This window comes from Corynebacterium sp. HMSC11D10, from assembly GCF_001806995.1.
In the GTDB taxonomy this organism is placed as follows: Bacteria; Actinomycetota; Actinomycetes; order Mycobacteriales; family Mycobacteriaceae; genus Corynebacterium; species Corynebacterium coyleae.
Map to the genome: position 1 here is coordinate 1 of NZ_KV787053.1, position 57671 is coordinate 57671.

Genomic DNA, 57671 nt, shown 5'->3' on the forward strand with positions numbered 1-57671 from the left:
AAAAAGGCCACATCTAACCCCCGCGACACGCCGATAGCAGACACACATTTTGTCGCTTAACCCCGTTTCGTCGTTAGGCAGAGCGCTCTACATGGGGCTGAGCACCTTGGTGGTCAGGGAGAACAGGTCCTTCGGATCATCCGGTCGGCGACCAACTCAATATAGGTCTGGAAGTCGGTGCCAGCAGTCGAGTCGCGCAGGTAGCGCAGGGCGGAGAAGTCCTCGATTGCGAAGCCGACCGAGTCGAACAGTGTGATCTCCTCATCGCTAGAGCGGCCCGGGACCTTGCCTGCGATGACCTTCCACAGTTCGACGACCTCGAAGTCCTCGCCCTTGTTTTGGATCTCGCCCTCGATGCGGGTCTGGGGAGGGAATTCGACGAACACGGTGGCGTCGTCAAGAATGCGCGGATCAAGCTCCGTCTTGCCCGGGCAGTCACCACCCACACCATTGATGTGCACACCAGGGCGAACCAGGGAGTAATCCAGGATGGTGTTTTGCGCCTTGTCGGCGGTGCAGGTCGTAATGATGTCTGCGCCTTCGAGCGCATCCTCAACGCTGTCGGCGATGTAGACCTCGATGCCGAGCGGCTCGATATTGCGGCGGAACTTCTCCATCGCGTCCGGGTCGATGTCGAAGATGCGGACCTTCTCGATACCCAATGCCGCACGGAACCCGAGCGCCTGGAACTCTGACTGGGAACCGGAGCCAATCATCGCCATGACTTCAGAGTCCTTGCGCGCGAGGTACTTTGCCGCCATTGCGGAGGTTGCAGCAGTACGAAGTGCGGTGAGCAAGGTCATCTCGGCTTCAAACGTAGGGTAGCCGTTGTCTACGTCAGCCAGGAAACCGAAAGCGGTCACAGTCTGGAAGCCACGAGCCGGGTTCGACGGGTGGCCGTTGACGTACTTGAATCCGTATTCGATTGAGTCGGAGGTGGGCATCAGTTCAATGACACCGATAGGGGTGTGGCTGGCCACGCGCGGAATCTTGTCAAATTCCTCCCAGCGGACGAAGTCCTTTTCGATGTATTCGAGGATGCCGGCGATGATCTTCTCCACACCGTGGTGGTCGATCCAGCGGCACATGTTGGTGACGTCGACAAGTTGAGTCATACGGAAACTTCCTTTCAAAGTAAGAGGGGATTAATGGGTAACGATTGGGGGATCAATGTCGGGTGCTTGTTCACCAGTGACGTGCTCGTAGTTCACGTGCGAACGCGAGATGAATTCAACGCGATCGCGGACCTTGAACCAGCCGAATGCAAGCGCCGGCCACATCAGCAGCGACACAATCAGTGTCCAGGTGCCAATTGGGTAGTCGAAGGCCATGAGCACGACAACCAGCCCAAGGAACAGCAGCGAGACAATATCGGTGAACGGCGAGAATGGTGCGCGGTAATCCGGACGGGTGTACTTGCCCTGCCGGGCCAGCCGCACAAAGCGCATGTGCGACAGGGAAATTGCCGCCCAGGACGCCATCGTGCCAAGTGCCGCGATATTCAACACAACCTCGAACGCTGCCTCCGGCACGAAGTAGTTGAGCACAACGCCGAACAGGGCGACGCCGGTGGTCATCAGAATGCCACCGTAGGGCACACCACCCTTGGTGACCTTGCCTGCCCACTGCGGTGCGGAACCGGCCTTGGACAGCGAGTACATGATGCGGCCCGTGGAGTAGAGGCCGGCGTTCAGGGAGGACAACGCAGCGGTGATGACCACCAACTGAGTGATAGGACCGGCGTACGGCACGCCGATGGAGTTGAAGAAAGTCACAAACGGTGACTCGTCACCGGAGTACTGGGTGTACGGCAGCAGCATGCACAGCAGGAGCACGGAGCCGAAGTAGAACACCAGCAGGCGGAAGACAACAGCATTAATCGCCTTCGGGATGTCCTTACGGGGGTTCTTTGCCTCACCAGAGGTCGTGCCCAGCAGCTCGATACCTGCGTAAGCGAACACGACGCCTTGGATCACGATCAGTGCCGGCAGTACGCCGTTCGGGAACCAGCCACCGTGATCGGAGATGAGCGTCAGGCCAGTCAGATCACCACTCGGATTGCCGAAGATGACCATGAAGATGCCGACCGCGAGGAACGTGAGCAGGAACGCCACCTTGATCAGGGAGAACCAGAACTCCATCTCGCCGAAGAACTTCACCGAGACGAGGTTCATGCCCGTCACAAGAGCGATGATCGCAAGTGCGATGACCCACTGCGGAATGTCGTTAATCCAACCGTAGAACTGGCCGAACCAGCGGATGTAGATAGCAAGTGCTGTCGCGTCAGCAACGGCGGTCGCTGCCCAGTTGAACCAGTACAACCAGCCCGAGACGTATGCGGCCTTCTCGCCAAAGAATTCGCGAGTGTAGGACACGAACGAACCCGAGGTTGGACGGTGGACAATGAGCTCACCCAGACTCCGCAGGATGAGGTATCCGATGAAACCGCAGAGCAGGTACATCAGGGCTAGCGACGGTCCGGCGGCCTCAAGGCGCGAACCTGCGCCAAGGAACAGACCGGTACCGATCGCCGAGCCAATTGCGATCATGTTGATCTGACGGGTGGACAGCCCTTTCTGCAAGCCGGCATCTTCGTCAGGAATGACGCCAGCTTTAGGACGAGTTGATGCTTCCGATGGTGGTGGTTTCGTAGTCATCGGGTTCTCCCAGGGTTGTGTCGGTTAGTGGGGGACTAGTTCCTGATGCCGGCCGGGTCGTGGATGACGCCGAAACGGTGCAGGGTTGCGGAGATGGCCTGCTCCAGTAGGTACGGGAGCAACTCACGTCGACCGTCGATGAGCGCCGGGCTATCAAAAACAGCGGTGGTGATGTCGCCGTAGATGTCTGCTGGGGCATCACCGATAACGCGGATGCGCGACGGGGTGCCTTCCACACGGTTCGCATCGACCGTGATCGCAGCAGCCTCCAGATCCGAGGCGATTTCCGCAGGAGCAACGACACGGATCTCGGAGCCGGTGATCGCTGCTGCGAGCAGCTGGCGGTAGACATCGCGCAAGCGGTAGTTCTCACCGACGTAGATCACGACCGGCTCGAGCGTGTTGCGGTAACGGAAGATGTTCGCCTCCGAGCGAAGACCAGAGTGGTCGTGACCACGACCGAACTCGCGGTCCCATGCGCGCTGGTCGTACTCAGCAGCACGGGAGAGCCAGCCGTAGTCCTCCGCATCGACGTTCGGGCGGAACGCCTCCAGCTGCTCCTGGATATCGGCGGAGATGCTCACGCCCGGCGACGGAGCCACACCATCGCGGTCACGCCACGTGCCCATCTGTGCCACATAGTTCGGGCCACCAGCCTTCGCGCCTGGGCCGACCGAAGACTTCTTCCAGCCACCGAACGGCTGACGCTGCACGATCGCACCGGTGATACCGCGATTGACGTAGACGTTGCCAGCTTCCACACGGTCGAGCCAGGTATTGATCTCGTCGCCGTCAAGGGTGTGAATACCCGCAGTCAAGCCGTAGCCGGTGGAGTTCTGCCACTCAATAGCCTCATCGAGGTCCTTGGCGTGCATGATGCCCAGGACCGGTCCGAAGCACTCGTTCTGGTGGTACCAGGAGCCAGGCTTAACGTTGTCGCGGATACCGGGGCTCCAGAACTTGCCTTCATCATCGAGCTTCTTCGGCTGGAGCAACCACTTCTCGCCCGGTTCGAGCTTGGTCAAACCGCGCTGCAACTTCTCTCCCGGAGCTTCAATCAAGCCGTTCATCGTGGTGGAGAGCTCGGTGCCTGGGCCGACCACGAGGGTGGATGCAGCGTCAAGGAGCTGGCCACGAATACGCTCAGACTCGGCCGCGGAGCCGACGAGAATTGCCAACGACGCAGCGGAGCATTTCTGGCCCGAGTGGCCGAACGCCGACAGGTACAGGTCGTTGATCGCCAGATCCGGGTCGGCGGACGGCGTGATGATGATGGCGTTCTTGCCCGAGGTCTCAGCCATGACGTTAAGTTGCGGGTTCCACGACTTAAACAGTTGGGCTGTCTCAGATGCGCCGGTGAGGATGATGGCGTCCACGGCGTCGTCGGTAAGCAGTGCCTTGCCCGCTTCGCCTTCGTCAGCGCGAACGTACTGCACCGTATCCGGGTCGATGCCCTTCTCTGCGAAGACTGCCTGGATGCAATCCGCGATCAGCTTGGCGCACTGCGTCACCTGCGGTGCCGGCTTCAGGATCACAGCGGAGCCTGCAGCCAACGCCGCCATGACACCGCCGGTCGGAATGGCGACCGGGAAATTCCACGGTGGAACGACCACGGTGAGCTTGTTTGGCTCAAACTCTGCCTCAATGTCGTCGAGGTGACGGGCGCTATCTGCATAGTAGTCGCAGAAGTCGATAGCCTCGGAGATCTCCGGGTCGGACTGGTCGACAGTCTTGCCAGCCTCGTGCGCAGCAACGGAGATGAACTCGCCACGGCGGCGCGCGATCTCGTCACCAATCGCCTCGAGCACTTCTGCACGCTCGTTCGCGGACAGCGCGCCCCACGCCTTCTGCGCCTCGAGTGCGCGCGCGATGTTGTCGCGGATAGCAACCGGATCGGTGATCTCCTCACCGGTGTCGATCGATGGCGGAGTGCTCAGGTGCTTGATCGCCCAAGCACGGTTGGCCTCAAGGGCAGGATCCGTATCCGGCTCGTTGAAGAAGCGGCCGGTCGTTGCGGAAGCATGTGCGACGTGGCGCTCAGTTTCCGTATTACGGTCTTGCGTGCGGTTCGGGCCATTGTGCACGTCCCAACGGTTGCCGACAGCCCAGCGGAAGACGTTCTCTTGCTCCTTAATCGGATCGCGGTCCTCAGTCTTCGGAGCGAACAGGGCATGCAGGAAGTTCTGCGGGGCAGCGTTCTCTTCGAGACGACGCACCAGGTAGCTCACCGCCACGTCGAAGTCATCGCGGCCGACAACCGGGGTGTAGAGGATCTGGTCGCCGTACACCTCGCGCACGATTTCCTGCTGCGCAGGGGACATGCCCTGCAGCATCTCAGAGTCGATCATCGCGGTGACACCGCGGCGCTGTGCCAGCTCGTATGCCAACGCAGACGTGAACAGGTTGTGCGAAGCGATACCGATAGAAACCGCATCTGCAAACTCAGGGCGCAGGATGAAATCCAGCAGGCGGTAGTAGTTTGCGTCCACCTCATCCTTGGTCAGGTACGGAGCCTGCTCCCAACCCTTGACTTCAGCGTGGTGGCGTTCCATGGACAGGTTCGCACCCTTGACCAGACGGATCTTGATCTTGGAGCCACCGTCGGCCACACGCTTCTGGGCGAAGTCGGCCAGGTACTCGAGTGCACCAAGCGTGTCCGGCAAGTACGCCTGAAGCACAATGCCGCCCTGGTAGTCCTTGAACTCCTCCTCGCTGAGCAGCTGCGTGAACACGTCCAGCGTGAGATGCAGGTCGTGGTACTCCTCCATGTCCATGTTGATGAACACCTGAGGGCTACGGTCGCGCGCAGCGCGGTACAGCGGGCGGATGCGGTCCTTGACCAATCGAACGCATTCGTCGTAATCCCAGTGGTTGAGCTGCGACACCATCGACGATGCCTTGACGGACACGTAGGTCACACGTGGGTTTTTGATCAGGTTGAGCGTGCGCTCTGCACGATCTGTTGCTTCCTTCTCGCCGAGGACGGCCTCACCGAGCAGGTTCAAGTTGAGCTGCTCGCCGCGCTGCTGCGCGTTGTCGAGCAGCTTGTTCAGTGCGTCACTTTCGGCATCGAGAACCAGGTGGCCAACGAGCTGGCGGAGACGGGCACGTGCCGCAGGAACAACTACGTTTGGCAGGAATGGGCCGACGAAAGCACCAATTCCGACGAGTAGGGAGTTGATCTGGCCGAGGAATCGGGCGTCGACACCGCGCGTGATCGCCCGCAGTGCGTGTGCTGCGACACGGTTGCTTTCCGGGCGCATGACGCGGTCAACGAAGTCCATGGTGAAGCGGACACCGTTTTCGTCGCGAAGCAACTCAGCGAGCTGCTGGGTGGAGGCGTCGTCGGCGTCTGCTTCGGCGGTAGCTTCCATCCAGTGGTAGGCGCGAGCAACAGCTGCCTCGATTACTGCCTCGAGGTCATCGCTATTCGACGGCGCGATCTGGTTGGTGCTCAGTTGTGGCATTTGTGTTCCTTATCACTCATAACTGACCAATGTGACAGGAATTAAGATAAGGCACAACTGCGATTTTCAATGCAATTAGATGCCGTCGCACGAGTCGTGCGAGGAAACCTGCAGCGCACAGCGTTGGCGGGTGGGGAAAACGGGGGATAAAAATAACCCCGCCACATGCATAGTGCAGTGACGGGGTTTGAAACGTTGGTGCGTTACAGGCCACCGAACGGGCCGCGCAGCGGGTCGAACGGCTTGATCGTCTCGTCGATCTCGCCGGTCACAATCTGCTTTGCCAGCATCTTGCCGGACAGCGGGCCCAGGATGATGCCCCACATGCCGTGACCACCGTTGGTGTACACGTTTGGCACCTTCGTCGCGCCAACCAGTGGGAGACCGTCCGGAGTGACCGGGCGGGAACCGACCCACTCGTCCTGGCGATCTTCCCAGTCGATGCCACGGAAGAACGGCTTCGTCGAGTGAATCATCGAGGTAATACGGCCTGGCTGGAACGGCTCATCCGGGCCGCGGAACTCCATCGTGCCTGCGATGCGGAAGCGACCCTGGTACGGGGTGCAGGCGATCTTTGGATCCGGCAGATACACCGGGCAGGTAGCAGGCTCAGCTGTCTCAACCGAGAAGGAGTAGCCGCGACCAGCCTGAATCATCGTGTTCACACCAAGCTGTTTAGCCAAGGACGGAAGCCACGCACCGGTTGCCAAAACAACGTTGTCGGCCTGCAGCCACTCCCCGGTGGAAAGCTTCACGGCTGGCTTGCGGGTGGAGGTGACCTCTACGACCTCAACACCCGTCGTGATCTTGCCACCGCGCTCGATAATCGAATCTGCAATGGCCCGGCAGTACGGACCCGGCTCGATGAAGCGCTGACCGCCCATGCGGTAGGTTGCGCCGACCTTCTCGGTCAGCATCGGGGCGTCAGTGCGGGCGTCGTCAAGCGTGATCTGCTCGAAAGGAATATCTTGGCCGTGACGCTGAGCGCCTTCGACTTCCTTGAGGAAGCCGGCGGCTTTGCCCTCGTTTTCGAAACCGATGATGAACGGACCCTCATGTGTGGAGGCCTTCACACCACCTGCTTCGAGCTCGTCGAAAGCAGCGAGGGAAGCAATATCTGCCTTAGTGAGGCGAGCCATGGTCTTGTCCCATGCGCGTCCCGTCGCGTGTGCCATGAAGTTGGCGCAGAAGCGCCACAGCTTCGGGTCGAAACGCACCGGCACATCCAAAGCAGCGTGCTTATCAAACAGTGCGGTCGGGCCGTATGCCCACAGGCTCGAGTTGGACAGCGGGATCGTCTTGCCCGGTGCCAACCAGCCGGCGTTGCCCCAGGAAGAACCGGCCGCAACATCGATGCGTTCGAGAACTTCCACCTCATGGCCATATTCCTGCAGATGCCATGCGGTTGACAGACCGGTCATGCCGGCGCCGACAACAATTGTGCGCGTCACGTTGTGCTCCTTGTCACGCTAGAACCAAAGTTTGCCCCACACAATCTAGCCGGGGTGGATGTGTTTTGGGGCAAATTAGAACTTTCCGTTTCATGCGAGCACTTCTACTGCCCCCGAACCTCCAACGAGGAGACCCGAACCTCACCCGCTTCATCGGATGCGTCGAGATCCACCACACCGTGAATCTGGAACGCGTTGTCGCCTTCGGGGTCGTTAATAATCTGGGTGACCTGCCAGGATCTGCCGGATTGATCACCGATGTGGAAGAATTTAGGACCGCGTGCGTCTGGGCCAAGATCGACATCGTCGTACTCGTCGAAGTAGTCGTCCATCGCCCCCGGCCAATCCACCCGCTCGTCTGTTTCTAGGTAGTCGAGCATCTCGGCCAACTCATCTTCTTTCTCATAAGCGAACAGTTCGACCATTCGGAAGAAGTAGTTGCGGACCATGATTGTGAACGCACGACGGTTGGCGGTCAGCGCGGATGGGTCCTGCACACCAAAGGCCAGTTCTCGGTCGATGGTTTCCTGGCTGACAGGTTCGTCTTCTCCGGTCATATGCGCCCATTCGTCGATGAGCGACGAGTCCACCTGACGAATCATCTCGCCGAGCCATACGACGATGTCCTCGAGCTCGTCGTTCATGTAGGCATCGGGGATGGAGTAGGAGAGCGTGCGCCAAGCATCGGTGAGGTAGCGAAGCACCACACCTTCGGAGCGCGCCAGCCCATATGTGGAAATGAGATCGGAGAACGTCATTGCGTGCTCGATCATGTCCCGCACCACAGACTTCGGCGACGGCTCGAACTCCTTCGCCCATGGGTTGCCTTGGGTGAAGGTATCGAACGCTTCGTCCAACTCGTGGGCCAATGGCTTCGGATAGGTGACATCCTCAATAATCGCCATGCGCTCGGTGTAGTCAACACCTTCAGCCTTTAGCGCAGCAATTTCTTCTCCACGAGCGGCTTTCTCTTGCGCTTGGAGGAGTTGCCTCGGGTCGTCGAGGATCGCTTCAAATGCTGAGATGACATCAAGGGTGTATGTATCCGATTCCGGATCCAGCAGGGTAAGAAACGCCAGTGCGAACGGAGCGAGAGGTTGATTTAGCGCAAAGTCGCGGTCGAGCTCCTGCGTCAGCGTGTATGGGCGAAACGCGGGAGAGTCCGGAGTACGTTCCACCACTCCAGCGTTAATCAGCCCACGGAATAGCTCCACTGCGGTGAGGATGTCCCTGTTCTGCTTCGCACGGTTGTCGTGGTTGTCGCGCAGTAACTTGCGCATGTGCTCGTAGCCGTCACCAGGGCGTGCCACCACGTTGAGCAGCATCGAGTTGCTCACCTTGAACTGGCTTGTCAGCTCTTCGGGTTCAGCGACCTTCAGACGTTCAAAAGTGTTCTCAGACCAGGAAACTTCACCGTCGCGGGCAGACTTCTTTCGTATCTTCTTGAGTTTCTTCGGATCATCACCCGCCTTGCGGCGCAGCTTTACGTTTTCTATCTCGTGTTCGGGTGCTTCCACCACTACAGTGCCTTCGGTGTCGTAGCCTGCGCGACCTGCGCGGCCTGCGATTTGGTGGAATTCACGCGACTTCAAGATGCGCTGGCGAGTTCCGTCGTATTTGGCCAACCCAGTGATGAGCACTGTACGAATCGGCACGTTAATCCCCACACCGAGCGTGTCTGTACCGCAGATGACCTTCAGTAAGCCGGTTTGGGAAAGCCGTTCGACAAGGCGACGGTACTTCGGCAACATGCCTGCGTGGTGGATTCCGATGCCACGACGCACAAGTTTGGACAGCGTCTTGCCAAACGTGGTGGTAAAGCGGAAATTGCCAATCTCTTCAGCGATCCGCTGCTTTTCCTCATCCGTAATGATTTTCATGCTGGTCAGCGCCTGCGCTCGTTCGGTGGCTTCGCGCTGAGAGAAATGCACAACGTAGATCGGTGCCTTGCCGTCGGCGAGCAGCTCCTCAATCGTCTCGTGCACCGGCGTGAACACATAGTGGAAATCCAGCGGAACGGGACGCTCAGCGCCGCCCACATAAGTGGTGGTGCGCCCGGTGCGTTTCGTCAGGTCCTCCTCGAGCCACGCAGTATCGCCTAGTGTCGCCGACATCAGCAGAAACTGTGCCTTTGGCAACTCGAGGAGCGGAACCTGCCAGGCCCATCCGCGCTCCGGCTCGGAATAGTAATGGAACTCGTCCATGACGACCTGGTCGATCCGTGCATGCTCGCCCTCTCGTAGCGCGATATTTGCGACGATCTCCGCTGTGGCTGCAATGATTGGCGCATTGGAGTTCACCGTTGCGTCACCGGTCATCATGCCGACGTTTTCAGCGCCGAAAATCTCGCACAGCGCGAAAAACCTCTCGCTTACCAGTGCCTTAATCGGCGCCGTATAAAACGATCGTTGTCCACGGGCGAGGGCAATGAAATGCGCCGCGTTGGCCACCATGGACTTCCCGGATCCAGTTGGGGTAGCCAAGATAACGTTGTCGCCAGCGAGCAACGCTAGCGAAGCTTCCTCTTGAGCAGGGTAGAGGCTGATACCGCGGGACTCGGTCCAGGAGGTAAACGAGTCCCACACCACGTCCTCGAAGAGGGACTCTGGTGCTTCGGCAATGTCGGAGAGCATGTCTGTGAGCGTCACGCTCACCACCGTAGCTGACCGCCCCGACATCCCATCAGCATTTAGGATGTTGCGCCTGTGTCACCGTCGCTGTCGCCGTCATCTACTTCAGCGTCGGGGTCGATGAAGTAGTAGTCACGCAAGCGCCGATCAGTGTCCTCATCGTGAGGCAGACTGCGCTGTTGACCACGGTTGCGGTCACGGTCCTCTATGGCGGTGAGGTAGTTCTCAAAAGCCTCGCTGATTTCCTCACCCGAGGGCATCTGTGCCTCACCGGGCATCATGGCTTGCGGGTGGTGGCGACGGTATTCCTCCATCTCCTGGTCATAGTGTTCCTCCAAGGCCTGGACCACATGGGTGATCTCAGCGGAGTTCGTCGTTTGTTCTGCAAGTTGCTGGGAGACCCGCTTCATGTCGCCTTCCAACGAACCAAGCGGGAAGGTCAACGTGGTGGAATCCTCTACCGACTGCAAGAGCTGGAAAGTTGCGTGCGGGTACGGAGAAGCAGCGACATAGTGCGGGACGTGCGCTGTGTAGCCTGCGACATTTCGCCCACGCTTGTGGAGTTCGCGCTCAATGAGAATTGCGGCGGAGCCAGGAACGCTCACCATACCGTCGAAGGTGTACATCGAGCCGACGAGGTCGGTGTCGTTGCCGTGTGCTGATACCACAAGGGGGCGAGTGTGTGGCGCGCCCATAGGGGCAGCGTAGAGGCAGATCGTTTTATCCACATTGAAACGCTCGACGAGGTCGGCGACTGCATTGCTAAACGCTTCCCAGCGAAGATCCGGTTCAGGCCCGGACAGGAGCAAGAAAGACTTGCCCTTGCTGTCGCGCAGGACCCGCATATCGAGTTGCAGGTCTGCAACGTCTGCGATTTCAGCATGGGCGAGTGTCACCGTTGGGCGTCGTGAGCGGTAGTCGATGAGCTCGTCGTTGCTAAACGTCGCCACCGTATGGGTCTCTAGCGCGGCCTTAAGATGGTCGGCTGCAGACTCAACTGCGTGACCTGCGTCGGCGTAGCCGTGCATGGCAATAATCAGCGCCGGGCCCGATTGGGAGGTGCTGTCCACGGTGGGCGAGGGGTACTCAAGCTCGTACATCTGCTGATCGTAAGTCACGGTTGTAGATCTCCTGAAATGGTATCGCTGATTCCCCCACCACAACGAAGGAAGCGAGCAAAACATTCCCCGTTATGTTTTTGGATGGAACCGAACACTGCTTCAGTGCGTCTGATATTTATGACAGACACTCAACCACAAGGAACTCATTCATCGGATGGTGCTGGCGCGGCGCACCACGACACCTACACATTGCAATCGCCCGCGCACTTGATTGCATCACTTCCTGGAACTCTCGGTTACTTTCCAACTGAAACTGTTTCGCTGATCACCTTGCAAGCGCGTCCGGGGGAACCTGACATCTTGGATGTTGGACCGTATTTGTGCTCTGATTTGGGCAGCACAGAGCAGCTTCGCAACATGCTTGAGCAACTGCCAATAACGCAACGTGTGGCGACGTTTGGCGTGATCATTAGCCGAGTCCCTGATTCGGAGATGGTCAAACAGGCCGTTAAGGAGTTGCGAGACAGTTATCAGGGGATTGTGCCACTGGTCGACGCGTGCTGGTTAGTTTCGGAAGTCGCTGATGGCACCCCGTACCGCCTCGCGTTCTCCAACGAGACGGAGAACGCACAGATCTGGGGGTGGGAGGACACATTCGCTTCGGGTACGGTCGCTTCGGTGATCGCGTCGCCGGCGATGCGGCCGTACATCGATAACGGCTTGCTGCCGGAGCTCGATCGCGCGGATACGTTCGAGCACTTCGACCCGCTATTGCTCAGCGATGCTGTGCGTTGCGACGAGGTCGCGCCCGCTGCGTATCGACGAGGCCTTGACCTAATGGATCTGGTCTCAGTGGCACCTGCTCTTGCGCGCCGGGACGTCGAGCGGGCCTGCGAGCTCTTCGTCTCAACGCCAGCGGATTCGATCATTGACGGGGATGGATACGTTGAACTGAGCGATGTGTTTCAGTCGGATGACGAAGTCGAACTTATCGCCGCGATGCTGAGCAGAAGCCGGTTGCGCGACTGCTTAATCGTCGACGCGCTTGCATACCCGTTCGGGGCATCCGCGGTGATGTTGTGTATCGCGAGGAACTTCACCGGAGCCATTCGGGCCAACGCGTTGTGTCTTTGGGCGATGGTTGCCCTTTCCCAACGCTTGTACGCATGGGCGGGCACTGCGTTGCGGTGCGCAGACGAGGAAGTTCCAGGTCATGCGCTGTCGAATCTGCTGCTGCAAGTGATGCTGGCGGGCAAGGCAGAAGAGATTCTTGAAGTGAGCAGTCGAGCATGCAGAGACACGTGGCTCGAATTCGGAGGTTAACGCGCCGAGTGCGAACGGCTTCCCAGTTCGCGGGTGAACGCCCATGCGTCCTCGACGATTCGGCGTAGATCTGTGCGGGTGGGGTTCCAACCAAGCTCACTTTTGATCTTTTCGGACGACGCGATGAGCACAGCCGGATCGCCTGCACGGCGAGGAGCTACCTCAGCTGGGATGGGATGGCCGGTGACTTCGCGACACATCTCCACAACTTCTCGCACCGAATAGCCAGCACCGGAACCAAGGTTATAGATCTTGTGTTGGCCAGGCGTGTTGTTTTCCAAAGCGAGCATGTGGGCGTCGGCGAGGTCGCGGATGTGAATGTAGTCGCGCACGCAAGTACCGTCGTTTGTTGGCCAGTCATCGCCGTACATCATGATCTTGTCGCGGTAGCCCATGGCAACCTGCAACACAATGGGGATGAGGTGGGTTTCAGTGATGTGGTTTTCACCAACACCGTTGTGTGCGCCGGCGACGTTGAAGTAGCGCAGACTCGTTGCGCCGAGGCCGTACGCATTGGCGTAGGACGTGATTGCGTGGTCAATCGCTAGCTTGGAGGCGCCATAGGGATTCGTTGGACGTGTTGGCGCATCTTCGGTAATCGGCACGGTGTCTGGTTCACCGTAGGTGGCAGCGGTCGAGGAAAACACCAGGGATTTCACGTCGTGCTTGCGCATTGCGTCGAGCAACGCGAGTGATACTCCGACATTGCCATGCCAGTACTTGGCGGGATCCTCCATCGACTCGCCGACAAGCGAGCGTGCAGCGAAATGCAGTACGCCATCGATGTCACCGTCAGCCAGTACGTCGTCGATAACATCGACAATGTTTCCCTCAACGAGCACAGCCTGCTCAGGGACAGCGTAGCGGTTTCCAGTGCTGAAATCGTCGATAACGGTGACGTCGTGGCCTGCTTCAAGCAGTGCTTGCGCGCACACACTTCCGACGTATCCTGCGCCGCCTGTGACTACAAGTTTCATGGGGTTTCTCCTCGAAGCGTTAGTTGAGCGGTTCGACGCGCAGCGCGTGTGCCAGCTCAGATGGAAGTACAACAGTTTCTCCGTTGGCGGTCTTGACTTCCAGCGCGCCGTCTTCAAATGGAGTCAACGTCACTTCTTGGCCGACGAAGTGACCGATGCCTGCAAGGGAGACACCGTCTGTCAACGGGACCTGAAGAATTTCCGAAATCTGCACAACACGCGCTCTGGTCGGCTCCTGGATTCGAAGATCGGTCGCTCGAGTTCCGCGTGTCTCGGGCACCCCCTGTGGTGCTCCCAGCTCTTCCAGTGCGGGGATCGGGTTACCAAATGGGGAGTGGGTGGGGTTATCCAACACTGCGACAAGGCGACGTTCGACCTCTTCGCTCATGACGTGTTCCCAGCGACATGCCTCGTCGTGCACTTTCTCAATATCAAGGCGCAGCACGTCGGTCAGAAGACGTTCCGCGAGACGGTGTTTGCGCATCACCGCGGTTGCGAGTGCGCGCCCTTCCTCAGTGAGGGAGAGGGAACGGTCTTGCTCAACAACGATAAGTCCGTCGCGCTCCATGCGTGCCACAGTTTGCGACACGGTGGGGCCAGACTGCTCAAGCCGTTCAGCGATGCGAGCGCGAAGGGGAGTGATGCCCTCTTCTTCCAGCTCGTAGACCGTTCGCAAGTACATTTCTGTGGTGTCGACGAGGTCACGCACGGTTGTTGGTTCCTTCCACTCGACGAGGCAGCAGCTGTTGCTGCTATAACGAACGTTCGACAAATACTGTAGCCCAGCGATAGTGACCTAAGTCCCATCACTGGGCGTAGTTGTTGTTTTTCCTAATGGCTACATTGCGTAATCGCGAAGACGGTCTGCACGTTCGCCCACACGAAGCTTCGCCATGACTTCGCGTTCGATCTGACGTACACGTTCCCGGGATAGTCCGTACTGTCGGCCAATCTGGTCCAAGGTGCGCGGCACACCGTCAGTCAGTCCATAGCGCATGCGGATGACATCCTGTTCGCGCTGCTCAAGGCCATTAATGATGTCTTGAATGTCGTCATGGCGCAGCGTAGTTACGACGGCGTCTTCGGCGTCGGTGGCTTCCGCGTCCTCGATGAAGTCACCCAAAGGCGCCTCTTCATCTGCACCGACCGGCATATCCAAGCTGACGGGGTCGCGGGATTGGCGCAGCAGCATTTCGATCTTGGACTCTTCGATGCCGGACTCTTCGGACAGTTCCTCGTTCGTCGGCTCACGGCCGAGAGATTGATACATTTCGCGACGAATACGTGAGAGCTTGTTGACCTGTTCGACAAGGTGCACAGGGAGGCGGATTGTGCGGGACTGGTCAGCCATACCTCGCGTGATTGCTTGGCGGATCCACCAGGTGGCGTAGGTGGAAAACTTAAAGCCCTTGGCGTAGTCAAACTTTTCCATCGCACGAATAAGGCCGAGGTTGCCTTCTTGGATGAGGTCCAACAGTGGCATTCCGCGGCCGGTGTAGCGCTTCGCAAGCGATACGACCAGGCGCAGGTTCGCCTCGAGGAGGTGCGCGCGCGCCTTGCGGCCTTGCTTAGCGAGGATTGTCAGGTCGCGCTTTTTTGCCCGGGTGAGTTTCACCTCCGGATCGTCGAGAAGATGCTGAGCGTAGAGGCCAACTTCGATCTGTTGGGCAAGCTCGACCTCTTCTTCAGCGTTGAGTAGGGCGGTTTTGCCGATGCCGTTGAGATAAACGCGTACAAGGTCTGCGGATGGGTTGTCGTTGGTCTGATTACGTCGGCTACCGCGGTCGACGTTCTCTTCTTTTTCTGTGGCACGATCCGGCTGGGTCATGTGACAACGCCTCCTCGGACTGGGGTGAAACACTTCATGTTGCATCGCTGCAATCTGATAGAGCAACGGTCCGAGGTGAAGAGGTGTTCCCGCGGGCACCATTTATATTCACTGAGCGTTACGTTTCTACCAACACGGTGAACGGCCCTTCGTTGACACTCTGGACTTGCATGTTGGCGCCGAATCGCCCTTCTTCGACATGAATTCCGCGTTCACGCAGTGCCGACGCGATCTTTGCGATGATTGGCTCCGCAACTTCGCCAGGGGCAGCGTCTCCCCACGATGGGCGGCGACCCTTGGCAGTGCGGCCTAAAAGCGTGAACTGGCTGACTAAAAGCACCGGAGCATTGACGTCTTCAACGGACTTTTCCCCGTCGAGAATGCGCAGTTCTGCAATTTTGCGGGCCATCTTTTGCCAGGCTTCTTCGTCGTCTTCGCGGCCAACGCCGACAAGGGCGAGGATTCCGCCTGTCTCAGCGCAATTGATAGCGCCGACAACGTCGCCGTCGACGGTGACGGAAGCCTCGGAAACGCGGGTCAGGACGGCTTTCACAGGATATTCCTCTGTTTCTGATCAGATAGCGGCGATTTCTGCGGGTAGGACAACGCCATGACGGACAAGATCAACTATGGCTGCCGAGCTGGATTGCTCAAGTTCATGTAGTGCAGCCTCGTCGTTAATACCGTTGGCAGCAGCGTAGAGCCCAGTGACGTCGCGAAGCGCAAGGCCTTGCGGGTGCAGCCCACGAATAACGGAGAGCACCCCAGCATCCACGGTATGGGTAAACCGTGGCCCGTCCGTGCGAGTCACACGGATGACCTCGGGTGCGAAGCCGATACCGGTTTCGGTGTCGGCCAAACTGACCTCCTCAAGCGCGACCCCTGGGCGCAGCATGTATTGGGCATCAAGAACTTCGGCGAAGGATTTTCCACGCAGCCAATCGCTACGCAGGAAGTATTCTTCAACCTCCGGTGCTAAGCGGTCAGTGAAATGCTGGGATAGTTCCTCAGCGGTGACCTCAGTTGCGGCATCGCCGATATCTTCCAAGACAATCCACCCGAATCCGATTCCAGTGACGTTATTTTGCGCAAAGTGCTCCAGCCACCGTTCGGTGCGTTCGATGCCTTCAGTAGAGCGGGGGTCGATGGATTCGTCGCGAAGCCACGTGGAGACGTACATCCCCGGATCCACAACATCGCGCTGCAGCACCCAGGCGTTCACTCCTGTGCTGGGCAACCACGACGCCACCCGAGACTGCCAGGACGCATCCTTGCTGTGCACCCAGGAACCCAGGATGAAAGCACGGCCACCTTCGGCAAGATGTTCCACTGCGCCGGAGACAACGAGCTCGGAGGCCGCATCAAGATCCAAGCCTGAATCGCGGTAGACATGGCCCACCTCGGGTAGTCCGACAACAAATGGGGGGTTGGCCACAATGCGGTCGAACCGTTCGCCCGCAACAGGTTCAAACCAACTTCCTTGCCTCAGTTCCACATTGTCTACACCGTTGGCAGCAAACGTCGCTCGAGCTAAGTCCAGCGCTCGACCGTGAACATCTGTCGCGACAACTCTCTTAGCAACGTGAGCCTGTGCAAGTGCCTGCACCCCCGAACCCGTTCCCAAATCCAAAACAGACGACACCGGTGTCTGAGGCGCAGCCGAAAGCAGTGATAAGGAAGCGGCGCCAACGCCGAGAACATGATCGTGTCCTGGGACGATGTCGGTCATCGACGCGTCGAGATCGGAAAAGACAAAGCGCTCCTTATCTGCGATCGCATGCGGGCGCACATCGAGTGCGATGTGAAGTTCGGCATTGTCGGTTGCAGGGGCGACCACGCAGTCGTCGATAAGCAGCTGCACAAGCTCTTGCGACAGCACATCACTGAGTTCCGCTGCGGTGCATGGCTCGCGCAAGATAAAAAACCGGATCAACCGCGACAAACGGGACCCATCCTGGCACGCGTGGCGCACTACTCCAGGCTCACCGCGAAACATCGCCTGCGTCGCGGCTGGCCCAAGGTGCTCAGCAATCCCTGCGGACGTAAAACCGGCCTTTGCCAATGCTTGGGCAAGAGTTTTCGCTGTCTCCGGGCTTACCGTTACTGAATCACTCATCGTTGTCTCCTGTTGCATCATCCCCACCGTCGTCGTGATCGATGATATCGGGCACGTTTGCCGTGCTTGACGACGAACTCTCGAGCGCCGTACGACGAGAGTTCTCCAACCGAATCTCCTCACGCACTACCGCAGGCTTGTACACGTTTTTTGAGCGTGCATCCCGCTTCTCGCCCTGTGCGTTGCCCAACACCACCGCAATCCAAGGCAGCGGTACCGAGACGACGAACAATATTGCCGCCAGCACCCACCAGCTCATCCACGCAGCCCAGATCGCGGCGAGGATGAACGGTAGGCGAAGCCCCTGCAAAATGGCGTACTGCTTCTCACGAGACTGCCGGTTTTGTTCAGGACTCGTCACCGCGTCTGTGATCAAAGCGCGGGCCATGCGACGACGCCGACGCGAGTGAGGCACAGAGGAGTCGACGACATCCTCGGCTTGAGCGTCAACCGTCTGATCGTCCTGGCTCAAACTAGAGAACAACCCGTCACGGGCTCGGTCCCGCGGATCAGAATCGGGGGAAACGTTCTCATTGGTGCTCATATGCGTCGAGGTTAGCCCTCCGGCTTAACCTCTCGCTCAATTTGGGGCATGATAGAGCGCGTGAACACGACGACGAAGACACTTGAACGCCCGGATTTGCGGGAAGATACCTCGTCGACAACCGACGACGGAACCCCGAAGTTTTTCCACTACGTCAAAAAAGACCAAATTGTCGACTCTGCGATTTCCGGCAAAATGGTCGTCGCCCTGTGTGGCGAAACCTTCCCGGTGAAAAAACAAGCAAAGCCCGGCTCTCCGGTGTGCCCGGACTGCGAGCGGATCTATAAGGGGCTGCGCCGCAAGTGACAGCCGCGTCTTCTGGGCCTTCGCTGCGCAAATGGCAGCAGGAGGCCCTCGATTCGTTTCTGAGTACCAAGCCACGCGACTTCATGGCTGTGGCAACGCCCGGCGCAGGTAAGACCACCTTCGCGCTCACGCTTGCCTCGACCCTGCTCGCTGACCGCACCGTCCAGCGCATTATCGTCGTCGTACCAACCGAGCACCTCAAGCACCAGTGGTCGGACGCCGCCAAGCGGTTCGGAATGTCGTTGGACCCAAACTTCACCAACTCTTCGGCAGTCAACGCCGCCTACGACGGCATCGTCGTCACGTATGCGCAAGTAGGTATGCACCCCTTCAAACACCATGCTGTCGCTTCAGCACGACGCACGCTGGTGATTCTCGACGAGATCCACCACGCAGGTGACTCCAAGAGCTGGGGTGATGGTGTCTACGAGGCATACAACGACGTCGAACACCGACTCGCTCTGACCGGTACACCATTTCGTTCCGACGACTCCCAGATCCCTTTCGTGCGCTACGTCGAAGACGGCGCCGGCCACCTCGTCTCAGAATCGGACTACACCTACGGCTATTCCCACGCACTGGCCGATGGCGTCGTCCGACCCGTGGTGTTCCTTGCATACTCCGGCGAAGCACAATGGAAGGACTCAGCAGGGGAGGAGTACTCAGCTCGCCTCGGCGAACCACTGAACGCCGAACAAACCGCACGTGCATGGAAGACCGCACTGGACCCGAAAGGTGACTGGGTCGCAGCCGTCCTTAATGCTGCACACACCCGCCTGATGAAAGTCCGCGCAAACATGCCAGACGCTGGCGGACTAGTCATCGCCACCAACAAAACCACCGCCCGCGCGTACGCGAAAATCCTGGAAAAACTTTCCAACACCCCAGTCACGCTCGTTCTTTCCGACGAACCAGGCGCCTCCGACCGCATTGATGAATTCTCGGCATCCCGCGACGAATGGATGGTCGCTGTCCGCATGGTGTCCGAAGGCGTCGACGTGCCGCGCCTATCCGTCGGCGTCTACGCAACCTCAGCATCCACACCATTGTTCTTCGCCCAGGCCATCGGACGCTTCGTCCGTTCCCGCATGCCCGGCGAATCGGCCTCCGTCTTCCTGCCCTCCGTCCCAGTGCTGCTGCGCCTGGCTGAGGAAATGGAAGTTTCTCGCGACCACGTCCTAGGCAAACCTCACCGCGAATCCGGCTGGTCCGACGAACTGCTCGAGCAGGCCAACCGCACCCAAAACGAACCCGACGAAACCTCCGGATACGAAACCATCGGAGCATCGGCGGAGCTCGACTCGCTGATCTTCGACGGATCCACCTACGGCACCCCAACAGTCGCCGGCTCTGCAGAGGAACAAGACTTCCTCGGACTGCCCGGCCTCCTCGACGCCGAGCAAGTACGCACCCTGCTGGCCAAACGCCAGGCCGACCAACTCGACGCACGCGATGCTGAAGAAAAAGCGCGCCGGGCAGAGGAACGACGCGCTCGTGAACGAGCAGAGATCCTCGGGGAGCCGCAGAAGGTAACACAGCCGGTGGAGGAGACTCCCCAAAGTGCAACTGCAGCTGACGAACTCCCTCAGCTACGCAGCGAACTCAACGCGCGCGTATCCATCGTCGCCAGCAAAACTGGTCGCCCACACGGTGCGATCCACACCGAGGTACGAAAGGCCTGCGGAGGTCCACCGACTGCACTGTGTAGCGCGGAACAGCTCCGAGAACGCATCGCATACCTTCGTGACTGGTGACACCGAAGTCGGTACAGTGGGCGGGCACATTACGTAAAACGAGGAGAAACGAATGACTGACCGCTACAACCCCAACGGTTACCCGAACGACCCGAACGGCCACCCTGAGGGAGTCTCGCCCTATAACCAGCCGCAGCCGGAAGGCTACGACACAGCGAACAACTACGCGGGCTATGAGGCACCAGCGGGCTATGACACGGCCCAGAGCCCCTCCGCTTACGGCGCGCCCTACGGCACAGCGCCGGTAGGGGAGCAGAAACCTAATGGCGTTGCAATGGCAGCCCTGATTTTCGGCATTCTCTCGATCCCTGCCATGTTCACGTTGTTCGGTGCCATCATTCTTGGTGTCATCGCGGTGATCCTCGGCATCGTTGGTATCCGTAAATCGAAGAACATCGTGGGGCCGGGTTCCCGCAAAGGCATGGCGGTGACCGGCCTTGTCCTAGGCGCTTTCGCAATGATCGCAACTGCGGTGATGATCTTCTGGGGTGTGTACTTTGCCAAGGACATCATCGGCGATTGTGAACAGTACCAATCGGACAACGCTGCATACCAGAAGTGCATCGAAGATGGCTTCAATGAAAAGATAAATGAAATGGAAGGGTCCTCGAACTAAAGACCGCGGTGATACTCGCCGTAAACGAGTAGCACCGAGTAAAGCGCAAGCTCAGCGCCCCGGCAGATACATGATCTGGCCGGGGCGCTGAGCTTTGTCGCGTGAAAATCTAGTCCAGGTAGTCGCGCAACACCTGGGAGCGCGACGGGTGACGCAACTTCGACATCGTCTTCGACTCGATCTGGCGGATACGTTCACGCGTGACGCCGTAGACCTGACCAATCTCATCTAAGGTGCGCGGCATGCCATCGCTCAAGCCGAAGCGCAGGCGAACGACGCCAGCCTCACGTTCGGTGAGCGTGTGCAGAACGTCTTGCAGCTGATCCTGTAGAAGCGTGAAGGACACGGCATCCACGGCAACGACTGCCTCGGAGTCTTCGATGAAGTCGCCGAGCTGGCTATCGCCCTCGTCACCAATCGTCTGGTCGAGCGAAATCGGCTCACGAGCGTACTGCTGGATCTCGAGGACCTTCTCCTCGGTGATATCCATTTCCTTTGCCAGTTCGAGCGGCGTTGGCTCGCGACCGAGGTCCTGCAGCAGCTCACGCTGAATGCGGCCAAGCTTGTTGATGACCTCGACCATGTGCACCGGAATACGAATGGTGCGGGCCTGGTCTGCCATAGCACGCGTAATTGCCTGGCGGATCCACCACGTGGCATAGGTGGAGAACTTGTAGCCCTTGGAATAGTCGAACTTCTCAACGGCACGGATGAGGCCAAGGTTTCCTTCCTGAATCAGATCCAGGAATGCCATCCCGCGGCCGGTGTAACGCTTGGCCAGCGACACGACGAGACGCAAGTTCGCCTCGAGCAGATGGTTCTTTGCCTTGCGGCCATCACGAGCAACCGCGCGGAGATCACGCTTTACCGCAGGCGTGAGCTTTGCATCCTTGTCGCCTTCTGCAGCAGCACGTGCCATCTCGTCGAGACGGTGCTGTGCGTAGAGTCCTGCCTCGATGCGCTTCGCAAGAGAGACCTCTTGCTCTGCATCGAGAAGTGCAACCTTGCCGATTTGCTTGAGGTAGGCACGAACAGAGTCCGCGGATGCGGTCAGCTGAGCATCCTTGCGTGCTTGGCGCAGGGCAGCGGATTCTTCAATGTCCCAGACAGAAGAACCGTCGTCCTCTTCTTCCTCGTCATCTTCGTCTTCGGTCTCGTCGGCGTCGTCCATGGCACCGTCGAGATCTTCGTCGAACGCGTCGTCCTCATCGTCGCCCATGTCCGGGTCGTAATCCTCGGCATCGGTCGGATCCAAGGACTCGTCGTCCGCGCTTGTTGCCTCGAGATCCTCGGTCTCGGCTTCGTCCGCCTTCGCTGCAGCGGTTTGAGCAGCCTTTGTGGTGCGCTTCGCCGCAGACTTACGGACAGTTTTCTTCGCGGACTTCTTTACCGTCTTCTTGGCTGTCTTTTTCGCGGTTTTCTTCGCAGTCTTTTTAGCAGTCTTTTTCGCGGTTTTCTTCACTGCTTTTTTGGCTGCTTTCTTCACCGTCTTCTTGGCAGGCTTCGAGTCGGTACCGGAACCGTTGCTCTCGCCACCGTTTGACGGATCCACAGGCTCGCCATGAACGGTGTTGTTGCTTGAAGCTTCGCTGGCTACCACGTACGCCCTTTCGACTCATCAGACTATCTCGGGGCCGGGACCTCGCAAGAGGTTCGGCCCACAACCACTGCGATGTGCACTTCATCGTTGTGAAGTGCAGTTGGTGCAGTGTTTGCTACCACTGGAAAACCAGGGTACGCAAGCACATAAAAATTTTCAGAACGCCCATCCTAGCAAGCAGGTGAACGTTCCATTTTTATGTGCCTACTGCACGTATGGGCGCGTAGCCCGAATATGCAGAATGTCAACACCCTACAGGATTTACCTATGAGGTGAGCCAGCGACATGACCGGCACCGGCCTTGGCAGCGCCCACGATGCCTGCTCGATTCAGTAACTTGGCCACAACTACTGGAGTGTTGACGTTCAGCAGTGGAACCCACTGGTCACTGTTTTCCGAAACACCGCCGCCAACGATGATGACATCCGGGTTGAGGAGTCGTTCGTATTCGCAAAGAACAGTTTCCACGCGCTTGGCCCAATCGTCGTAAGAAAGGCCTTCCCTCGTGCGCACGGCGGATGACGCAAGGTGTTCGGCCTCCGTGTCGTCGATAAGCAGATGCCCGAGCTCGCTATTGGCAAAGAGCTGACCGTTAGCTAGAAGCGCTGAGCCGATACCCGTGCCAAACGTCAGAAACAAGGCAGAGCCGCGCTGTGCTTCGGGGCATCCGAAAGACACCTCCGCAAGCCCGGCTGCGTCGGCATCGTTGAGCACAGTGACATCGTGCTGCCCCAGCACGGTAGAGAAGAGCTCAACCACATCCGTGCCCACCCAAGTCGGGTCAATATTCGCCGCAGTGCGAGCAATGTTGCGGACAATCACGCTCGGAAGCGCAATCCCAACCGGGCCTGACCATGCTGCTTGACGCGTTAACTGCGCGATCGCCTCTGCAATAGCGTCAGGGGTCGCCGGTTGTGGCGTAGCCACCTCAAGTCTTTCACCGTGAAATTCGCCACTGTGAAGGTCGACAACCGCAGCCTTCAGGGAGGAGCCTCCAACGTCAACTCCAAAGCCGAACCGGGATGAAGGGGAAACTGAGCGCGACACGTGCGACTCGTTGTGTGGTTGAGGTGAGGTCATGTGCGCAGTGTACAAACTTGCACCCTTGTGCGGATGATGTCGAAAAAATGAGTTTCTACCAGCAAAGATGACAGAAGCATGGACGTGCTTTAGTATTCCGCTCAAATGTCGCGTGTAGAGGCGCGATCAAGCACGACGTTGAGCTGGAGGAACATCAAGCATGGCCACCGATTACGATGCGCCGCGCCGCCGCATGGACGACGACATCGAAACCGACTCCCTCGAAGGCCTGAAGGCAGCAGAGGTTGCAGGCAGCAGCATGGACGATGATGGGGAAATCGTTGAGCCTGTCGAGCCCCCGACGCAGGACCTCTCGGGTGAGGAACTCAATGTTGAGGTCAAGCCACGCCAGGAAGACGAATTCACCTGTGCGTCCTGCTTCTTGGTGCAAAAGAACAAGCGCCTCGCCTATGTCGAGGACGACGGCTCCAAGATCTGCCTCGACTGCGAGTAATTAGTACCAGGCGGCGCAAGCCGTTATCCGCTCCTCGCGGGGATTAGGAGCGGTCCTTAAGGCCCGGAACGAATGCATCAAGCACGGCTTCCGGGTCTTTTGCTGAAATGAGCCAATACGGCGTCGGATCCTCTGGGTCATCGAGCACGAGAAGAACATGCTCGGGCACCCACGACCGCGTGATGAGGAACGCTGCCGGATCGAGTTGCCTACCCAAAGCATTCTGGCGGGCGGAAGCCGGCACAACCGTCGCGCGGTCCACGACCGTACTGGGCAAGTTCGCATCCCCGGCGAGCAACCAGCGGGTCCCGTCAGGGTCCTGCTCAACGGTTAGGGTGTAGCGCGACAGCCATACTAAAAACCAGACCGCTAACGTGCCTGCAACAACAAAGCCGCCAACAAACCACCACATGTTGCGGTTCAGTGCGAGCTCGCCTGCGAGGAGCAGCGTCAGGCCTGCAACTGCAGCCCACCAGTACCAAGGCACCCATTGGCGCTCGGTATACAGCACTTTCGCTGCATCCGGAGCGGAAGTGTCGGAAGGATTCACTGGGTTCGTAGTCACCCCTCATACCTTAGGCATTGATATCGGAGGAACCCAGCTGCCGTATGGTTGGCAGCGTGGAAGAGCAACAATCAATCGCGCGTATCGACGACACCTTCGGCCCAATCGCAGTCAAGCGACTTGACCCTGATTTGCCCTTGCCTCACCGGGCTCACCCGGAAGATGCCGGAGCTGACCTTTACTCCGCAGAGGATGTGACGCTCCAGCCAGGTGAGCGAGCGCTTATTGGCACAGGAATTGCGATTGCGCTTCCTGTAGGCACAGTGGGATTGATTCACCCGCGTTCCGGGCTCGCAGCAAAGCAGGGCTTGAGCATTGTAAATACTCCCGGAACCGTCGATGCAGGGTACCGGGGCGAGCTCAAGGTGTGCCTCATTAACACCGACCGGTCTGAGCCGATTGTCATCACACGTGGAATGCGTATCGCACAACTCGTCGTGCAACGTGTGGAACTGGCAAGCTTTCAAGAAGTGGACGAGCTCGATGAGACGGTCCGAGGCGCTGGCGGCTACGGATCGACTGGCACGAACTAACTCTGTGTCGCTCTGGGGGCTACAGTCTTTAGCGACGAAAACGTACTGAGAATTTAGAGGAGGTACCTGCAATGGCAATCTGGCCGTTCAGGAGGAAGAAGAAAGCCGAAACAACCCCGGAACCGCAGAAGGTTGTAGAGGAGTCAACCGCGGCACCGGCAGCGTCCGAGGCTGAGGCGCCCGAATCGGTTGCTGATACCCAGTCGGCATCTGCTACGGCAGATGCGCAGGTAGAGGCGCCGGAGCTTCGTGTGGCAGAAGGCGTGCAGGTCCTTACAGATTATGACCCGATCAATGGCTCCACGGGTCCGTTCGATGGCGATAACGTCAACATTGATGACTTTGACTTTTCGGACTTCTCCCAGGCCACGCTGAACCTCGGATCCATCCGGATTCCACTGCCGAAGGAATCCCAGGTCCAGGTGGAGATGGGCGAGCAGGGCCCCAAGATGGTTCACATCGTCACCCGCTTCGGCCGCCTGACCCCGGTGGCGTTTGCTGCTCCGCGAACCGGTGGTTTGTGGGAGGAATCTTCCGACGAGATCATCGAAGGTATGCGTTCTGAGGGTATGCCCGTCGAAATTGAGCAGGGGCCCTGGGGTCAAGAGATCGTAGGAACCGGCACTAACGGCGTCATTCGAATCATCGGTGTGGAGGGGCCGCGCTGGCTCTACCGCGTGACACTTGCTGCTCCGTCCGGTTCGGAAGACCAGCTTGCGCAACTTGGTCGTGAAACGGTCGCGCGCTCGTTTGTTTACCGTGGCGACGACCCGATTCTTGCTGGAAACTCTCTCCCCGTTGTGCTTCCTGAGCAGCTGGCAAAGCAGGTGCAAGAGGCTGTGGAGGCGCGTGCTCAGCAGGCTCAGGGCGCTCAGGAAGCCCCCGCGGAGGGCAACCCGAACGTGCTGAGCGACGCGTTGCAGAAGATCATCGCTCAAAATGTCGAAGGCCAAAAGCAGCTCCGCGAATTCCGTGAGGCGCAGCGCGCTCAGCGCCAAGCCGGACGCGGTAAGTCCGAGTAGCTGTGACTGACGAGATTACTGCCGGCCTCGTGCTGAAGTTGTCTGTGAGGGCAATGGCGCACGGGGGAGAAGGCATCGCCGACGCCCCAGACGGGCGCGTCGTTTTCATCGCGGGCGCAATTCCCGGCGACACGGTTGAAGCGCGACTGACCCGTGTGAAAAAACGCTGGGCACGTGCAGAGCTTGTCAAAGTAGTGGATCCATCGCCTCACCGGGTCAGATCGGCTTGTCCTGCGGCAGCAGCAGGTGCGGGGTGCTGCGACTTCGCGCACATTGACCCGGCGGTACAGGTATCGCTCAAACGCGACGTTCTTCTTGGCCAACTCGGTGCGCTTGCGAGCAAGAGTGGTGTTGTCGAGGCGGATGTCGTCGAGAAGCAATTGCGGGTTGTGGAGCTTGAACCCAGAACTGGTTGGCGCACCCGTGTCCGCATGGGTGTTGATCCGCAAGGACGAGCCGGAATGCGTGCACTGAAATCGACAGACGTTGTCGGTGGTGTCGTGTGTAGCCAGGTCGCGCCGCAAGTGCTCGACGGCATCATTGGCGACGACGCGGCTCGATACACGCCCGGCAGTGAGATTGTGGCGGTCGTGGATGCCCGCGGGAAACGTCACGTTGTGGAAACACACTCGGCGCAGCGTGGCCGACGCGTTGAGCGTATTCACAAGGTGCTTGAAGGCCCGGGGTTGGTCACCGAGGTGGTAGACGGTCACGAGTTTTCCTTTCCCCCGACAGCATTTTGGCAAGCGCACCTCAACGCGGCGCAAACCTATAGTGACCTCATTAAGGAATGGGGAAGCGACAACTACGCGCACCGCAACGGATGGGATCTGTATGGAGGCGTTGGTGCATTTGTGCCTGCGATCAATGAGGCAATCGGCGGCGGCAGGATCGACAGCGTAGATTACTCCGCTTCGGCAACGGCGAACCCACAGCCAGTGGAAGACGAGTTTGATGTGCATCGCCACAATGCGAAGGTGGAAGTTGGAATCAGCGAGCTTCCGGCTCCGGGACTTGTTGTCTTAGATCCGCCTCGGTCAGGGGCAGGGCGTGATGTCGTCGACAAGATTGCGCAAGCGGCTCCAGAACGCATCATTCACATCGGTTGTGATCCAGCAACCTTTGCGCGCGACCTCGCAGGCTTTGGCGCGCACGGATTTAGAGTCGAGCACATTGCTCTTATCGATGCTTTTCCCAATACTCACCATTTTGAGGTCATGGCATCACTTGTGCCTGACCACAATAGTGGTGCGGAGGAATAGGGCCAACCAATTTCGGAGTGTAAGCTGACCAGAACCGATTCCGCACTACGCAACTTGCGGAAACCATACGGGAACACCGCAGATGCGGACCGCATCGCGGCGAAAAACCTGAAGGAGAGCGACAGGATAGTGGGACTGCTCGAGCATATTGAGACACCGGCAGACGTGCAGAAGCTCGCGCCGAGCCAGCTCAACGCGCTCGCGGACGAGATCCGGCAGCTGCTCATCCAGAAAGTGTCAGCAACCGGAGGACACCTCGGACCGAACCTCGGCGTTGTTGAGCTGACACTGGCGCTGCATTACGTTTTCGATTCCCCGAACGACCCAATCATCTTTGACACGTCGCATCAGTCGTATGTGCACAAGATTTTGACTGGACGTGCGAACCAGTTCGATTCCTTGCGCAAGAAGGGCGGTCTTTCTGGGTACACGTCGCGATCTGAATCAGAACACGACTGGACCGAATCTTCCCACGCCAGCGCCTCGCTGTCCTATGCGGACGGTCTTGCCAAAGCGAAGGAACTCACCGGTAATTCGGACGATCACGTCATCGCAGTTGTCGGTGACGGAGCGCTCACAGGTGGCATGTGTTGGGAAGCACTCAACAACATCGCGGCTGGAAACCGCAACGTTGTCATCGTGGTTAACGACAACGGCCGTTCGTACTCTCCGACGATTGGCGGACTGGCCAATAACCTGACCAAGCTCCGTGACCAGCTTGCCGCTATTCGGATCCAGCCTGGCTACGACGAGGTCATGGAGTCTGGGAAAAAGACCCTCAAATCTATGGGGTGGGTCGGAGAGAAGACCTTTGATGCGTTGCATGCGCTCAAGGAAGGCGTGAAGTATCAGGTTCTTCCAACCGAAATGTTCCCGGACCTTGGTATGAAATATGTCGGTCCGGTCGAGGGGCATGATCTCAAGGCACTGCTCAACGCCTTTAAGTATGCCAAGCGCTACGAGGGGCCGTTGATCGTGCATGTTGTCACTGAGAAAGGCCACGGTTTCGCCCCGGCAGTCAATGACGTAGCCGACCAGATGCACTCTACCGGCGTGATCGACCCTGTAACAGGAAAAGCACTGGCCACCTCTAAGCCAGGTTGGACCGCCGCTTTCACCGAAGAGCTGCTTCGCGCAGGCCACGAACGCGATGACATCGTTGCGATCACTGCGGCAATGGCGGGGCCAACCGGTCTGCAGCCATTTGGTGAGCAGTTCCCAGACAGGTTCTTCGATGTGGGGATTGCGGAACAGCACGCAGTGACGTCTGCCGCTGGTATGGCACTCGGTGGATTGCACCCGGTTGTGGCGATTTACTCGACCTTCCTCAATCGTGCTTTTGACCAGTTGCTTATGGATGCAGGTTTGCTCCACCAGCCGGTTACGTTAGTGCTGGACCGTGCAGGCGTAACTGGCTCCGACGGCGCAAGCCATAACGGTGTTTGGGATATGGCGATCGCATCGATCGTCCCGGGTGTCCGTATCGCCGCACCTCGAGACACTCAGTCGTTGCGCGAAGAGTTCAGGGAGGCCCTTCTTGTCGACGACGCCCCGACGATCGTACGGTTCCCGAAGGGCTCTGCCGGCCCGACGATCCCGGCACTGCGAAACGTCGGCGGTGTAGATATCCTCGCCGAACCCACAGGTGATAGCAGCGATTCAGAAATCGACGTGCTACTCGTTGCCGTCGGCGCATTTGGTCAGGCCGCGCTCGAGATTGCAGATGCGCTTGTCGACGACGGTATCCGCGTAACTGTTGTCGATCCCCGTTGGATCATTCCCGTCAACGCCGCGCTGTGTGACCTGGCTGTCGAAGCTGACATGGTTGTGGTCTATGAAGACGGCATCATTCGAGGCGGCGTCGGATCTGCTATCGCTGAGGCGTTTTCGGCAGCAGAGGTGGACACACCGCTACGCCAACTCGCGTTTCCGGATGTGTTCCCCCTGCACGGGTCCCGCGACGAAATCCTCCAGGAGTACGGACTCGATGCGGAGTCTGCCACCCTGCAGATTAGAGAGTGGGCACAGCGACTCGCTGACAGCGAGTAAGGCGCTATTGAGCGCGCTTCCTGCGACGGCGACGTGCTGCAGCTCGCCCAGATGACGGGGTTTTGCCCTGCGGGATTCTTGCTGCTTTCGCTTCAGCTTGGGCCCGCGCGAGCAGCGGTGCCGTAAGGGCGATCTGCCATGGGCGTGCCCCAGCACGCTTCAGTTGCATAGCAGCAGCGTCAGTGCTCCATACGGCGTCGGAGTCTGGGGCGGTCCACATAACTTGTCGCAGCACTGCAGAAGAGAGCAGCATATCTGGACGGATGTTTTGTTGCGTCGCCACTTCAGAGACGTACTTTCGCGCCGACTGCAATGCGTGCCAGGAACGTGGGTAGTCGCGTTCCCACACAATTTTTGCGGGAGGGTCAGTCGGTGCAGGCTGCGCGGGGGTTGGCCATTGTTCGGGGTTCTCAGCGAGCGCCTGTTCGACGAGACTAAACCAGAATTTGGCTTTCGTTGTGTTGAGCGAGCGGTAGCGCAGGCAGTTTCGCAGTTCCCATGGGGAAGATGGCACAGTACGAGCGATGGTGACGATTGATTCGCTCGAGAGCATGTGACCGGGAGAGATGTCTTCTTTTCGGCAATGTTCGTCGCGGGCGGTCCACAGCGTTTTAGCGAGCTGCAGGCTCCTGGCGGAGCGTAGCCCTGACACTCCCTTCATGTCACGCCATGTCTCATTAAAGGGTGCGTTGTCCGGTCCGAGCTCGTTGACAATCCGCTCAAACTCCTGCTCGGCGAACGAAAGCTTGCCTTCGTTGTCCAATTGCTCGGCGAGAGCCTCTGCGAGATCGTGGAGGTGTGCCACATCTAGCGCTGCGTATTCTTGCCACGTCGGTGGCAGAGGTGTGGTGGACCAGTCTTCGTGGCCGTGACCTTTCTTAAGTTCTACTCCTACGAAGTGCTGCACCATCGCCGCCAAATTTGGCCTATTAAACCCTGCGAAGCGGGATGCGAGTTCTGTATCAAAGATTGTGCCTGGGTAGAGACCGAGCATTGCGAGCGACTTAAGATCATCGACGGCAGCGTGGATAATCCAGTCCTCACCGTTGATGACGGGAGCGAGGGCATCATGAAGCGCGTCCCGGTTGCCTTCCGGGGCGAACAGGTACGTATCGGTATCTCGTCGATAAATCTGCACGAGGAACGCTCGGTCGTCATAACGAAATGACGCTGCGCGCTCGGTATCGATGGCGTAAGCGCCTCGACCTTCTGCCAATGCCGCCGCTGCGCGAGAGAATTGCTCGGGAGTTTCTACGAGGTGGTACTGCACCTGGGATGTCATGTTGCGTAAGTATGCCCTAGCGTGCGTTGAGCTGTGTCACACCCTCTGGTGGAAGCCCGGCAACATGTGCCAAAACCTTGGAAAAAGCCTCGACGTGGCTCTTCAAGTCGATCCCCTCAGCAGTCCAGGAGGCGCGCATCTCCAACTGGTATGCGCGGGGAGGTCCACCGATCTCACCGAAGCGTACTGATGCGGTCGACGTAACCGTGCCGCCAAGATTGGTGAACCCAGCACTGGTCTCCGCGAGCGATTCATTGAGCCACTGCCAAGCGACGTCAGGTAGCAACGGGTCTGACGCCACAGCATCATCCATGTCCGCTTGGATATAGGCCACCAGCCGCATGGTGCCCTCCCAGGCCTCCTCGGCGGCAGGGGAGTGCAGGAGGATTAGTCGGCCGAAAGCATCGCCTTCTGAATCGACCGGGATGTTGTCACCGTCCTCGTTCGGGTGGACTACTTCGAGCCCCACAGCATGGCTAAACGGTGCTGGTCGCTGCGGCGGTCGGATAGTCCCGAGGGAAATCTCAGGACGAAGCTGGGCTGCATGCATTGACTCGACGGCCTTAGAAAAATCCGCCGGCCAGTTCTCGTTTGCGCCTTCCCCGAGCGTATCCGCACTATGTGTGGAGGTCTGGGGGGTGGTGTCCGGATTCATCACACGCATAAAGGTATCGACCCGTTGCGTGTGGTGGGGGAGGCGCGCCGACATATCGTCGAGACGCAATGTGCGACAGCGTAGACTCATTACGACTTTAGTTTGATCTGCCGTATCGGCAGGGAAGGAGCGTCATCATGGCCAAGCTTGACTTTGCGAAACTCAACGCCACGCAGCGTTATCTGCAGTTTGCAGTGTTCCGTGCAATTCCCGGTGCTCTTGGGACGGAACGTACTCGTATCATCGAAGAAGCGCAGGCTTTCTTCCGCAAGCTTGAAGAAGAGGGCGTCGTTGTTGTTCGTGGCATCTACGACAACACCGGCATTCGTGCTGATGCAGACTTCATGATCTGGTGGCACGCAGAAGAGTTTTCCGACCTACAAAAGGCACTGGCTGATTTCCGACGTGAGACTGCGTTCGGTCAGCTCGTTGAGGTGAGCTGGCTTGGCAACGGTTTGCACCGTCCTGCAGAGTTCAACAAGTCCCACCTGCCGAGTTTCATTATGGGGGAGGAACCGGGTGACTGGATCACGGTCTACCCCTTCGTTCGCTCGTATGACTGGTACATCATGGACCCCCAGAAGCGTCGCCGAATTCTTTCTGAACACGGCCAAGCCGCCCGCGACTTTGCGGACGTGCGCGCGAACACCGTCGAGGCGTTTACGCTCGGCGACTACGAGTGGATGCTGGCATTTGAGGCGCCAACGCTCGAGCGCATTGAGGCCCTGATGAAGACGATGCGCTACACCGAGGCCCGCCTGCACGTGCGCGAGGAGGTTCCGTTCCAGACCGGACGTCGCGTCAGCGACATCGCGGAGATCATCAACATCCTGCCGTAGGCCGGATGAGGCCCTAGGCCTCTTTCAGCGTCAGGCTAATGGAGTTGATGCAGTAACGCAGGTCGGTGGGGGTGTCAAAACCCTCGCCGGCAAACACGTGGCCGAGATGAGAGCCACAGTTCGCGCAGAGTACTTCCGTACGGATCATTCCGTGAGAGCGGTCTTCGCGCTCAATAATCCGATCGCCCGCCAGTGGGGAAAAGAATGCTGGCCACCCGCAGTGTGCGTCGAACTTTTCTGAGGACCGAAACAGTTCCTCACCACATGCTCTACAGCGGTAGACACCTTCAGTGGTGGTGTTGGTGTATTCGCCCACACCGGGTGCCTCGGTGCCGGCCTCCCGCAGGACCCGAAACTCTTCAGGGCTAAGTTTTTCTCGCCACTGTGCTTCGGTGAAGTCCTTGTAATTTGGTTTGGATTCGCTCATTGTCGCGTCCTCTCCTTTTGTGGCGCCGATGTGATTTGAGTAGACCATACCCACGATGCCACCGCGACAATAAACACGGCCCATCCAAATGTGGGAAGAAAAGTGTTCAGCCACCGTCCAACCAGTATCGCGTCAGGCGTAACCCAACTCAGTGGCGCGAGACATAAAATGGCGCCCAGCCACGTTGGCCAAGTGTGCAGGGGGCTGGCGCGGTGAAACACAGTAAACAGGGCGGGGAAGAGCATCATCGAGTAGTACGCCTGTCCGAGTGAGGACAGTAGGCATACGCCTGCGAGCAGGACGCCGGTGCTCAGGGTCAGCCAAAGCCATTCGTCGCTATAACGCCAGCGGGCTAAACCAATGATCGCCGCCGCAACAGCAGATGCAGCGACGACAAAGAGGATGGTGTGCGCCCAGGCAGGCATACCGAAATAGACGGCAAAACCTGCGAGCGAAGAGTTGGCATAGTCGCGTGTGATGCCTAGATACGGCACAACAACGTCGATGTAGTCGCGAGCACCTGGAGTCAGCGGCCAGGCAATGACGTTGAGGAATACAGGTACGGCGACACCGCAAGCAACTACCTTCCACCGCATTTTCATCAGTGGCAGTACGAGAAGCGGAGCGAACATTGGCTTGACGACGACCGCCAGCCCGAGCACGATACCCGCACCGACATCACGCCTAGCGAGAAACAACGCGATAAACGCAGTCAGGGCGAGAAGTAGTACACCGTTGATGTTCGAAAACACCAAGGTATTTGTCACGGCTTCCGTCACAAATGCAAGGGCTAATGCGATTGGAAGCACCGGGTGAGACATGCGGAAGCCCGCTAGCTGCGTAAGCCATGTGACTGCAGCAATAATGCAAAGCGCGTTGAACAGGATGAAAAATGGCCTCGCGCTTTCCATACTTGGAAGCATCCCAAGAGGAGAAAGTAGCAGCGTAGCACCCGGGTTATAGAGGTAGTGCGGGTCAACGTGCTCGTAAATCTCGTTGTACACAGGTACTCGGTCGACGAAGCGGCGTGCCGCCGACCAGACCGTAGTGAAGTCGTCGGTCACCGATCCGGTGCGTGCGAGGACAAAAAGCCTGTGCACGATCAAGATGACTGCCAGTGGCCAAGCCAAAGCACCTGCGCCTCGAAGCGTGGAGGTTGGTACCTCCGCGTGGGAACGCGTCGCGACGGGCGCTGGGGCGACCCAAAAATCATGGAGGCGAGTTTGCAACATCACGGGTGATACCGTACCGGCTCGATTAGCCTTTTCGGTCCCGCACCCTTCGGTAACGGCAAAACAGCAGGGAATCGCTTGTTGCTTTAACCGACTCGAGAACAAAGGGGATGTTGCGATCGTCGTCACTGTGCCCGAACAACCTCACTTCAGAAGGCTGCAGCACTGCGTGAGGGCTGATGGTGTAATGAAATACGTCTACCGCGTCTTCATTCAGCATCTGGGTGTTGAGCTGTGGACCTCCCTCGCAAACGATGCGGGACATACCGTGCATGTGCAGCGCTTCAATTGCTGTTCGCATGGAGTCATCTACGAGCGGGAGGATGCTGCCACCAGCCTCGGTGATGTCATGTGCGCGAGCAGCAACCTCAGGGGTATCGAGCATATCCTGGGGGACGGCGAATATCGGCGCTGCGAGACTATTGGAGAAGAGCTGCGAGGACGTATCAAAACCGAGGCTGCGGCTTAACACCACAATCGGAGGCGCGACAGACTGCCCGTTTTCCTTCCGTTGTTGCTGTTTCTCTGGCGAGACTCGCGCACCGAAGTAGTCTTCCTTTCGTACCGTTTCCGCACCAACGAGCACTGCATCAGACCACACGCGAAGGGCGTTGAGCAATGCGAAATCGGTCGCATTTCCCAAGCCGGCAGATGCTCCCTCGATTGCGGCAACCCCGGTGAGCGAAGCAATACCAATCAAGCGTGTCTCGCACTCCCCAGGTGGAAGAACCGGCCCAATCAATACCTGCGGGTCGATCGAGTCGGGAAGCTGGTCTGAGGTGTTGGGGGTAAGCATCGTCGTTGATTGTAAAGCGGTTTTGTTTCTGGCCTCGTGGTTTTGGAACGTGGTGGGTTGAAGCTGATCAGCTTCGGTGAAAGCGTGAGCTGATGCGTGCTCCCGTAAGCGCCAAACCAGCGCAGGTGAGCACGCCGAGCGCCATCGCAGCGGCTGGGTTTGGGCCGAGCGCAACAAGTGGTGGAACGAGTCCACCGATAATGAATTGGAAGAACCCCATGACACCGGTTCCGGCTCCGGTACCGATGTCTCGCACTTCCTCGATAGCGAGAGCGGAAGCATTCGCCATGATGAATCCCGCCATCGCGGAGAGGATTGCGATAAAAGGAATCATTGCGGTGCTTGGACCCAAAATGGAAAAGGCGAGGAGTATCGCACCTACTGTGAGATCAACTCCGAGTGCGATGGTAAGGAGCGTGCGCGGCTGGTGCCGCTTGAGCAGCCGCATATTGAGTGTGTTGCTCAGCGGAATGAGCAACGCGATACTCCCGAAGACGAGAGAGAATGTGGTTGGGCTCAGACCGAGCTGCAATTGGAGGACTAGGGGAGAAGCCGCGATGTAGGAAAAGAGCGTGCCAAAGCCCAAACCTGCAGCCACCATGTATCCAGTGAACGCGGGACGTTGTAGACAGCGCCCCATCCGCGGAAACATCTGGCGCAAGGTGCCCCTTGTCCGCTTGTGGGAGGGCAGCGTCTCGGGAACGAGCCACAAAGCGACAACGAGCTGCGCAAGATTGACTGCAGCGATTGTCCAAAAAACGCCGCGCCAGGTGAATGCGGGAATGATGAGGCCACCAAGCACCGGGGCGATTGCAGGCATAAACCCGGAGATCGCCATGAGCGCTGAAAGTCCGCGCGCGGCTTGTTTTCCGTGAGCAATGTCGGGGACGACAGCACGAGCAACGACGATCGCGCATCCACCTGCGAGGCCTTGGAAGAAGCGGGCGCAAATGAGGAATGCGATGGAATCGGCTAGCGCGCAAGCCACCGAGGCAACAAGGGCAACGGCGGAAGCCACAATAATGACAGGCTTTCGTCCGGTCCCGTCGGAAATCGCCCCAAACAAGAGATTGCCAAGGGCCATACCGAGCATGAACCCGGTAATGGTCATCTGGGCAAATGAGTGTGACGTCGACAAACTCGTCGCAAGCTCTGGCATGCCCGGGAGGTACATGTCGATGCCCAGGGGGCCAGAGGCGGTAAACAAAGCCAGCGCGGCGAGGAGGCCACCAGAAAGTTTCTGCACGCCGGTAGGATAGCCGCTCCGGATTCTGGTGAAGCGATGCCTATTGAAGTCTCGTGACCATTGCAGTGAGCGAGAACAGCAGAGGCAACAATCGGGGGAGCTGCTCGTATCGGTTTTCGTGCACGATTAGGTACATCTCCCAGAAACTAGATAAGGTTAGCCTTACTTAATAAGGATGGTGTTTGCATGGACGATAGTGCAATGGATCAGGTTGTTGAAGGTGAGTATGGGTCGGCGAAGGAAAAATCTGTCGCTGGCCAGAACGCGATTCGTCAGTTATCGCAGCCGGTGAAAGGCAAACTGTTCGTCGCGCAGGTCTTAGCGTTCGCCTCCGGGGTGTTGGCAATTGCCCCGTATGTGGCTCTGGTGGAGCTTGGCAGAGAACTTATGCAAGACCAGGTGGACCCGGCGCGAGTGAACTGGATCGTCATACTCCTCGTCAGTGCATACATGACCCGGTTGACCTTATATTTTGTTGCATTGGGCGTGACGCATTTTATTGACCTGTCGTTGCGTAACCAGATGCGCCGGCAAATTGCCGCCCGAATGTCGACTGCTCCGCTGTCGTGGTTTACCCGCGAGGGTGAGGGGAAGATCCGCAAGACCATTCAGGATGATACGGCCACGGTGCACACAGTGATCGCGCACGGGCCGATCGAGAAACTGAACGCGATCGTATCCCCGCTCGCCTTGTTGATGTATGCGTTTGTGGTGGATTGGCGACTCGCGTTGCTGTCGATTGCGACGATTCCGATTTATGTGGGCATGTATGGCATGTCGATGCGTGGGATGAATGAGAAGACCGCGCAAATGGATACCAAGCTCGCTCAGGTTTCGGCAACGATGGCCGAGTTCGTTGCCGGTATCTCAGTGGTGAAAGCGTTCGGCAAGGTTGGCCAAGCACATAAAGCCTATTTAGATGCAGCTAACGAGTTTTCTAAGTTCTACCGGGCGTGGTGTATGCCGCTGGTGTCGATGTCGGTCGCCTCATTTTCGTGGGTGTCGATCCCGGTGTTGTTGATCGTGAACCTTGGCGGTGGCGCGTTGATGATGAACGCCGGTTGGGTGAGCATCTACGAGGTGATAGCGACGACGTTGATTGCCTTGGTGTTGCCGGGCGCATTGATGACAGTCGCGACAATCGCCTGGTCTTACCAGCTCGCAGGGTCTGCGGCAGTGAGGCTGGTGAACGTCATGGAGCTACCGGCGTTGAGTCAGCCCGATGCGCCACAGACACCAAAGGGTCATGATATTGAGATTCGGGGTGTGTCGTATGCCTATGATGACACCCAGGCATTAGACGAGGTGAGCCTGAGCATTCCGGCAGGCACGGTGACCGCGCTGGTTGGCCCGTCGGGTGCGGGGAAGTCGACGTTGGCGAGTTTGATTGCCCGCTTCGATGACCCGGACGCTGGCACGATCACTATTGGCGGGGTTGATCTAAAGAGCATTTCCCAGGATGTGTTGTATTCGACGGTTGCATTCGTCCTGCAAGATGCACAGCTTATTCGTGACACCATCCACAACAACATTTCCCTGGGCGCGCCAGACGCAACCTTGGATCAGGTGCGGCAGGCGGCGCGGGCAGCGCAGATCGACGAGTTCATCATGAGCCTGCCAGATGGTTACGACACCGTGTTGGGCGAGGACACCCACGTTTCGGGCGGCCAGGCAGCCCGTATCGCAATCGCCCGGGCGCTCATGGTTGATGCCCCAGTGTTGGTGCTGGACGAGGCGACGGCGATGGCGGACCCGGAATCGGAATCGAAAATCCAACAAGCTCTCTCGACTCTTGCCAAAGGCAGAACCGTGATTGTGATCGCCCACCGACTGGCCTCGATCAGAGGGGCAGACCAAATCGTCGTCATGGAACGCGGGCGCATTGCTGTGGTCGGTAAACACGATGAGCTGTTGGGTAATGCGCACTATCAGGCACTTCTTACCCAAGGTGCATGCGAGGAGATGACACGATGAATCAACTATTGCTGCCACGCTTTAAGCGTTTGATGGAACCCGCCTCGTGGCGAGACCTTTCGGTTGGTCAAGCGTGGGGTGCGGTCTCAGGACTGTGTCACGGCTTTGCCCTGCTGACTCTGCTTCCCGCCGCAAGTGCCCTAGCAACCGGAATGCCGGTGTGGGGGCTGTCGTTTTCGGGCTGGCTCATCGCCTTGGCGGTGATCGCGATGCTGGGCGTGGGCACGGAGTTTTATGGCATGCGCACCGGCTATATCGGCGCGCTCGGATTCATTCACGACGTCCACCAAGCGGTCGGCAACAAGGTAGCCCGCCTACCGTTGGGAGTGTTCGATTCGGGTAGCTCTGGACGGCTGTCGCGCATGGTCACCCAGGAAATGATGAACTTGGGCGAGTCGGCGGCACATTTCATTTTCTCCCTCGTCCAAAAACTCTCAGCCGTGCTGGTGATCACTGTGGGAACCTGGTTCTGGGATTGGCGACTGGGACTGACCTTGACGATCGCCTTCCCGATCATGCTCGCTTTCCTCCATATCTCCCGCGTGCTTCTTGATAAAGGTAAGCAGGTTTCCGAACCAGCCGAGTCAGAGTTGGCGGCTCGCATGGTCGAATTCGCCACCTGCCAAGGCGCGCTGCGCTCCTGCCATGTCGCCGACGACTACCCGGCCCTTGATCGGGCATTCAAACAGGCTGACCGCAAGGGTCGCAAAGCATTGTGGATCGAAACATTAGCGAACCTGATTAATGGAATGTTCGTCCAAGCGCTCATTGTGGTGATGATCTGGCTGACCGCCCAACTCGCCCTCGGCGGGCAAATGAATGCGCTGAACGCCGTGGTCACAATCGGCATGTGCCTGCGGTTCACCACCATGCTCCAAGACATCGGCGGCTGCATGACCGGGCTGGAAGAACGCCGCCAGCAGATGAACCACGTCGACAAGGTCATGGATGCCCCCGAACTGTCCGAACCCGATGCCTCCACACCGATAAACGCCCCTGGTGATGTTCGTTTCGAGGACGTCACCTTCAGCTACGATCCGGACACCCCGGTTCTTTGTGATATTTCCTTCCATGTCCCGCAAGGCGGCATGTGTGCCCTGGTTGGTCCATCTGGGTGCGGGAAGACGACGATCGCCCGGTTGGTTGCACGTTTCTGGGATGTGCAGTCCGGCAGCGCGCGCGTTGGCGGAGTGGACGTGCGCGAGCAGACCATCGAAGACCTGATGCGCCAGGTGTCTCTCGTCTTCCAAGACGTCTACTTATTCAACGACACTCTCGAAGCCAACATTCGCCTTGGCAACCCAGAAGCCACCGATGAAGAAATCAGGTGGGCCGCTGACCTGTCGGGCGTGACGGAAATCGTCAACCGCCTCCCAGACGGCTGGAATTCATTGGCGGGTGCTGGCGGGCGTGCACTGTCAGGTGGGGAACGCCAACGAGTGTCCATCGCTCGCGCCTTGGTGAAGAAAGCTCCGATTGTGCTGTTCGATGAGGCCACCAGCGCGTTGGACGCGGAAAATGAAGCCAACATTGTTGCGGCGATGAATGAGCTACGCAAACACTCCACACTGATTGTCATCGCCCACAAACTGGAAACCATTCGGTCAGCTGACCAAATCATTGTGCTCTCCCACGGTGGGCGTATCGCCCAGCGCGGGTGCCACGACGAGCTGGTCAACCAGCCAGGTCAATACCGCGATTTCTGGCAAGAACGCATCAACGCCGCCGGATGGCAACTCGTCTAAAACACAGCACTGTTCACAATCATGAAAGGAAAAACTATGTCCACACCCACATCCTCGCGCCTCAACGCGCGCGACTTCATCAACATTGGCGTCTTCACCGCCTTGATGTTCGTCATCGTGTTTGCATTCGGAATGCTCGGGTTCATCCCCGCCGCCATGTATGCCGGTTTCTTGCTTTCTATCCTCGTTAACGGCATCGTCTTTGCGCTGTTCACAGCACGCACTCCGAAGATGGGGGCGTTGACAATCATGCTGATTATCATCGAAATCCTCTTTTTCGTGACCGGCCACTGGGTGGGCGGCGTCGCGGTGGCCGCTGTATTCGGCCTGCTCGCTGACTTGGTGATCACCAAGGGGCCGAAGAGCGTGAAAGTTCGCGTTCCACTGGCATATGCATTGTTTATCCTGCCGATCTACGTGTCACCGTGGATACCGCTATTTATGAACCAAGATGCATATATGTCGCAGATCGCCGAACAAATGGGTGCCGAGTATGCCGCGAAGATGGCCCAGGTAGTCACTATCCCGACTCTGTTGGGCTTCTTCGTTGTGATGCTCATCGTGGGCTGGCTTGCTGGTCTGTTAGGAACCCGGGTGGCGCGTAAGCACTTTGAACGGGCCGGTCTTGTCTAAACTTCCCGACCCGCGCACGATTATCGCAGCGCTCGTCATCGTCTCCACCACGATCTACAGCGCCTACTCGCCGTGGTTCGTGTGTACTCTGGGCGGATTCGCCGCCGTGATGCTGGCGAGCGCTGCGATCAACCCCAACACGCTCGTGCGCCCGAGCTGGGTAGCAGGCTACCTCGCCACGTTTGCGGTCCTCGGCACACTCGTTTATGTGATACCCCTGGTCTGGAAATCAACGGCCAGCGCGTTCCTCGTGCTGTTTTTGCAGTGGATGTGGCGATTCAGTGTCAGCGCAGGAATGGGAGCCTATGCGATCGGCGTAATCCGACCCGCCACCTTGCAAAAAGCACTCGCCAGCTCACGGATCCCGACCTGTTTCACGATCCCAATCTCGGTTGCCTTACGTGTGCTGCCCGTGATCGGCCACGAGGTTAAAGCGATCTCAGATGCCATGAAACTACGCGGCATGTCCGCGCTTTCCCTGCGTGCAGCCCAGTACTTCACAATCCCGCTGCTATCGACCGTGGTACGCAGCGGGGACGAACTGGCATCGGCCGCCCTCGTGCGCGGACTGGGCGGAACCGCAAAGCCCACCTCAGTCACGGTCGTGAAATTCCGGGTGGTCGACGCAGTTATTCTGCTCGTCGTTATCGGCTTCGCGATATGGAGAATCGTCCTATGACAATAGCCCAAGCAACTGGGGTCACATTCACCTATCGAGGAGCAGACCACCCCTCAATCAACGACGCAACCATCACCATCACACCTGGAACCGTCACCTTGCTGTGTGGCGCGTCAGGGTCAGGGAAAACCACCGCGTTGCGGCTGTTTAACGGGCTCATCCCACACTTTCACGACGGCGACCTTACCGGAAGCGTCACAGTCGACGACATTGACGTGGCACGAGTAGATCTATCAGAGCTTGCCCACCACTGTTCGACAGTGTTTCAAAACCCGCGCACCCAGTTCTACACCACTCACGTGCGCCAAGAACTCGCCTTCGGTCCAGAAAATCTCGGCCGCGACCCGCAGGAGATCTGTGCCCGCATTGACGAGGTTGCAGCCGAGTTAGGTATCGTCGACATGTTGGAATCCCGCGTCACACAACTATCAGGCGGACAGATGCAGCGCGTGGCCTGCGCCGTCGCCATGTGCAACAACACGTCGCTGATCGTCTTTGACGAGCCAACCGCGAACTTGTCCGCTGACGTTATCGACCAACTCGCCACACTCATCGCCAGGCTCAAAGCCGATGGACACACCATCATCATTGCTGAACACCGGCTGAGTTTCCTTGCTGGGATCGTCGACCGCGTTTACTGCTTCGACAAAGGCAAGATCGCCCTCACCGCAACCGGCGAAGAGTTCTACGCTACCTCGGATGAGGAGCGCAAACAGCTTGGACTGCGATCCCTAGTGCCCGTATCCATGCCGAGCCTGCCCGAACCAGAAGGTGAAGGGCTCACGATCGACAACCTCGCCTTTGCCTACCGCCACGGAAACACAGTCCTCAATATTAACCACGTGTTGTTTCCGGCAGGGAAAATCACGGCACTCCTTGGCCCGTGCGGTTCAGGGAAATCAACTCTGGCACGCATTGTTTGCGGACTAGAAAAAGCCAAACATGCATCCATCACACTCGGCGGACAAAAATTCACCAGCCGCGACGCCTACCTTGTGATGCAAGACCCTACCCGACAGTTGTTCTCAGATACCGTCATCGACGAAGTCACGCTCGGCACGACCAAAGCCGAAAAGCAACACATCGATGCCCACGCGATCCTTGAAGAACTCGACCTTGCCGACCACGAGACTGATCATCCCCAAGCACTTTCTGGCGGGCAACGCCAACGCCTGGTTATTGCTACAGCGCTTGCTACGAACAAGAAAGCTTATATCTTCGACGAGCCCACATCCGGTGTTGGCTACAAGCACCTGGTCGCGATTTCCCGAGTAATGCGTAAACTCGCTGACACTGGTGCCGTCGTCATTGTCATCACCCACGATGCCGAACTTGTGACCGAGGTCGCCGACCATAGCGTCCGCCTCGACCAAATCAACGCCTGCTAACGCAAACGCCCGCTCAGCCGAAAGAGAGGAAAGCGCTTCTGCAGGTAAGAGCTAACGCGCTATACACTCGCTAACGCAGGCGATTTTTCGCACCCCCCTAAGCGATACGCGCTAACGCAAACGCCGTTTTATCATTTTCAACGTCATAGTGGAGCGGATGACGAGACTCGAACTCGCGACCCTCACCTTGGCAAGGTGATGCGCTACCAACTGCGCTACATCCGCATCTTGTATTCAGTTGACGAGGGGGAAACCCTCTGTGCGCGATACTGGGATCGAACCAGTGACCCCTACCGTGTCGAGGTAGTGCTCTACCGCTGAGCTAATCGCGCTTGGCTGGTGACAGCTTGGAGGTGGATACGGGAATCGAACCCGTGTACACGGTTTTGCAGACCGTTGCCTAACCACTCGACCAATCCACCGTGGAGTTACCTCCAAAGTATTCGGGAACTCCGAAGTACTTGGAGCGGATGACGAGACTCGAACTCGCGACCCTCACCTTGGCAAGGTGATGCGCTACCAACTGCGCTACATCCGCATCTTGTATTCAGTTGACGAGGGGGAAACCCTCTGTGCGCGATACTGGGATCGAACCAGTGACCCCTACCGTGTCGAGGTAGTGCTCTACCGCTGAGCTAATCGCGCCCACGTTCCTTGATGGAACTGGAGCGGATGACGAGACTCGAACTCGCGACCCTCACCTTGGCAAGGTGATGCGCTACCAACTGCGCTACATCCGCATGCTCTCCGCGCTTACCGCGCTGATTGCGAGAACAAACCTTATCCTCATTCACCGCTTGTATCCAAATCGGCAGTTCACGGCACTTGGTGCGGGTTGGTTAATGAGGTTTCAGCGATGTAATTCTCGGGAGCCGCACGCGATTCAAGGTGTCAAACTAAGCAGGGGAAGGCTCTCTTGGGGGGAAAGTGGTTGTGGCCTGCGGATTCGTCCGTGGCGCTCCATCCGTGTAATCTAGCAATTCGTTCGGTCCTATGGCTCAGTGGAAGAGCGTTCCGTTCACACCGGAAAGGTCGCTGGTTCGATCCCAGCTAGGACCACAACGCAAACCGTCAGGAAACTGACGGTTTTTCTTTTTCTTCAGGCAGTCAGGGCGGGGGCCTGCGATTCCTAGCTGCCAATATTGGGGGTTTTGTGCCAGTGTGGGAACTATTCGGCCGTTTTAGGCGACTACTCATTTCGAGCGCGAAAATTACGCACTCAATAGTTTGAACAAGGAGACGAAATGCCCAAACCTGCACATTGCAGGCAAGTTGCACGAGTGGGCGGTATTGCTGCCGCGGCGTTGGCAACTGCTCTGGTTACCTCGGCTCCCGCGGTTGCGCATGACGTTGTTATCGGATCCAACCCCGAAAACAAGTCTGTGGTGCAGGACTTTCCTGAGCGGATCGAGCTGGAGTTTTCTGGCGAGCCCAAGGAAGGTTTCAATACCGTCGCCATCTCACGTACGGAGAATGGAAGCACGGATGTGCTGTTCACCGGCGAACCGGTAATTGAGGGCCGAAACGTCACACTCGACCTTCCGCCAGATCTGCAGCCGGAGGCCGGAGACTACAAAGTTGGCTTCCAAATCGTGTCGTCCGACGGGCACGCAACTAAGGGTATGACCTCGTTTAGCTATCAACCAGATGACGCTGGCTCGCAATCGCAACAGGATTCGACCGCTACTAACGCTGCAGAAACGAATGAAAACTCAAGCTTTTCTGCTCTCTGGCTGCTTGCTCTTGGCACCATCGTGCTTGCGGTCATCGCGGTGTTGGCCGTGACGAATCGTTCGAAGAAGAGCAAGACCATAACCGATGACGTGCGCAAAGGCGCGCAGTAAGGAAACATGATGAAGAATCGTTTGATGGCCACGGCAGTTGTCGCTGCTTTCGCTTTGACCCCGGCGCTGACCGCCTGCTCTAGCGACTCCAATGAGGCGGCAACCGACACAGCTACCTCGTCCGCTGCAACGTCGGCAAGTGAGACTGCCACGGATGCTGCCGCCACCTCGGACGTTGAACTCGTCGATGGCACTGTGCGTGCAAAGGCTGCCAAGGACGCAGAAAATGGCAGTGATATGACGGCGATCTTTGGCACCTTGAAAAATGGCACGGATGAAGACATCCACGTGATTGGCTTCACTACCTCGCTGGGTGAAGCCATGTACGAAATCCACGAGGTTGTGGATGGCGTTATGCAGGAGAAGGAGGGGGGCATCGTCATTCCGGCCGGTGGCACTTACGAGCTGAAGCCAGGCGGTGACCACTTCATGGTGATGGGCTACCCGGACGAGATTCCTGCTGGAGACACCGTTGACGTCACGCTGCTGACTGAGGGTGGCACCACGATTGACATTCCGGAAGTAGCCGTCCGTACCATGCTGCCGGGCGATGAGGACTACGGCGAGGATGGCAAGGTCATGGACCACAGCCAGCACAAGCACGGCGACGATGCAGCGCATGGCGAACACGCCGAGCACAGCGAAACCGCTGAGCACAAGCACTAGGAGGAGCGAATTCAATGGTTGAGCCACAGCGTGGCGGAGTTTCCCGCCGGGTGTTTCTGGCCGGTGCGGCTGGGGGGGCGGGGGTTGCGTCATCAAGCATGGCGCTCGTTGCGTGTAGCGGTGAGGATGATCGCGAAACTGCATCACGGGCACTCACCGAATCAACTATCGCATTCGATGGCGCTCATCAGGCAGGCATCCAAACGACGACACAAGCGAATCTCAACCTCGTTGGGTTCAACCTCAAGGACGGCGTGAAGGTTGATGGTCTTCGCCGTCTTATGCGGTTGTGGACGGAAGATGCGCGAGAGCTCGTCTCCGGCCGCAACCCTTTGTCAAGCCTTGAGCCAGAAATGGTAGACAAGCCGGCAAACCTTACAATCACATGCGGGCTAGGCGAGCGAATCTTTGACGTCGCCGCCCCCGAAAGCAAGCCGGCGTGGCTGCACGACATTGAGCCGATGCCGCGAGAAAAGCTCGTCCCAGAGTGGGGACAAACCGATATCGTTCTCCAGATCTGCTCGGATGACCCGATGGTGTGTGCATGGGTAATGCGCCACATGACCCGCGCAGGGATGGACTACGTAAAAACTGCGTGGGTGCAGCAAGGGTTCATGAACGCCTACGGCAATATTCCGAAAGGCCAAACCCCGCGCAACCTCTTCGGTCAAGTCGATGGAACCGTCAACCCACATTCGGACGATGAATTCGCGGAGCAGGTGTTTCACGAGGATGGCTCTTCCTCACTGGTAGTGCGCCGGATCGCGATGGATCTCGACGATTGGGAGCGGCTCGACCGGGCTTCACGCGAGGAGTCTGTCGGCCGCAGGTTGAGCGACGGTGCCCCGCTCACTGGCGACAGCGAATTCGACAAACCAGATCTCGATGCAATTGATGAATACGGTCTGCCCGTCATTGACAGGAACTCGCACATGGCGCGAGCAATGCCGCCGAAGGACCATCCGGAGCAGCGTTTCTTACGCAGACCGTACAACTACAACCTTCCGCCGGATCCGAACTCGAAAGGTCTCTCAAATGCAGGCTTGGTCTTTCTGACTTTTCAGAAGGACCCGGATATCCAGTTCACGCCGGTGCTTCGCCGTCTGCTGGAGATGGATCGCCTTAACGAATGGACGACTCACATTGGTTCCGCGGTGTACTGGGTGCCACCGGGCACTGTGGAGCCGGGTAGTGGTAACTCCGGTGATACGTACTGGGGCGAAGCCGTACTTTCCGGCACTCGGGGGTAGAATCCCTATCGACCGGCGTGCGTCTGCGCCGTCGGGACAGTGAACAGCACGATGGGGTTGCGTCCAGGTATGACGCAGCCGAATGACGCGCAAAGGAGCGCACGACACCTATGTCAAACGAAGCAGTAGTCGAGTTTGCAACGTTCGAGGTCCCCGCAGGCACCGCCGTGGGTGCAGCGATGCGGGAGTTGAACTTGCCAAACAAGGGCGACGACGCCGTCGTTTGCGTCTTGGATGCAGAGGGCGAACTCAAAGATCTTTCCCACGTGCCGGAGCAAACCGCCACGTTCACTCCTGTCCCGGCAAACACTGAGCTTGGTCGCTCGGTTATCCGCCACTCCTGTGCGCACGTACTTGCACAGGCTGTTCAGACGGAGTTTCCGGGAACCAAGCTGGGCATTGGCCCTGCGATTGAAGATGGCTTTTACTACGACTTTGATGTCGCCGAGCCGTTTACGCCTGAAGATCTGAAAACGCTTGAACGGCGTATGAAGAAGATCATCAAGCAAGGCCAGAAGTTTGTCCGCGGTGTCTACGCATCCGTGGAGGAAGCAGCCGAGGATCTCAAGGATGAGCCGTACAAGCTCGAACTGATCAACGACAAGGGCAACGTCGACCCAGATTCTGACGAAGCTACTGAAATCGGTGCAGGCGAGCTGACCCACTACGACAACGTCAATCCCCGCACGGGCGAGGTGGAGTGGCATGACCTTTGCCGTGGCCCGCACGTGCCAACGACGAAGTACATCCCGGCATTCGCACTGACCCGTTCGTCCGCTGCCTACTGGCGAGGCGACCAGGACAACGCTGGTCTGCAGCGTGTCTACGGCACGGCGTGGGAGTCGAAGGAAAAGCTCGACGAGTACATGACCATGCTTGAGGAGGCTGAGAAGCGCGATCACCGCCGTCTTGGCAATGAGCTGGATTTGTTCTCCTTCCCAGACGAGGTCGGTTCTGGTCTTCCGGTATTCCACCCGGACGGTGGCATCGTGCGTATGACCATGGAGCAGCACTCGCGTGAGCGTCACGTGGCAGCCGGCTACTCCTTCGTCAACACCCCGCACGTGACCAAGGGTGACCTTTTCAAGAAGTCTGGTCACCTGGATTGGTACGCGGACGGCATGTTCCCGCCGATGAAGCTCGACGGTGAGGTTGACGCTGACGGCAACGTGACTAAGCAGCCGGTGGACTACTACGCCAAGCCGATGAACTGCCCGATGCACAACCTGATCTTCGACTCTCGTGGTCGTTCCTACCGCGAACTTCCGCTGCGTTTGTTCGAGTTCGGCACGGTGTACCGCTACGAAAAGTCTGGTGTGGTGCACGGTCTGACTCGTGCTCGTGGCTTTACCCAGGATGATGCTCACATCTACTGCACTGAGGAGCAGCTGGAAGAAGAGCTCACCAGCGTTCTGGAGTTCATCATCTCGCTGCTGCAGGACTACGGTCTGGATGACTTCTACCTCGAACTGTCCACGAAGGACCCGAAGAAATACATTGGCGACGACGACATCTGGGAGCGTTCCACGAGCATTCTCGAGTCGGTGGCGAAGAAGTCTGGCCTTGAGCTGGTTCCGGACCCTGCCGGCGCCGCTTTCTATGGCCCGAAGATTTCGGTGCAGGCACGCGACGCCATCGGTCGCACCTGGCAGATGTCGACCGTCCAGTTGGACTTCAACCTTCCTGAGCGCTTTGACCTGACCTACACCGCCTCTGACGGTTCGAAGAAGCGTCCGGTGATGATCCACCGTGCACTCTTCGGCTCGATCGAGCGTTTCTTCGGCGTGCTGCTCGAGCACTACGCGGGTGCGTTCCCCGCATGGCTGGCGCCACACCAGGTTGTGGGTATTCCGGTTGCTGATGCGTTTGCCGACCACCTTGATGGGGTCGTCGCAAAGCTGCGCGAGCGCGGTATTCGTGCAGAGGTTGACCACTCGGACGACCGCATGCAGAAGAAGATCCGTACGCACACCACGAACAAGATCCCGTTCATGCTGCTTGCGGGTGAGCGTGACGTTGATGCCAACGCTGTGAGCTTCCGCTTCCTTGATGGCACGCAGATCAACGGCGTGAATGTCGATGAGGCAGTGGAGATCATCGCGGACTGGATCGCGGCGAAACGTAACGATCAGCCGAGTGAGGCAAACGTTGCAGCCCAGCGGCAGTAATCATGGCGAGGACCCCTACATCGATACCGGTGTAGGGGCTCCTGACCGTCTTGTACGTCTGTGGGCGCCCTACCGGTCGAGTTACATTGCGTCGGCGCCGAGATCGTCGAAAAGCAATGACCCGTTTCTAGAGATACCGAAACTCAGCGACGAAGACGGATTGATTATTGCCCGTGGCACGCGTGTATACGCGGTGTTGAACCTGTATCCGTACAACGCCGGACATCTCATGGTTGTGCCGTATCGCAAGGTCGCGGAGCTTGAGGCGCTTGACGACGAAGAAACAACCGAACTGATGGCGTTTGCCAAGCATGCGGTAAAGACGCTGAAGCATGTGTCGAACCCAGAGGCGATTAACGTCGGTTTGAACCTGGGCAAAGCGTCCGGAGGGTCGGTTGGAGATCACCTGCATCTGCATGTGGTTCCGCGTTGGTCCGGCGACTCGAATTTTATGACTGTGCTTTCCGGAACCAAGGTTCTGCCGCAGCTCCTGCGAGAGACTCGCGAGCTGCTGGCGCAGGGGTGGCGCGAGGTCGAACAGGGCGAGGGGAGAAGCCACGATGCTTAGTGTGCATGGGCGTAAACCGGCAGCTGTTGTCGTGGAACCGGTGGCGAAGGGCTTGTTGAAAGCCGGCGTCACGCCGAACATGATCACTCTTGCCGGCACGATTGCCACGATGCTGGCGATGATGGTTCTCATCCCGACGGATCATCTCGTGTGGGCAGCGGTGTTGAGCACGATTTTTGCAGCGTGTGACATGGTGGACGGCACCATGGCGCGATTACGTGGTGGTGGGACGGCTTTCGGCGCAACACTAGACGCCAGTTGTGACCGTCTCACGGACGGCGCCCTGTTTGGGTCGATCGCTATGTGGATGGTCTACGTTGCGGACTTGTCTGCGGCCCATGTTGCAGCCTGCCTAGCTGTGTTGGTCCTCTCGCAGGCGATCAGCTACATCAAGGCGCGCGCTGAAGCCGGCGGCATCAGCGTCGTCGGCGGCCTCATTGAACGGCCAGAGCGTTTGATCCTTGCTTTGGGCGGGCTAGCGCTCGAGGGGTTTGGGGTGCCCAACGCTGTCGTGGTGTCAATTTGGATTCTGTTAGCAGGGTCGCTGTTTACCGTGGCGCAGCGGCTGGTCTTCGCCGCGCGAGACGATCAGGCGAACGCGAAGATGGCGCCACCAGCAGGGGCGTAGATGAGCGGCATTGGAATGCGTGTGTCTTCGGCGGGTTACATCGCCGGGTGGAAGATCGTCGGGGCGCTGCCGGAACGCATATCGCGTCCGTTAGCTGCTGCTGGTGCGGATTGGGTATCAAACGACGGCGCCGGAATGGACATGCTGCGCCGCAATCTCACACGCGTCGTCGGTGCAGAAAACGTCACCAAGGAGCTGGTGCGTGACAGCATGCGTTCCTACGCAAGATATTGGCTCGAAGCTTTCCAACTGCCTCGCATTGCGGATGATCCAAACTTGGATGAGCGACTCACTGCAGGTCTGGTTGGTAGGGAGTATTTGCAGGAGTCGATCGATGCTGGCAACGGGGTCGTACTGACTCTGCCGCATTCCGGGAATTGGGATATGGCGGGAATGTGGCTTGCAAAGCACTATGGAACGTTTACAACGGTTGCTGAGCGGCTCAGGCCTGAGAAGCTGTTTGATGCGTTCGTGGAGTATCGCGAAAGCCTGGGTTTCGAAGTACTTGCCCTCACCGGGGAGAAAACTCCTCCCTATGCAAGGCTCAAAGAGGTCCTCCAAGGCGGGGGCATCGTGTGTTTGATGGGCGAGCGCGACCTTGGGCGTCGAGGCGTGCCAGTGACATTTTTCGGCGAGGATACGACTTTTCCTGTAGGGCCAGCAAAGTTGGCATTGGAGACAGGCGCGAGCCTTCACACAGTGCATACGTGGTTTGCAGGTTCGCAGACGGATCCTCGCTGGGGGATGAGCGTTGCACCTGCGCTGAAAGTAACCACGCTTGAGCGAACGGTGCAGGCAATTGCAGACGAGTTCGCTGTCGCGATTGCCCACCACCCGCAGGATTGGCACATGCTGCAGCCGTTGTGGCCTGTCGATGTCCCGGTTCGCGGGAGGCGCTGGGCGCTCGACAACCGTTCAGACATCTCAAGGGAGACCTAGCCGATGCGGGTTGGGCTAGTCTGCTCCTATTCTTTTGATGAACCTGGTGGGGTTCAAGCGCATGTCCTTGACTTGGCGGAGCGGTTGCGGGAAATGGGACATCACAGTGAAGTCCTCGGCCCTGCATCTGCCGATACACCGTTGCCCGAGTGGGTAACTCGGGGCGGGCCAGCGGTTCCGATTCCTTACAACGGTTCTGTGGCGCGCTTGTCGTTTGGCCCGCGAGTAGTGAGGACGACCAGGCGATTCATCGAACTCGGCGATTTCGACGTGCTGCATATCCACGAGCCAAATTCGCCGGGCTACGCCATGGTTGCGAACCGAATAGCCGCGGGTCCGATCGTGGCTACCTATCACACCTCTGCGGAGAGCTCCTACGCGCTGAAAGTAGCACTGCCTGCGTTGCGAGCGAACTTGGAGAAGATTCGTGCCGGAATCGCAGTGAGCGAGTTGGCATGGCAGTGGCAGGCAGAACAGATTGGCACTGACCCTGTGATCATTCCGAACGGAGTTGACACGCGACGCTTCGCGCGGGCTCGTGGTGTGCGCAATGACTCTTCAGACGTGGAGGTTGTGTTCCTTGGGCGACTCGACGAGCCACGTAAAGGCCTCGATGTGTTTTTGGCTGCACTGGAGCGTCTTCCGCGCCTTCCTCAGGTGACGGTGATGGGCGGAGGTGCTGCACGCGAAATGGACGGGGTGCGTTTCGCTGGGAAGGTTACGGAGGATGAAAAGGTCGAGATTCTCGGCCGCGCCGACATTTTTGTTGCCCCGAACCTCGGCGGCGAGTCGTTTGGCATCATTCTGGTCGAAGCAATGGCGGCGGGGTGTGCCGTGGTAGCCAGCGATATCCCTGCTTTTGCCGCCGTTGGCTCTGACGCTGCGGCATTCTTCCCGCCGGGGGATCCCGATGCTTTGGCGCAGCAGTTGCAGCTGCTTATCGACGACGCCACTTACCGCAATGACTTGATTAACCGAGGCGCACGTCGGGCCAGGGGATTCGACTGGTCAGTGGTGGCGAACCGTATTTGCGCTGTGTATGAGGCTGTTTCCTACAACGAGAAGGTGAGGATTGAGCGGTGACATTTGGTGTCGTGCTTCTCGTCGTCGCGCTGATCTGCGTTGTCATTGTGGCTGCCTGGGCGTTTCACACTGCGCAGCGACTTCACCGATTGCATATTCGTTTGGATAGGTCCCGTGATGCGCTGCAGGCTGCTCTTGACCGCCGCTGCGCTGTAGTTGCGGCGCTGTTTCCGGAGCTCGCGAAGCAGGCTCACGAAACGGAGGCGCTTCGGTTCAGCTCGAAGGATCTTCGGCTGCGTCTTGGCGCTGAGGGGGATCTGATGCAGGTGGTCAGGGAGTCGTCGCAAAGCGGTGGCGACGTACCGGCTGAACTCCGTGATGCACATACCCGAGTAGAACTCGCCCGGCGGTTCTATAACGATGCGGTTGCGGATACGTTGGCGCTGCAGTTGCGACCTATGGTGCGGTTTTTCCGTCTTGGCGGTACTGCGGTAGTGCCGCAGTTTGCCACCGACGGCCAGTAACAGCGTATTTGTGCAGCTGGCGTATACTTGCGCTCTGTTAACCGTCAACAGAGGAATGAAGGGGTGCTCGATGGCAGGCCACTCAAAGTGGGCAACGACCAAGCACAAAAAAGCGGCGAACGATGCAAAGCGTTCCAAGCTCTGGGCGAAGATGATCAAGGATATCGAGGTCGCCGCCCGCACAGGCGGCGGTGACCCCGCTGCTAACCCGACCCTCGATGACATGATCCGCAAGGCGAAGAAGGCCTCGGTCCCCAACGACAATATCGAGCGCGCTCGCAAGCGTGGCTCCGGCGAGGAAGCCGGCGGATCCGACTGGGAAACTGTCATGTACGAGGGCTACGGCAACAACGGTGTTGCTGTGTTGATTGAGTGCTTGACCGACAACCGCAACCGTGTCGCAACCGAGGTACGTACCGCCATGACCAAGAACGGTGGCAACCTGGGCGAGTCCGGCTCTGTCGGTTACATGTTTGAGCGCACCGGTGTGGTCACGATCAAGAAGGGTGACCTCTCCGAAGATGACGTGCTGATGGCAGTGCTCGACGCTGGCGCTGAGGAAGTCAACGACCTCGGTGAGGAGTTCGAAATTACCTGCAAGCCGACTGACCTGCCTGCAGTGCGTGAGGCGCTGATCGGTGAAAGCATCGAGATTGAAGATGCTGGCCAGGAATTCCGTGCCGACGTTCAGGTCGATCTGGATCTCGAGGGCGCACAGAAGATGATGCGCCTGATCGACGCGTTGGAAGATTCCGACGACGTCCAGAATGTCTACACCAATATGACGATCTCGGACGAGGTTGCAGCGCAGCTCGACGCTTAACACTTCGTCGTGAACCGGCGCGCCCTCTTTGAGAGGCGCGCCTTTTTCGCACGTTGTGGTAGAACATATGTGTCATGAGCGAAGGAGTGGTTGCGTGAACCTCGAAGGACTACGGGTGATGGGAATTGATCCCGGTCTGACGCGTTGTGGCTTGTCTGTTGTGCAGGCAGGTCGTGGCCGCCAGATCATTCCCGTAGCAGTTGGCGTCGTGCGAACTCCCTCAACCGCGGAGCTTGCGGAGCGCCTGCTCAGAATCTCTCGGGCGGTGGGCGAGTGGATGGATGATTACCAGCCCGATGTTGTTGCTATGGAACGTATCTTTGAACGTGGCAACGTCTCCACGGTGATGCACACAGCGCACGCTGTCGGTGTCATGGTCTTAGCCGCTGCGGAGCGTGACATCCCGGTGCACATGTACACCCCTTCAGAGGTAAAGAAAGCAATATCTGGCAACGGGCGTGCGGACAAGAAGCAAATGACCACTATGGTCACGCGCATTCTTGGTTTGAGTGAGGCGCCGAAACCAGCAGATGCTGCTGATGCGCTGGCCATTGCAGTCTGTCACTGCTGGCGCGCGCCACTTATCGCTCGAACGCAACATCTCCAACAACTTCAACACCCCAATACGAAGGCGGCAGTGCAATGATTGATTCTCTCAACGGTGAGGTGCTCACTATTGGTCTCGACCATGCGGTCATTGAGTGTTCTGGGGTGGGCTATAGGTTTCTTGCTACACCGCAAACGCTTGGCGGTCTTGTGCGTGGTGAAACGCGTCGAGTGATGACCTCGATGGTGGTCAAAGACGACGGCGTCACCTTGTATGGCTTTGGCGACAATGAATCGCGCGAGATGTTCCATAAGTTGCAGACCGTGACTGGCTTGGGTCCGAAGTTGGCTATTGCCGCGTTGTCTGTTTTTGAGCCTGGCCAGCTTTCGACGCATATTGCAAACGGTGACGCGAAGAAGGTTCAAACGATCCCCGGCGTGGGCAAGAAAATGGCCGAGCGCATGATCCTCGAGCTCAAGGACAAAGTTGAAGCGATGTTGCCGGCGCAGTCACCAAACGGTGCGGCGGCTGGTACAGCAGCAAAGCCAGCCACCACTTACGCCTCGGAACAGGTTGTGGAAGCGCTGGTCGGACTCGGATTCCCAGAGCGTACGGCACAGTCGGTCGTAGATCAGCTGACAACAGACCAGCCGGATCTCGACGCTTCTGCGTTGTTGCGTCAAGCGCTGACGCATTTAGGCAAGAAGTAGGCTAAAGCGCAATGTCTGATGTGGAAAAGACCGAGTTCCAGCTCCCTGAAGGTTTTTCAGCGAAAGCACCGTCGCCTGTCGACGCCAACGTGCAGGCCGACGAACACGATATTGAGCGTTCGTTGCGTCCGAAGTCCATTCAGGAATTCATCGGCCAACCCAAGGTACGAGAACAACTCAGTCTTGTGCTTACGGGCGCCCGAAATCGTGGTGTGACGCCGGATCATATCTTGCTGTCTGGTCCGCCTGGACTGGGCAAGACCACCATGGCAATGATCGTCGCACAGGAATTAGGCACGTCGTTGCGCATGACCTCCGGGCCTGCTCTTGAACGGGCAGGCGACTTGGCGGCGATGTTGTCTAACTTGATGGAGGGCGATGTGCTCTTCATCGATGAGATTCACCGCATCGCACGGCCGGCTGAGGAAATGCTCTATATGGCCATGGAGGATTTCCGTATCGACGTCATTGTTGGCAAGGGCCCGGGCGCGACATCGATTCCGCTAGAGATTCCTCCGTTTACCCTTGTCGGGGCAACCACGAGGGCAGGTATGCTCACCGGCCCGTTGCGTGACCGCTTTGGGTTTACAGCTCAAATGGAGTTTTACGATGTCGACGACCTCACCAAGGTTGTCAGCCGTGCAGCGAACATCCTTGGGGTGCAGATTGATACTGATGCTGCGGTTGAGATCGCCTCGCGTTCACGTGGAACCCCGCGAATTGCGAACCGACTCCTGCGTCGAGTGCGCGACTGGGCTGAGGTCCATGGCGACGGCAGGGTAAACCTGGATGCCGCACGAAGTGCGCTCGAAGTGTTCGATGTCGACGAGCTAGGGCTAGATCGCCTCGACCGTGCTGTGCTTGGCGCCCTGATCAGGGGACATGGCGGTGGCCCGGTAGGTGTAGGGACCCTTGCGATCGCGGTTGGCGAGGAATCCGGCACCATCGAAGAGGTCTGTGAGCCTTATCTGGTGCGCGCGGGACTGATGTCGCGAACAGGCCGGGGGAGGGTTGCTACCGCCGCCGCGTGGGAGCACTTGGGTTTGCAGGCACCTCCCGAAGCGCCTGGGCAGATGCCGCTCTACTAAGCCCACGATTGTGTTGTGCAATGATGGTTTCTCATGGAACCAATTTTGCTCATTGTCATTCTGGCCTTGTTCTTGCTGCCTTCCATCCTCATGATGCGTGGCCAGAAGAAGCGTCAGGCTCAGATTGAACAACTGCGTCAGTCGATTCAGCCTGGCGACCAGATTGTCAACGTTGCAGGCTTCCACGCCACGGTCGTGGAGCACAATGGCGAGACCATGCTTGTGGAGCTTGCCCCGGGTGTAGCCGTGACGATGGATACGGCTGGTGTGATGCGCAAGATTGAGCCTGTGGCACCTGTCGACACAAATGAGGTACCCAACTAAGCTTTTCTGGCCTGATGGCGTAGCATATTTGCGTTGTGCCATCACCGGCTCGCGCGATTGTTTGTGTCCACCGCACCTTGAAAGATGCTGCTGGATCGGCGTGTGCGCCGGTGTAAGGCGGAAAACCCGAGCCTGAACAAAGAGGAGTCTGCTCAGTGTCTACACGCACTCGGCGATCCGGCGAGGCGAAGTCGAAGCGGCAGTGGCCCGCGAAGGCGCTTGCCCTATTCGCTCTCATCGTCATCGGCGTCTACGCCCTTGTATTTTTTACCGGCACGAAGAGTGCTACCCCGAAGCTAGGTATTGACTTGCAGGGCGGTACTCGTGTGACACTGGTGCCGCAGGGTGAAGAGCCTACGTCAGAACAGCTCCAGGATGCTCGTCGGATTCTGGAGAACCGTGTCAACGGCATGGGCGTCTCGGGCGCATCGGTCGTCGTCGATGGCAACACCATCGTGATCGAAGCAGCCGGTGACGATACCTCGGAGATCCGTAACATCGGACAGACCTCCCAGCTGTTCTTCCGACCTGTGCTTGACCCTCCGGCTGCAAACCCAGCTGAAGCAGATAAAGCCATCTCGGATATGGCGAACGAGTGGGTAAAGTACGGCATCTTCACGCCCGAAGAGGGCCAGTCACTGCTGAAACAGTTCGCGGCTCGCAAGGAGCAGGCTGAGAAACAAGCCGAGGAGCAGGCCAAAGCTGCTGAGTCAGGCGATGCAAACAACCCAGAGGTTGGCAAGGACGTCGCGCCAAGCGAGGAAGAAGCGCCAGCAGAGCCGAAGAACGTCCCACAGATTTCCGCTGAACCACTGCCGGAACCGAACGGTCCGGTTGAGGCCGCTGAGCGCCGCCAGGAAACAACCGAAATGCTGCGGAAGACCCGCCAGTCGACTGACCCGACTCAGCAGTACGCTGCGTTGACGTTGATGTCCGCACGCTGCTTCGGCCAGGCAACCGACCCGCTCGCTGGCTCGGATAAGCAAGATCTTCCGCTAGTTGCTTGTGACCCGTCGACCGGTCAGGCGATGTTGCTTGACGAGGTCCCCCTGCTGAGCGGTGTAACAGATCCGGAAGGGCCCCGCCTGACCGGCGAGCAGATTGATACCAGCCGCGCGATTACCGGCGGATACAACCCGCAGTCGGGACAGATGGAGATCAGCTTCGCCTTCAGCCAGGCTGGTGATGTCAACGGTTCCGCTACCTGGGCGAAACTCACCAGTGAGATGCTGCAGAAGCAGATTGCAATCACACTTGACTCCCAGGTGATCTCCGCGCCAGTTATCCAGGGCGCAACCCCAGTCGGCTCCGCAACCTCGATCACGGGTCAGTTCACTCAGGAGGAAGCTGAGGGTCTCGCGAACAACCTGCGATACGGCGCGCTGCCGCTGTCGTTCGCCGGTGAAAACGGTGAGCCAGGCGGAACTGCGATGACGGTTCCCCCTTCACTCGGTCAGGCCTCCTTGAAGGCTGGCCTGTATGCGGGGCTGGTGGGTCTTGCCATGGTGGCGATCTTCGTTTTCGCCTACTACCGCCTCTTCGGCTTCATCTCGTTGGTCACCCTGGCAGCAGCAGGTTTGCTTGTCTACGGCATGCTCGTGTTGCTCGGTCGCTGGATTGGATACTCGCTCGACCTGTCGGGCATCGCTGGTCTGGTCATCGGTATCGGTACGACTGCAGACTCGTTCATCGTGATTTATGAGCGCATCAAGGACCAGGTACGCCACGGCAAGACATTCCGTTCGGCGACCGCGTCCGGTTGGGAACGGGCCAAGGAGACGGTCATCACAGGCAACATGGTGACTCTGATTGGTGCGGTCATCATCTACTTCCTGGCAGTTGGCGATGTCAAGGGCTTCGCCTTCACCATGGGTCTGACAACCATCTTCGACCTGTTGGTCACCTTCCTGGTCACTGCGCCGCTTCTGGTGCTCGCATCTCGCAGCAATTTCTGGTCGAAGCCGTCTGTCAACGGTATGGGTGCCGCATTCCGCACCGCAGAAGAACGCCGCGCTGCAGGTGATCTTGAGGAGGGCGACGGCGTCGTCGTCAAGCAACAAGCTTCCGTGGAAGCATCCGCCGCGAATGAGGAGGCCTAATCATGTCGAGCACTGTAGCTACGACCGAAACCCCCACGACGAAGCGCGGCTTTGCACGTCGCGACCGTGAATCGCTGTATGACGGCTCCGGCGGCCTCGACTTCGTTGGGCACCGCAAGACCTGGTACAGCATCACCCTCGGACTTATTGTGGTCGCGATCCTGGCGATGTTCATTCGTGGCTTCAACATGGGTATCGACTTCGAGGGCGGCACCAAACTGACGATGCCTGCCGGCGATTTGGTTGCGACCGAGGTCGAGGAAACCTTCGTCGAGGCCA

52 protein-coding genes and 7 tRNA genes (1 of these 59 running past the window's edge) are annotated in these 57671 nt (G+C 58.4%); 32 read left to right on the top strand and 27 right to left on the bottom strand.

Going from position 1 to position 57671, the window contains the following annotated elements:
* Window positions 1-113 precede the first annotated feature (113 nt).
* The 6 genes from HMPREF3120_RS05670 to HMPREF3120_RS05695 form a co-directional block, all read right to left on the bottom strand.
* A complete protein-coding gene (locus tag HMPREF3120_RS05670) occupies window positions 114-1115 on the bottom strand; it encodes an ornithine cyclodeaminase (protein ID WP_305764018.1) in 1002 nt (333 codons plus the stop codon).
* 30 nt (window positions 1116-1145) lie between these two features.
* The gene (locus HMPREF3120_RS05675) at window positions 1146-2657 is read right to left on the bottom strand and encodes an amino acid permease (RefSeq protein ID WP_083279407.1); all 1512 of its coding nucleotides are present in this window, start codon (window positions 2655-2657) and stop codon (window positions 1146-1148) included.
* Between the two features lie 35 nt (window positions 2658-2692).
* A complete protein-coding gene (locus HMPREF3120_RS05680; RefSeq protein ID WP_070451282.1) occupies window positions 2693-6124 on the bottom strand; it encodes a bifunctional proline dehydrogenase/L-glutamate gamma-semialdehyde dehydrogenase in 3432 nt (1143 codons plus the stop codon).
* 203 nt (window positions 6125-6327) lie between these two features.
* Window positions 6328-7575: an NAD(P)/FAD-dependent oxidoreductase gene (locus HMPREF3120_RS05685; protein WP_083284800.1), complete on the bottom strand. Its 1248-nt coding sequence runs from the start codon at window positions 7573-7575 to the stop codon at window positions 6328-6330.
* Window positions 7576-7679: 104 nt separating this feature from the next.
* Window positions 7680-10208: a DEAD/DEAH box helicase gene (locus tag HMPREF3120_RS05690; protein WP_070451584.1), complete on the bottom strand. Its 2529-nt coding sequence runs from the start codon at window positions 10206-10208 to the stop codon at window positions 7680-7682.
* 56 nt (window positions 10209-10264) lie between these two features.
* Window positions 10265-11305 (bottom strand): PAC2 family protein, encoded by a 1041-nt coding sequence (locus HMPREF3120_RS05695; RefSeq protein WP_371440661.1) that lies wholly within the window; start codon window positions 11303-11305, stop codon window positions 10265-10267.
* 138 nt (window positions 11306-11443) lie between these two features.
* On the opposite strand from HMPREF3120_RS05695, the gene HMPREF3120_RS05700 reads away from it, so the two are divergent.
* Window positions 11444-12589: a DUF4192 domain-containing protein gene (locus HMPREF3120_RS05700; RefSeq protein WP_168161885.1), complete on the top strand. Its 1146-nt coding sequence runs from the start codon at window positions 11444-11446 to the stop codon at window positions 12587-12589.
* Here HMPREF3120_RS05700 and galE read toward each other — a convergent pair.
* The 6 genes from galE to HMPREF3120_RS05730 form a co-directional block, all read right to left on the bottom strand.
* Window positions 12586-13566 (bottom strand): UDP-glucose 4-epimerase GalE, encoded by a 981-nt coding sequence (gene galE, locus HMPREF3120_RS05705; protein ID WP_070451284.1) that lies wholly within the window; start codon window positions 13564-13566, stop codon window positions 12586-12588. The two genes, HMPREF3120_RS05700 and galE, sit on opposite strands and share 4 nt — an antisense overlap.
* A 19-nt stretch (window positions 13567-13585) precedes the next feature.
* A complete protein-coding gene (locus HMPREF3120_RS05710) occupies window positions 13586-14275 on the bottom strand; it encodes a metal-dependent transcriptional regulator (protein ID WP_070422350.1) in 690 nt (229 codons plus the stop codon).
* Between the two features lie 129 nt (window positions 14276-14404).
* Complete coding sequence (locus HMPREF3120_RS05715; RefSeq protein WP_070422351.1) at window positions 14405-15394, bottom strand: sigma-70 family RNA polymerase sigma factor; 990 nt, start codon at window positions 15392-15394, stop codon at window positions 14405-14407.
* A gap of 118 nt (window positions 15395-15512) precedes the next feature.
* Complete coding sequence (dtd, locus tag HMPREF3120_RS05720; protein ID WP_070422352.1) at window positions 15513-15947, bottom strand: D-aminoacyl-tRNA deacylase; 435 nt, start codon at window positions 15945-15947, stop codon at window positions 15513-15515.
* 21 nt (window positions 15948-15968) lie between these two features.
* Window positions 15969-17510, bottom strand: a complete 1542-nt coding sequence (locus HMPREF3120_RS05725) for a DUF7782 domain-containing protein (protein ID WP_070451286.1) — start codon at window positions 17508-17510, stop codon at window positions 15969-15971.
* Window positions 17503-18054 (bottom strand): DUF3099 domain-containing protein, encoded by a 552-nt coding sequence (locus HMPREF3120_RS05730; RefSeq protein WP_083279411.1) that lies wholly within the window; start codon window positions 18052-18054, stop codon window positions 17503-17505. Before HMPREF3120_RS05730 ends, HMPREF3120_RS05725 begins: the two co-directional genes overlap by 8 nt.
* A 48-nt stretch (window positions 18055-18102) precedes the next feature.
* On the opposite strand from HMPREF3120_RS05730, the gene HMPREF3120_RS05735 reads away from it, so the two are divergent.
* From HMPREF3120_RS05735 to HMPREF3120_RS05745, 3 genes are read left to right on the top strand one after another with little or no spacing between them, the layout of a single operon-like run.
* A complete protein-coding gene (locus HMPREF3120_RS05735; protein ID WP_070422354.1) occupies window positions 18103-18360 on the top strand; it encodes a DUF3039 domain-containing protein in 258 nt (85 codons plus the stop codon).
* Window positions 18357-20114, top strand: a complete 1758-nt coding sequence (locus tag HMPREF3120_RS05740; RefSeq protein ID WP_070451288.1) for a DEAD/DEAH box helicase — start codon at window positions 18357-18359, stop codon at window positions 20112-20114. The genes HMPREF3120_RS05735 and HMPREF3120_RS05740 overlap by 4 nt, the downstream gene beginning before the upstream one ends.
* 52 nt (window positions 20115-20166) lie before the next feature.
* On the top strand, window positions 20167-20730 hold the full coding sequence (locus tag HMPREF3120_RS05745; protein WP_070451290.1) for a DUF4190 domain-containing protein: 564 nt from the start codon (window positions 20167-20169) through the stop codon (window positions 20728-20730).
* Between the two features lie 109 nt (window positions 20731-20839).
* Here HMPREF3120_RS05745 and HMPREF3120_RS05750 read toward each other — a convergent pair whose 3' ends face one another.
* Window positions 20840-22282 (bottom strand): RNA polymerase sigma factor, encoded by a 1443-nt coding sequence (locus tag HMPREF3120_RS05750; RefSeq protein WP_070422357.1) that lies wholly within the window; start codon window positions 22280-22282, stop codon window positions 20840-20842.
* Between the two features lie 309 nt (window positions 22283-22591).
* Window positions 22592-23410, bottom strand: coding sequence for a polyphosphate--glucose phosphotransferase (ppgK, locus tag HMPREF3120_RS05755; RefSeq protein WP_070451291.1), 819 nt, complete (start codon window positions 23408-23410; stop codon window positions 22592-22594).
* Between the two features lie 160 nt (window positions 23411-23570).
* Between ppgK and HMPREF3120_RS05760 the strand changes: the two genes are divergently transcribed.
* On the top strand, window positions 23571-23864 hold the full coding sequence (locus HMPREF3120_RS05760) for a DUF4193 domain-containing protein (protein ID WP_070422359.1): 294 nt from the start codon (window positions 23571-23573) through the stop codon (window positions 23862-23864).
* A gap of 43 nt (window positions 23865-23907) precedes the next feature.
* Here the strand turns inward: HMPREF3120_RS05760 and HMPREF3120_RS05765 are convergent, their stop codons facing one another.
* The gene (locus tag HMPREF3120_RS05765; protein WP_070451293.1) at window positions 23908-24429 is read right to left on the bottom strand and encodes a DUF3093 domain-containing protein; all 522 of its coding nucleotides are present in this window, start codon (window positions 24427-24429) and stop codon (window positions 23908-23910) included.
* A gap of 56 nt (window positions 24430-24485) precedes the next feature.
* On the opposite strand from HMPREF3120_RS05765, the gene dut reads away from it, so the two are divergent.
* From dut to dxs, 4 genes are all read left to right on the top strand, one after another.
* Window positions 24486-24962 (top strand): dUTP diphosphatase, encoded by a 477-nt coding sequence (dut, locus tag HMPREF3120_RS05770; RefSeq protein WP_246815428.1) that lies wholly within the window; start codon window positions 24486-24488, stop codon window positions 24960-24962.
* 71 nt (window positions 24963-25033) lie between these two features.
* Complete coding sequence (locus tag HMPREF3120_RS11730; protein WP_083279413.1) at window positions 25034-25984, top strand: DUF3710 domain-containing protein; 951 nt, start codon at window positions 25034-25036, stop codon at window positions 25982-25984.
* Window positions 25985-25986: 2 nt separating this feature from the next.
* The gene (locus HMPREF3120_RS05780) at window positions 25987-27246 is read left to right on the top strand and encodes a class I SAM-dependent RNA methyltransferase (RefSeq protein ID WP_246815429.1); all 1260 of its coding nucleotides are present in this window, start codon (window positions 25987-25989) and stop codon (window positions 27244-27246) included.
* 129 nt (window positions 27247-27375) lie between these two features.
* Complete coding sequence (gene dxs, locus HMPREF3120_RS05785; protein WP_070451297.1) at window positions 27376-29295, top strand: 1-deoxy-D-xylulose-5-phosphate synthase; 1920 nt, start codon at window positions 27376-27378, stop codon at window positions 29293-29295.
* 4 nt (window positions 29296-29299) lie between these two features.
* Here dxs and HMPREF3120_RS05790 read toward each other — a convergent pair whose 3' ends face one another.
* On the bottom strand, window positions 29300-30577 hold the full coding sequence (locus tag HMPREF3120_RS05790; protein ID WP_070451299.1) for an HRDC domain-containing protein: 1278 nt from the start codon (window positions 30575-30577) through the stop codon (window positions 29300-29302).
* 16 nt (window positions 30578-30593) lie between these two features.
* Window positions 30594-31232, bottom strand: coding sequence for a DUF3000 domain-containing protein (locus tag HMPREF3120_RS05795; protein ID WP_371325696.1), 639 nt, complete (start codon window positions 31230-31232; stop codon window positions 30594-30596).
* A gap of 134 nt (window positions 31233-31366) precedes the next feature.
* Here HMPREF3120_RS05795 and hemQ point away from each other — a divergent pair, with 134 nt between their 5' ends.
* Window positions 31367-32071 (top strand): hydrogen peroxide-dependent heme synthase, encoded by a 705-nt coding sequence (hemQ, locus tag HMPREF3120_RS05800; RefSeq protein WP_180950015.1) that lies wholly within the window; start codon window positions 31367-31369, stop codon window positions 32069-32071.
* Between the two features lie 13 nt (window positions 32072-32084).
* Here the strand turns inward: hemQ and msrB are convergent, their stop codons facing one another.
* The 4 genes from msrB to HMPREF3120_RS05820 all read right to left on the bottom strand — a co-directional run bounded on the left by msrB (window position 32085) and on the right by HMPREF3120_RS05820 (window position 35772).
* Window positions 32085-32498: a peptide-methionine (R)-S-oxide reductase MsrB gene (gene msrB / locus HMPREF3120_RS05805; RefSeq protein WP_070451301.1), complete on the bottom strand. Its 414-nt coding sequence runs from the start codon at window positions 32496-32498 to the stop codon at window positions 32085-32087.
* Window positions 32495-33730, bottom strand: a complete 1236-nt coding sequence (locus tag HMPREF3120_RS05810) for a glycosyltransferase family 87 protein (RefSeq protein ID WP_070451302.1) — start codon at window positions 33728-33730, stop codon at window positions 32495-32497. The genes msrB and HMPREF3120_RS05810 overlap by 4 nt, the downstream gene beginning before the upstream one ends.
* Before the next feature lie 25 nt (window positions 33731-33755).
* Window positions 33756-34526 carry a pyrimidine reductase family protein gene (locus tag HMPREF3120_RS05815; protein ID WP_070451304.1) on the bottom strand — a complete coding sequence of 257 codons (771 nt, stop codon included), beginning with the start codon at window positions 34524-34526 and terminating at the stop codon, window positions 33756-33758.
* A gap of 67 nt (window positions 34527-34593) precedes the next feature.
* On the bottom strand, window positions 34594-35772 hold the full coding sequence (locus tag HMPREF3120_RS05820; RefSeq protein WP_070451306.1) for a multidrug effflux MFS transporter: 1179 nt from the start codon (window positions 35770-35772) through the stop codon (window positions 34594-34596).
* A gap of 186 nt (window positions 35773-35958) precedes the next feature.
* Between HMPREF3120_RS05820 and HMPREF3120_RS05825 the strand changes: the two genes are divergently transcribed.
* The 5 genes from HMPREF3120_RS05825 to HMPREF3120_RS05845 are packed head-to-tail and all read left to right on the top strand — an operon-like array spanning window position 35959 to window position 42191.
* On the top strand, window positions 35959-37746 hold the full coding sequence (locus HMPREF3120_RS05825; protein ID WP_070451308.1) for an ABC transporter ATP-binding protein: 1788 nt from the start codon (window positions 35959-35961) through the stop codon (window positions 37744-37746).
* A complete protein-coding gene (locus HMPREF3120_RS05830; protein ID WP_070451310.1) occupies window positions 37743-39491 on the top strand; it encodes an ABC transporter ATP-binding protein in 1749 nt (582 codons plus the stop codon). The genes HMPREF3120_RS05825 and HMPREF3120_RS05830 overlap by 4 nt, the downstream gene beginning before the upstream one ends.
* A gap of 36 nt (window positions 39492-39527) precedes the next feature.
* Complete coding sequence (locus tag HMPREF3120_RS05835; protein WP_070451311.1) at window positions 39528-40124, top strand: MptD family putative ECF transporter S component; 597 nt, start codon at window positions 39528-39530, stop codon at window positions 40122-40124.
* Window positions 40117-40803, top strand: coding sequence for an energy-coupling factor transporter transmembrane component T family protein (locus HMPREF3120_RS05840; protein WP_070451588.1), 687 nt, complete (start codon window positions 40117-40119; stop codon window positions 40801-40803). Before HMPREF3120_RS05835 ends, HMPREF3120_RS05840 begins: the two co-directional genes overlap by 8 nt.
* Window positions 40800-42191, top strand: coding sequence for an ABC transporter ATP-binding protein (locus HMPREF3120_RS05845; protein WP_070451313.1), 1392 nt, complete (start codon window positions 40800-40802; stop codon window positions 42189-42191). The genes HMPREF3120_RS05840 and HMPREF3120_RS05845 overlap by 4 nt, the downstream gene beginning before the upstream one ends.
* Window positions 42192-42340: 149 nt before the next feature.
* Here the strand turns inward: HMPREF3120_RS05845 and HMPREF3120_RS05850 are convergent.
* The 6 genes from HMPREF3120_RS05850 to HMPREF3120_RS05875 all read right to left on the bottom strand — a co-directional run bounded on the left by HMPREF3120_RS05850 (window position 42341) and on the right by HMPREF3120_RS05875 (window position 42931).
* Window positions 42341-42416 (bottom strand) — tRNA-Gly (locus tag HMPREF3120_RS05850).
* A 35-nt stretch (window positions 42417-42451) separates the two neighbouring features.
* A tRNA-Val gene (locus HMPREF3120_RS05855) sits at window positions 42452-42523 on the bottom strand.
* A gap of 16 nt (window positions 42524-42539) precedes the next feature.
* A tRNA-Cys gene (locus HMPREF3120_RS05860) sits at window positions 42540-42613 on the bottom strand.
* A gap of 40 nt (window positions 42614-42653) precedes the next feature.
* A tRNA-Gly gene (locus tag HMPREF3120_RS05865) sits at window positions 42654-42729 on the bottom strand.
* Between the two features lie 35 nt (window positions 42730-42764).
* Window positions 42765-42836: transfer RNA gene (locus tag HMPREF3120_RS05870), tRNA-Val, on the bottom strand.
* Between the two features lie 19 nt (window positions 42837-42855).
* A tRNA-Gly gene (locus HMPREF3120_RS05875) sits at window positions 42856-42931 on the bottom strand.
* 247 nt (window positions 42932-43178) lie between these two features.
* Between HMPREF3120_RS05875 and HMPREF3120_RS05880 the strand changes: the two genes are divergently transcribed.
* From HMPREF3120_RS05880 to secF, 17 genes are all read left to right on the top strand, one after another.
* Window positions 43179-43250, top strand: a tRNA-Val gene (locus HMPREF3120_RS05880).
* 185 nt (window positions 43251-43435) lie between these two features.
* Complete coding sequence (locus HMPREF3120_RS05885) at window positions 43436-44035, top strand: copper resistance CopC family protein (protein WP_070451315.1); 600 nt, start codon at window positions 43436-43438, stop codon at window positions 44033-44035.
* 9 nt (window positions 44036-44044) lie between these two features.
* Window positions 44045-44701 carry a copper chaperone PCu(A)C gene (locus HMPREF3120_RS05890; RefSeq protein WP_070451317.1) on the top strand — a complete coding sequence of 219 codons (657 nt, stop codon included), beginning with the start codon at window positions 44045-44047 and terminating at the stop codon, window positions 44699-44701.
* Between the two features lie 98 nt (window positions 44702-44799).
* Window positions 44800-45951 carry a Dyp-type peroxidase gene (locus tag HMPREF3120_RS05895; RefSeq protein ID WP_246815430.1) on the top strand — a complete coding sequence of 384 codons (1152 nt, stop codon included), beginning with the start codon at window positions 44800-44802 and terminating at the stop codon, window positions 45949-45951.
* Between the two features lie 110 nt (window positions 45952-46061).
* Window positions 46062-48119, top strand: a complete 2058-nt coding sequence (thrS, locus tag HMPREF3120_RS05900; RefSeq protein ID WP_070451320.1) for a threonine--tRNA ligase — start codon at window positions 46062-46064, stop codon at window positions 48117-48119.
* Window positions 48031-48687 (top strand): ATP adenylyltransferase, encoded by a 657-nt coding sequence (locus tag HMPREF3120_RS05905; protein WP_083284803.1) that lies wholly within the window; start codon window positions 48031-48033, stop codon window positions 48685-48687. The genes thrS and HMPREF3120_RS05905 overlap by 89 nt, the downstream gene beginning before the upstream one ends.
* Window positions 48680-49315 carry a phosphatidylinositol phosphate synthase gene (gene pgsA, locus HMPREF3120_RS05910; RefSeq protein ID WP_070451322.1) on the top strand — a complete coding sequence of 212 codons (636 nt, stop codon included), beginning with the start codon at window positions 48680-48682 and terminating at the stop codon, window positions 49313-49315. Before HMPREF3120_RS05905 ends, pgsA begins: the two co-directional genes overlap by 8 nt.
* Window positions 49316-50254: a phosphatidylinositol mannoside acyltransferase gene (locus tag HMPREF3120_RS05915; protein ID WP_070451324.1), complete on the top strand. Its 939-nt coding sequence runs from the start codon at window positions 49316-49318 to the stop codon at window positions 50252-50254. It abuts the gene before it with no gap.
* A gap of 3 nt (window positions 50255-50257) precedes the next feature.
* Window positions 50258-51337 carry a glycosyltransferase family 4 protein gene (locus tag HMPREF3120_RS05920; protein WP_070451325.1) on the top strand — a complete coding sequence of 360 codons (1080 nt, stop codon included), beginning with the start codon at window positions 50258-50260 and terminating at the stop codon, window positions 51335-51337.
* The gene (locus HMPREF3120_RS05925; protein WP_224212653.1) at window positions 51334-51801 is read left to right on the top strand and encodes a LemA family protein; all 468 of its coding nucleotides are present in this window, start codon (window positions 51334-51336) and stop codon (window positions 51799-51801) included. Before HMPREF3120_RS05920 ends, HMPREF3120_RS05925 begins: the two co-directional genes overlap by 4 nt.
* A gap of 70 nt (window positions 51802-51871) precedes the next feature.
* Entirely contained in the window at window positions 51872-52624 is a 753-nt protein-coding gene (locus HMPREF3120_RS05930; protein WP_070451328.1) for a YebC/PmpR family DNA-binding transcriptional regulator, read from the top strand.
* 94 nt (window positions 52625-52718) lie between these two features.
* The gene (gene ruvC, locus HMPREF3120_RS05935) at window positions 52719-53270 is read left to right on the top strand and encodes a crossover junction endodeoxyribonuclease RuvC (protein ID WP_070451330.1); all 552 of its coding nucleotides are present in this window, start codon (window positions 52719-52721) and stop codon (window positions 53268-53270) included.
* Window positions 53267-53881, top strand: coding sequence for a Holliday junction branch migration protein RuvA (gene ruvA / locus HMPREF3120_RS05940; RefSeq protein WP_070451332.1), 615 nt, complete (start codon window positions 53267-53269; stop codon window positions 53879-53881). The genes ruvC and ruvA overlap by 4 nt, the downstream gene beginning before the upstream one ends.
* Window positions 53882-53892: 11 nt before the next feature.
* Window positions 53893-54969: a Holliday junction branch migration DNA helicase RuvB gene (ruvB, locus tag HMPREF3120_RS05945; protein ID WP_070423072.1), complete on the top strand. Its 1077-nt coding sequence runs from the start codon at window positions 53893-53895 to the stop codon at window positions 54967-54969.
* Window positions 54970-55002: 33 nt separating this feature from the next.
* A complete protein-coding gene (gene yajC, locus HMPREF3120_RS05950; RefSeq protein ID WP_070451334.1) occupies window positions 55003-55293 on the top strand; it encodes a preprotein translocase subunit YajC in 291 nt (96 codons plus the stop codon).
* Window positions 55294-55448: 155 nt separating this feature from the next.
* Window positions 55449-57392, top strand: coding sequence for a protein translocase subunit SecD (secD, locus tag HMPREF3120_RS05955; RefSeq protein WP_070451336.1), 1944 nt, complete (start codon window positions 55449-55451; stop codon window positions 57390-57392).
* Window positions 57392-57671: the 5' end (the start) of a protein translocase subunit SecF gene (gene secF, locus HMPREF3120_RS05960; RefSeq protein WP_371325716.1), read on the top strand. 884 nt of this gene lie beyond the right edge of the window; the window shows 280 of its 1164 coding nt (coding positions 1-280); the start codon lies at window positions 57392-57394; the stop codon falls past the right edge of the window. The genes secD and secF overlap by 1 nt, the downstream gene beginning before the upstream one ends.

Bases quoted from the DNA above. Each gene is read 5' to 3' on its own strand.
- HMPREF3120_RS05670 (WP_305764018.1), bottom strand. From the start codon at position 1,115: ATGACTCAACTTGTCGACGTCACCAACATGTGCCGCTGGATCGACCAC.
- HMPREF3120_RS05675 (WP_083279407.1), bottom strand. From the start codon at position 2,657: ATGACTACGAAACCACCACCATCGGAAGCATCAACTCGTCCTAAAGCT.
- HMPREF3120_RS05680 (WP_070451282.1), bottom strand. From the start codon at position 6,124: ATGCCACAACTGAGCACCAACCAGATCGCGCCGTCGAATAGCGATGAC.
- HMPREF3120_RS05690 (WP_070451584.1), bottom strand. From the start codon at position 10,208: ATGCTCTCCGACATTGCCGAAGCACCAGAGTCCCTCTTCGAGGACGTG.
- HMPREF3120_RS05695 (WP_371440661.1), bottom strand. From the start codon at position 11,305: ATGTACGAGCTTGAGTACCCCTCGCCCACCGTGGACAGCACCTCCCAA.
- HMPREF3120_RS05700 (WP_168161885.1), top strand. From the start codon at position 11,444: ATGACAGACACTCAACCACAAGGAACTCATTCATCGGATGGTGCTGGC.
- galE (WP_070451284.1), bottom strand. From the start codon at position 13,566: ATGAAACTTGTAGTCACAGGCGGCGCAGGATACGTCGGAAGTGTGTGC.
- HMPREF3120_RS05715 (WP_070422351.1), bottom strand. From the start codon at position 15,394: ATGACCCAGCCGGATCGTGCCACAGAAAAAGAAGAGAACGTCGACCGC.
- HMPREF3120_RS05725 (WP_070451286.1), bottom strand. From the start codon at position 17,510: ATGAGTGATTCAGTAACGGTAAGCCCGGAGACAGCGAAAACTCTTGCC.
- HMPREF3120_RS05730 (WP_083279411.1), bottom strand. From the start codon at position 18,054: ATGAGCACCAATGAGAACGTTTCCCCCGATTCTGATCCGCGGGACCGA.
- HMPREF3120_RS05735 (WP_070422354.1), top strand. From the start codon at position 18,103: ATGATAGAGCGCGTGAACACGACGACGAAGACACTTGAACGCCCGGAT.
- HMPREF3120_RS05745 (WP_070451290.1), top strand. From the start codon at position 20,167: ATGACTGACCGCTACAACCCCAACGGTTACCCGAACGACCCGAACGGC.
- ppgK (WP_070451291.1), bottom strand. From the start codon at position 23,410: ATGACCTCACCTCAACCACACAACGAGTCGCACGTGTCGCGCTCAGTT.
- HMPREF3120_RS05760 (WP_070422359.1), top strand. From the start codon at position 23,571: ATGGCCACCGATTACGATGCGCCGCGCCGCCGCATGGACGACGACATC.
- HMPREF3120_RS11730 (WP_083279413.1), top strand. From the start codon at position 25,034: ATGGCAATCTGGCCGTTCAGGAGGAAGAAGAAAGCCGAAACAACCCCG.
- HMPREF3120_RS05790 (WP_070451299.1), bottom strand. From the start codon at position 30,577: ATGACATCCCAGGTGCAGTACCACCTCGTAGAAACTCCCGAGCAATTC.
- HMPREF3120_RS05795 (WP_371325696.1), bottom strand. From the start codon at position 31,232: ATGAATCCGGACACCACCCCCCAGACCTCCACACATAGTGCGGATACG.
- msrB (WP_070451301.1), bottom strand. From the start codon at position 32,498: ATGAGCGAATCCAAACCAAATTACAAGGACTTCACCGAAGCACAGTGG.
- HMPREF3120_RS05810 (WP_070451302.1), bottom strand. From the start codon at position 33,730: ATGTTGCAAACTCGCCTCCATGATTTTTGGGTCGCCCCAGCGCCCGTC.
- HMPREF3120_RS05815 (WP_070451304.1), bottom strand. From the start codon at position 34,526: ATGCTTACCCCCAACACCTCAGACCAGCTTCCCGACTCGATCGACCCG.
- HMPREF3120_RS05825 (WP_070451308.1), top strand. From the start codon at position 35,959: ATGGACGATAGTGCAATGGATCAGGTTGTTGAAGGTGAGTATGGGTCG.
- HMPREF3120_RS05830 (WP_070451310.1), top strand. From the start codon at position 37,743: ATGAATCAACTATTGCTGCCACGCTTTAAGCGTTTGATGGAACCCGCC.
- HMPREF3120_RS05835 (WP_070451311.1), top strand. From the start codon at position 39,528: ATGTCCACACCCACATCCTCGCGCCTCAACGCGCGCGACTTCATCAAC.
- HMPREF3120_RS05845 (WP_070451313.1), top strand. From the start codon at position 40,800: ATGACAATAGCCCAAGCAACTGGGGTCACATTCACCTATCGAGGAGCA.
- HMPREF3120_RS05885 (WP_070451315.1), top strand. From the start codon at position 43,436: ATGCCCAAACCTGCACATTGCAGGCAAGTTGCACGAGTGGGCGGTATT.
- HMPREF3120_RS05890 (WP_070451317.1), top strand. From the start codon at position 44,045: ATGAAGAATCGTTTGATGGCCACGGCAGTTGTCGCTGCTTTCGCTTTG.
- HMPREF3120_RS05895 (WP_246815430.1), top strand. From the start codon at position 44,800: ATGGCGCTCGTTGCGTGTAGCGGTGAGGATGATCGCGAAACTGCATCA.
- thrS (WP_070451320.1), top strand. From the start codon at position 46,062: ATGTCAAACGAAGCAGTAGTCGAGTTTGCAACGTTCGAGGTCCCCGCA.
- HMPREF3120_RS05905 (WP_083284803.1), top strand. From the start codon at position 48,031: ATGAGGCAGTGGAGATCATCGCGGACTGGATCGCGGCGAAACGTAACG.
- pgsA (WP_070451322.1), top strand. From the start codon at position 48,680: ATGCTTAGTGTGCATGGGCGTAAACCGGCAGCTGTTGTCGTGGAACCG.
- HMPREF3120_RS05915 (WP_070451324.1), top strand. From the start codon at position 49,316: ATGAGCGGCATTGGAATGCGTGTGTCTTCGGCGGGTTACATCGCCGGG.
- HMPREF3120_RS05920 (WP_070451325.1), top strand. From the start codon at position 50,258: ATGCGGGTTGGGCTAGTCTGCTCCTATTCTTTTGATGAACCTGGTGGG.
- HMPREF3120_RS05930 (WP_070451328.1), top strand. From the start codon at position 51,872: ATGGCAGGCCACTCAAAGTGGGCAACGACCAAGCACAAAAAAGCGGCG.
- ruvA (WP_070451332.1), top strand. From the start codon at position 53,267: ATGATTGATTCTCTCAACGGTGAGGTGCTCACTATTGGTCTCGACCAT.
- ruvB (WP_070423072.1), top strand. From the start codon at position 53,893: ATGTCTGATGTGGAAAAGACCGAGTTCCAGCTCCCTGAAGGTTTTTCA.
- yajC (WP_070451334.1), top strand. From the start codon at position 55,003: ATGGAACCAATTTTGCTCATTGTCATTCTGGCCTTGTTCTTGCTGCCT.